We start from the raw sequence: 56,082 nt of genomic DNA, 5'->3' as shown, positions 1-56,082 counted from the left end.
CCTCGCGGGCCTTGTTCCGCGCCGTGTCCACGTCGCCGTTACGCAGCGCCTCGCGACCCTCGTCGTAGGCGGCGTAGGCCGGCTCCAGGCGCTCGATGGTGGCGATCTGCTCCTGGTACCGCTGCCGGCCCCATTCGCCCCCGCTCCCCAGCTCCCGGAGCATGCGGCGATTGTTCTCGACGCGCTCCGGGCTGGGCGGGTGCGAGGCGAACAGCCCCTGGGCGAAACCGCCGCCGCCCCCGCGCTCCTCGGAAATGCGCACGAAGGTCTGCTGCAGCTCCACCGCCGCCTCCGGGTCGTAACCGGCCCGGTCCATGTAGATCATGCCGTAGCGGTCCGCCTCGCGCTCTGCTTCCCGCGAGTAGCGCGCACTGATGAGCTGGGCACCGACGCCGCCCGCCATCAGCGCCACGGCGGTATACTCCTGGCGCTCCGTCGCCGCCCCCACGGCCAGCCCGCCGGCCATGACGGCGCCCTGCAGAAGGACCTGCTGGGACTGACGCTGGGCACCGTGGCGCGCGGCGGCGTGCACCACCTCGTGACCGAGAACGGCGGCGAGCTCGGCCTCGGAGTCCATCTCCGTGAGCAGGCCGCGGTTCACCGCGATCTTGCCCCCCGGCAGCGCCCAGGCATTGGGCACCGAATTGTTCAGCACCGTGAACTCGTACGGCAGGTCGCGGTCGGCCTCCGCCGCCACGCGCTGCCCCACGTCCTGGACATAGTCGACGAGCCCCGGATCCAGGACGTACTCACCCCCCTGCGCCTGGCGCATGGGGCCATAGTTCTCCTCGCCGATCTGGCGCTCCCAGTCCTCGCCCACCAGGCTGAGCTCCCGCTCGCCGGTGACGGGGTTGACCGCGCAGCCGGCAAGCGCCAGCGCGGCCAGGCACAGTCCCAACAGTCGTCGCCACACGTGAGTCTCTCCCTGCGTTGCTGCCGGCCGCCCCCGACCGGCGCGCCCGTGATACTCCGTGCACGATGATACCCCCGGCGCACCCGGCCATGCAGCAGGCCACTGTGTCGGCGGCCCCGCGGACTGCCCCGGTGTCAGAAGGGCCGCCGGATCCGGTGGCCGGTGCGCTGGCGGGCAATATTGATACGCAGGGCGCGGCCGTCGAGTTCATGGCCGTTGAGCGCCTCGATCGCGGCATCCGCCGCGGCGGCCTCCATCTCCACGAAACCGAAGCCTCGCGGGCGCCCCGAGTCGCGATCGGTGATCAGCTTTACCGAGCGCACCTCCCCGTGGGGCTGGAACAGGGCGCGGATGTCGTCCTCCGACGAGGTAAAGGGCAGGTTGCCTACATAGATTGTCTTGTGCACGCCGTACTCTCCCATGAACCCGGCCCCAGCGCGGCAACCGGGCACGCCCCGTCCGGGGCCTCATGGAAAGTAATGGCTCAGCTCCACAACGGCGTCAAGCCGCCCGTGCACTCCCGGCCACCGGGACCCAGCGCAGCCGCAGGCTGTTGCTGACCACCAGGATGCTGGACAGGCTCATGGCCAGGGCGGCCAGCATGGGCGAGAGGGTGAGCCCCGTGAACGGGTACAGCACGCCGGCCGCCACGGGCAGCAGGCTAACGTTGTAGATGAACGCCCAGAACAGGTTCTGCCGGATGACGCGAAAGGTGCGCCGGGCCAGGGTCACCGCTGCAGCCACCGCCCGCGGATCGCTGCGCATGAGGACCACGGTGCCGGCCTCCAGGGCCACGTCGGTGCCGCTGCCCACGGCGATGCCGACATCCGCCGCCGCCAGCGCCGGCGCATCGTTGATGCCGTCGCCGACAAAGGCCACCGAGTGCCCCTGCCCCTGGATCTCGCGGATCACCTCCGCCTTGCGATCCGGCATGACCTCGGCATGCACGGAATCGATGCCGAGCTCCCGGGCCACCGCGTGGGCCGTCCGGGTATCGTCGCCGGTGAGCATGGCCACGGTCAGCCCGGCGGCCTGCAGCGCCCGCACCGCGGACGCGCTGCCCTCCCGGGGCGGGTCGGCGACGCCGATGACCGCCGCCAGGCGGCCGTCCACCGCCGCGAACAGGGGCGTTCGGCCCCGCTCGCCGAGAGCGCGGCCGCGCTCGCCGGCATCGCCCAGGGCGACGCCCTCGCGCTCGAGATACCGCCCCGAGCCCACGAGCACGCGATGCCCCTCCACGCGGCCGCTCACACCCAGGCCGGCCTCGGCGGCGAAGCCTTCCACCACCGGCAGGGCATCCATCTGCTGGCGGGCGGCCCTAACGATGCTCTCGCCCACGGGGTGCTCGCTGGCCGCCTCCACCGCGGCCACCAGGCGCAGGGTGTCCTCCGGGGCGCCGTCCGCGGGCTCGAACTCCGTGAGCTCCGGATGCCCCTGGGTAAGCGTGCCGGTCTTGTCCATGACCACGGTATCCACCCGCGCCAGGGTCTGGAAGGCCGAGCCACGCCGGAACAGCACACCCTGCTCGGCGCCCCGGCCGGAGCCCACCATGATGGCCATGGGCGTGGCCAGGCCCATGGCGCACGGACAGGCGATCAGCAGCACGCTGGCGGCCACCACCAGGGCGTAGTTCAGCCCGGGCCCGAATACCGCCCAGGTCACGGCCGCCAGCACGGCGACGCCGATGGCCAGCCAGACCACCCAGCCGCTGATGCGGTCCACCAGCTGCTGGATCGGCGGCTTCGAGCCCTGGGCCTCCTGCACCAGGCGCACGATCTGGCCGAGCACTGCGTCCTCGCCGACCCGCGTCACCCGCACCGTCAGCACGCCGTTGCCGTTGATGGTGCCGCCGATGACCTCGTCGCCGGTGCTGCGGCTCACCGGCACCGGCTCGCCGGTGAGCATGGATTCGTCCACGTAGCTCTCGCCGGATTCGACCTCGCCGTCCAGGGGAATGCGCTCGCCGGGACGCACCTGCAGTCGCTCCCCCGGGGCCACGTCCGCGACGCCACGCTCGGCGACGGCGCCGTCGTCCTGCATGACGCGGGCGGTGGGCGCCTGCAGGTCCTGCAGCCGCCGGATGGCCTGGGAGGCACGCCCCCGGGCCTGGTGCTCGAAATAGCGTCCCACCAGGATCAGGGTGATGATCACGCCGATGGCCTCGAAGTACACCGCCCGGGCATATTCGGGGAACAGCGCCGGCGCCAGCAGCACCAGCAGCGAGTACGCCCAGGCGGCGCTCGTGCCCAGCATGACCAGGCTGTTCATGTCCGGGGCGCCGTGGCGCAGGGCCGGCAGGCCCGCCCGGAAGAACCGCCGGCCGGCGTAGCCGAGCACGCCGGTGGCCAGGATCAGCTCCAGCCAGGCGCCGATGCCCCAGGGCAGCTCCAGCGCCGGCAGGAGCATCGGCCCCATGGCGATGACAACCAGCGGCACGGTCAGCGCCACCGACACGCGCAGGTCCCGGAGGAGCCCGGCGGCCTCCCGGTCGGCCTGCGGCTCGCCCTGCTCTTGCTCGTCGTCGTCCCGGGCCGGGTAGCCGGCCTCCGCCAGGCGCTGCGTAACAGCCCTGCGGGAAGTCTGCGACGGCAGGTAGTCCACCTGCACCTCGCCGGTGGCCAGGTTGGCACTGGCGTCGAGCACGCCGTTCAGGCCGGACACGGCCCGCTCCACCGAGGCGACGCACGAGCCGCAGCGCATGTTCTCCACGGTCAGCCGCGCGCGTTCCACGCGGGGGGTATAGCCCTGCGCGCGCACGGCGTCCACCGCCGCCGCCAGGGCCTCGGTATCCCGGGGACGCAGGGTCGCCTCTCCGGTGGCCAGGTTGACACTGGGCTCGTCGATGCCGCTGACACCGCCCAGGGCGCGCTCCACGCGGCTGACGCAGGAGGCGCAGCTCATTCCCTCGATCTCCAGCCGTACGGGGCCTGTCATGATCTACCTCGTCGTCGATCTCGTCGCTACCGGTATCGCTGCCGCCGAAGGGCCGCAGGTCGCCTGCGCTCTACCGGTATTTCAGGACTTCCATCAGCTCTTCCACCATGGCCTCGGTGTCACCGCGCCGGGCCGCCGTGGCCACGTGGTCGCGCAGGTGGCCCCGCAGCACCATGGCCCCGACCTTGTCCAGGGCGCCGTCGATGGCCTTGATCTGCTTGAGGACGTCCACGCAATACACCGAATCCTTCTCCAGCATGCGCAGCACGCCCTCCACGTGGCCGCGCACGGACAGCAGCCGCTGCCGTGCCTGCTCGCGGATCGCCGGGTCCAGGTGCAAGCCGTCGCAATGGGGTTCGGCCATGGTCGGTCTCCTTGGTGCATCTGCTACGCACCAGTATGGGGTCGATTGCTTCAATAATCCACCCCACCTGGGGTGGGGGTTGATGAAATAGCTTAATGATAACTGATCCGGCCGACCCCACTGGCTTATCGCAGCCCTTGTATCTAGAGGCGGTCAGCCGTCATGATCAGCCGTGCCAGCCGATGCGAGGTGGAACGATGGCTACCTGGGAGATCGTGCTCGCCGGGATCGCCGCGATCGCAGTGACCATGTGGTTTCTGCCGGGGATCCGCGAGAGCCTGAAACAGAACAAGGACAGGGATGACGTCCCGCGCGACTGGCGCGGCGTCATCCTGCCCCTGGTTTTCGTGGCGCTGTTCGTGCTGCTGCTGATCAGCCTGGTCTGAGAGCCGCGCCGCACCCGCAGCGTGGGGCCCCGTACCCGGATCAGGAGCCGGCGTTGACGTCGCGCTCACCCGCCCCGACCAGGGTGCTCACGTTCCGGGCCGGCTGCGGCTTGAAGCCCCACTCCACGAGCCTGCGCTGGACCGGATCGTCGGGCATGGTGTCGGTAACCACCCGCTGCTCGGTCGCCAGCACGCGCTCGACGGGCTGCGGCTTGAATCCCCATTCCACCAGCAAGGCCTCCGTCGGCGTCTCCGGCTCCGCGGGTACCGTACGCACGATCTCGCTGGCTTCGATGGGCTCCGGCAGGAACCCGTCCTCGATCAGGCGCTGCTGGATGGCCGCGTTGTCAACGGCGAACGCCGGCTGCACGGCAATCAGGGCGGCGACAGCGGCAAGAAGCGACTTTTTCATGGCGAACCTCCTTGGATGGCACAGACCGGTTTGTCTATTCCATGGATACACTACCAGGTGTATACCGATCTGTCTACATCGGAGCGCTCGCCTGTGGGGTCAGGATCTCTCGCCGGCGGCCCGGGCGATCAGGGTCCGGGCGCCCTCCCGGGCACTGGCCACCAGCGAATGATCCCCGGTGACCTGGACCATCACGGTCACGCCCTCGATGAGCAGGACCAGCTGGCGCGCCGTCTCGCGGGGATTGCTCAATCCCGCCTGCTCGGCGAGATCGGTGACGTAGTCCATGCGGAACTGCTTGTGCTCCGCCGCCGCCTGGTGGATGGGGTGGTCGTGCTCCGGATACTGCACGGCCAGATTGATGGACGGGCACCCCCAGAACTCCTCGCGCCGGGACCACCTGTCCATGAAATCGAATAGCGCCTCGAGACGCTCCCGGGCGGTGAGCCCTTCCTCGTTCACCGTCTCCTCGAACTCCTCGCGCACCTTCTCGTGGAAGCGTTCGCAGGCCGCCAGCACCAGATTGTCCTTCGACTTGAAATGCTTGTAGAGGGTCATCTTGGCCACGCCGGCCTCGGCCAGGACCTTGTCGATCCCGGTGGTGTGGCAGCCATTGCGGTAGAACAGCTCCGTGGCGGTCTCCAGCAACTGGTCTCGCCGCGAGGTGGACTGGGTATCCGTGGTCGTTCCGCTCATGGTCTCCTCCAGGAGTAGCCGGATCTGCACAGCACCGTGACGCTGTTATGCGCTTTCTTCTTCGGATTCAGTATACAGCCCGGTCTAGGCACTGTTAAGGAAGCATTGAGACGATCAATCGGGAGAGGTGTCAGGCGCCGCGCCGGCAGCGGCGAGCTGGTCCAGCAGCGTCTCGGGATCGCGGGCGACCTTGAGCAGGGCCCGGTGCGGCGGACGGACAAGCTCCTCCGCCAGGCAGTGGTCCAGGAACGCGATCAGGCGGTCGTAGTAGCCGAGGCCGTTGAGCAGGCCCACGGGCTTGTCGTGAATGCCCAGCTGCGCCCAGGTGAGAATCTCGAACAGCTCCTCCAGCGTGCCGAGCCCGCCGGGCATGGCGACGAAGGCGTCGGCGCGCTCGGCCATGAGGGTCTTGCGCTCGTGCATCGAGGCCACGGGAACGAGCTCGGTCAGCCCCGAGTGGGCGATCTCGCGCTCGGCGACCACGCCCGGGATGATGCCCGTCACCTCGGCACCGCCCGCCAGGGCGGCATCCGCGAGCTCGCCCATCAGGCCGACACTGGCACCGCCGTAGACCAGCCTCAGGCCGCGCGCGGCGATCGCCGTACCCATGGCCCGCGCCAGGGCCCGATACTCCTCGCCGCGACCGGGGTTCGAGCCGCAGTACACACAGACCCGCTGCATCACCTTCACCTCACGCCGCACCCGGAAGGATGCTCAGGGACGGAACTCCGATTCGCCTTCGTCCTCCGCGCCCTCCTTGGCCGGCGGCTGCAGATCGTACTTGGTCACGCCCAGGGCCAGGGCCGAGGCGCTGGCCACGAAAATGGACGAGTACGTCCCCACGACTACGCCCACCAGCAGGGTGAAGGCGAACCCGGCGATCACTTCGCCCCCGAGGAAATACAGGGACACCACCACCAGCAGCGTCGTCAGCGACGTCACCAGTGTACGGGACAGGGTCTGGTTGATGGAGGCATTCATCACCTCCTCGGTGGTGCCCTTGCGCATCACCAGGAAGTTCTCGCGGATCCGGTCGAAGACCACGATGGTGTCGTTCAGGGAATAGCCCACCACCGCGAGCATGGCGGCGAGCACAGTGAGATCGAAGGAGATCTGGAACAGCGACAGGGCTCCGAAGACGAGCACGATGTCGTGCAGCAGCGCCGCCACGGACCCGGCAGCGAAGCGGTACTCGAAGCGGAAGGCCACGTACAGCAGGATGCAGCCCAGCGCCCCCAGCATGGCCAGCGCGCCCTGCTCGGTGAGCTCGTCGCCGATCTGCGGGCCCACGAACTCCACGCGGCGCAGCTCCACCGCGGGGAAGTCGCCCTCCAGGGCCCGGAGGACCCGGTTGCTGATCTCGTCGGCGTCCTCGGCGCCCGGTTGCGGCGGCAGGCGGATCATCACGTCCCGGGCCGTGCCGAACTGCTGCACCAGGGCCTGCTCGTAGCCCTGGGACTCCAGAACCGTGCGGATCTGGGCCACGTCGGCCGGCTCGTCGAAGCCTACCTCGACGATGGTGCCGCCGGTGAAATCGATGCCCAGGTTGAGTCCGCGTATGACGAGCACGGCCACGGCCAGCCCCAGCACGATCACCGAGGCCAGACCCGCCCAGCGGCGCCGGTTCATGAAATCGAACGCGAGTTGTCTCTCGAGAAGCCACATGGATGCGCGCTGTCTCCCTGCTCAGATGGGCAGCCGCGACACGCGGCGCCGACCGTAGATGAGGTTGACCACGGCCCGGGTGCCGAGAATGGCCGTGAACATGGACGTGAGAATGCCGATGGACAGCGTCACCGCGAAGCCCTGCACCGGGCCGGTGCCGAACAGGAACAGCACCAGGGCCGCGATCAGCGTGGTGATGTTGGCGTCGGCAATCGTCGAGAACGCCTTGGCGTAGCCCGAGTGGATGGCGTTCTGGGGCGACTGCCCGGCCCGGATCTCCTCGCGGATGCGCTGGAATATCAGGACGTTGGCGTCCACGGCCATGCCCACCGTGAGCACGATGCCGGCGATGCCGGGCAGCGTCAGCGTCGCCTGCATCAGGGACAGGATCGCCACGATGAACACCAGGTTGAGCAACAGCGCCATGTTGGCGATCAGGCCGAAGACGCGGTAGTACGCGGCCATGAACAGCACCACCAGGACGAAGCCGATGACCACCGCCATGAAGCCGCGATCGATGTTCTCCTGGCCCATGCTCGGGCCCACGGTGCGCTCCTCGACGATGTCAACGGGCGCCGCCAGCGACCCCGCCCGCAGCAGCAGCGCCAGGTCCCGCGCGGCCTCGGTGCTCTCCAGCCCGGTGATGCGGAAGCGCGTCGACAGGGGCTCCTGGATGGTGGCGACGTTGATCACCTCCTGGGATCGCACCCGCTCCGTGACCGTCTCGCCGTCGACCTCCCGGGTCTCCTGGCGGGACTCGATGAACACCACCGCCATGCGCTCGCCCACGTTCTCGCGGGTGGCGCGGCTGAAGATGTCGCCCCCGGCAGAGCTCAGACGGATGTCGACCTGGGGCTGGCCCGTTTCCTGGTCGATGCTCGACGAGGCATCGACGATGTACTCGCCGGTGAGCATGACCTCCCGTTCCATGACCACGTAGTCGCCGTAGCGCGGATTGCGCGCGGGATACTTCACCGTCCCCGGCGGCGCCGGCTCCTCCGCCCCGCCGCGGTAGGGGTAGTGGTCCTCGTCCACCATGCGGAATTCCAGGGTGGCCGTGGTGCCGATGATGTCCTTGGCCCGGGCGGTGTCCTGGACCCCCGGCAGCTGGACCACGATGCGGTTGGCGCCCTGCTGCTGGATCACGGGCTCGGCCACGCCGAGCTCGTTGACGCGGTTGCGCAGGGTGGTGATGTTCTGCTCGACGGCGAAATCCTGGATTTCCTGGCGCTCTTCCTCGGGCAGCTCGGCGATGAGCCAGTACTGGCTGTCGCGCTCTTCCTGCTCCAGGTTCAGGTTCCGGAACTCCTCGCGCAGCAGCCCCACTGCCTGCTCCCGGTCAGCCGCCTCGCGGAAGCGCGCCACCACGCGCTGGTTGTCCTCCACCTCGATGGCGCTGTAGCGAATGCGCTCGTTGCGCAGCACCCGCCGGAAATCCGTCTGGTAGCGCTCCAGGCTCTGGGTCACCGCGGCTTCCAGGTCCACCTCCATGAGGAAGTGCACGCCGCCGCGCAGGTCCAGCCCCAGGAACATGGGGCGGGCGTTGATGGAGCGCAGCCATTCCGGCGTGGCCGGGGCCAGGTTGAGGGCCACGGTCGCCTCCCGCCCGAGCTCCGTGCGCAGCCGGTCCGCCGCCTGCACCTGGTCTTCCTGGCTGGTGAAGCGAATCAGCACCCGCTCCTCGTTCCGGTCGACGGCCAGCGGGTCCACGCCTTCGTCCTCGAGCGCCGCCTGTGCCCGGCGCTCGATGGCGGAGACGCTCACGGCATCGCGTGCCGGGGTGATCTGCACCGCGGGATCCTGGCCGAACAGATTCGGCAGGGCGTAGAGGACACCGCCGACGATGGCGACGAGCAGCAACAGGTACTTCCAGAGCGGGTAACGATTCATCACGCGGCGGCCCCGACCCTACTTGCCGGTCTTCTTCGTCTCGGCCGGGTCGGCCTTGCCCTTCATGGTGCCCTTCGGAACCACCTGGGCGACGGCATTCCTCTGCACCTTCACCTGGTTGCCGTCGTTGATCTCCATGGTGATGAACGACTCCTCCACCTCGGTGATGCGCCCGAGCAGGCCGCCCTGGGTGACCACCTCGTCGCCCTTGTCCAGCTCGGAGATGAGCTTCTTGTGCTCCTTGGCGCGCTTCGCCTGGGGGCGGATGAGCAGGAAGTAGAAGATCGCGATCAGCACAATGGGGAACAGCAGCGCGGTCCAGCCGGTTCCCTCGCCGCCCTGCTGCGCGAATGCGCTGGAGATGAAGAATTCCATGGATCAACCTCTTGTCGATGGCAAAAACGAGCCAAACAATGCATGCACCGGGGACCGGCGTCAAACCGGCTGCGCCCGGGAAACCCTGCGGTCATCGCCGAAGGAGCGCCGCATTATGCCACAGCAGGCGGCGCCGACCCGCCCGCCGCTTGTCAGTCCGCATCCAGGCCGGCTTGCAGGCCGTCATGGAACGCCCGGGCGAAGGCGTCCAGCCGGCCCGCCTCGATGGCCTCGCGTATCTCCGCCATGAACCGCTGGTAGAAGTACAGGTTGTGCATGGTGGCAAGGCGCTTGCCGAGGATCTCGTTGCAGCGGTCCAGGTGGCGGAGATAGGCGCGGCTGTAGTGCCGGCAGGTATAACAGCCGCAGCCCGGCTCCACGGGCCGGGTGTCGCTGGCGAACCGGCTGTTGCGGATGCGCAGCGTCCCCCCGCGGGTGAACAGATAGCCGTTGCGGGCGTTGCGGGTGGGCATCACGCAGTCGAACATGTCCACGCCGCGGCGCACCCCCTCGAGGATATCCTGCGGCCGGCCGACCCCCATGAGATACCGCGGCGCCGCCGGCGGCAGCTCCGGCTCCAGCCCCTCCAGCACCGCGTCGCGCTCGGCCTCGGTCTCGCCGACGGCCAGGCCGCCGATGGCGTAGCCCTCGAAGCCGATGGCCCGCAGCCCCTGCACGGAGGCCCGGCGGAGGTCGTGGTACACACCGCCCTGGACGATGCCGAACAGCGCCGACGGATTATCCCCATGGGCGCTGCGGCTGCGCGCCGCCCAGCGCAGGGACAGCTCCATGGAGTGCCGGGCTTCCTCCGGGGTGGCCGGGTACGGCGTGCATTCGTCGAAGATCATGACGATATCCGAGCCCAGCGCCCGCTGGACGGCCATGGACTCCTCCGGCCCCATGAACACGCGCTGGCCGTCCACCGGCGACTGGAAGGTCACGCCCTCCTCGCGGATGCGACGCATCCTGCCGAGGCTGAACACCTGGAACCCGCCGGAGTCCGTGAGAATGGGCCCGGGCCACTGCATGAAGTCGTGGAGGTCGCCGTGGGCGGCGATGATCTCGGTGCCCGGGCGCAGCCAGAGATGGAAGGTGTTGCCCAGGATGATCTCGGCGCCCACGGCCTGCAGCTCCTCCGGCGTCATGGCCTTGACCGTGCCGTAGGTGCCCACGGGCATGAACGCCGGCGTCTCGATGGTGCCCCGGGGGAACGTCAGCCGCCCCCGGCGCGCGGCGCCGTCGCTGGCCAGCCGCTGGAACTCCATCACGGCCGGGCCTCCGGGCTGGGCGGATCGATGAGCATGGCATCGCCGTAGCTGAAGAACCGGTAGCGCCCGGCCACGGCGTGCTCGTAGGCCGCCATGGTGTGGCGGTGCCCGGCGAAGGCGCTCACCAGCATGATCAGGCTCGACTCCGGCAGGTGGAAGTTGGTCAGCAGGGCATCCACCACCCGGAACCGGTAGCCCGGGTAGATGAAGATGTCGGTCTCGCCCTGGAACGGCGTCAGCTCACCCCCGGCCGCGGCGCTCTCCAGGGCGCGCACCACCGTCGTCCCCACGGCCACCACGCGCCCGCCGCGGGCCCGGCATGCGGCCACCGCCTCGCACGTGGCCCGGGGCACCTGCAGTACCTCGGAGTGCATGCGGTGCGCCTCGATGGCCTCGGTACGCACCGGCTGGAACGTGCCCGCACCCACATGCAGTGTCACGTCGGCGCGCTCCACGCCGCGCGCGGCGAGCTGTTCCAGCACCGTGTCGTCGAAGTGCAGTCCGGCGGTGGGGGCGGCGACCGCTCCGGGGGTGCGCGCGAACACCGTCTGGTAGCGGTCGCGGTCGTCGGCGTCGTCGGGGCGCTCGATGTAGGGCGGCAGCGGCATGTGGCCGTGGCGCTCCAGGTAGCCGTGCAGGTCGTCAATGCCGCGGAAGGCGAGCTCGAAGCATTCCTCCCGGCGCTCGCCCACCACCGCCTCGCCGCCCTCGTCCAGATGGATCACCGCCCCCGCTGCCGGCGCGCGGCTCACCCGCAGGTGCGCCAGCACCCGGGAGTCGTCCAGGACCCGCTCCAGCAGGATCTCCACCCGGCCGCCGCTGGCCTTGCGGCCGTACAGCCGGGCCGGAATCACGCGCGTGTCGTTGAGCACCAGGAGATCGCCGGGAGCCAGCAGGCCGGGCAGATCGGCGAAGCGGCGGTCGCGCACCGTGCCGTCACGCCCGTCCAGGCACAGCAGCCGGCTGGCGCTGCGCTCCGCAAGGGGCCGTTCGGCGATGAGCTCCGGCGGCAGATGAAAATGAAAATCGCGTCGATGCATGCACTTCGGCGCTGGACCGTGATCCCCGCCGCCGCAGGGGTTGGATTGGTGCCCCGGGGGAGAGTCGAACTCCCACGGCCTAAGGCCACTCGATTTTGAGTCGAGCGCGTCTACCAGTTCCGCCACCGGGGCAGTGTACGACCGGAAACAGGCGCAATAGTCTGGCACAAAGCGCTACGCCGTGCACCCGCTCCGCCCCCGCGACGCGGGGGCGGAGCGGCCGTCAGTGGCCGGACGCCCGCGTCTCGTCCATGACCGCATCCCAGCCCTCCTGGATCGTCTGCGGGGAGGTCTCGTCGCCGGACGGCAGGGGGTGACTGGCGTGGGCGTGCCAGGCCACCAGGGCCTGCCGCAGCACCGCCGCGGCCACGTCGCGGTAGCGCTCCACCGGCACGCCGCGGTCGGGGCGGTAGGCGCCGGTCACCGAGCCGTCGTCGGCGAGCGACAGCTCGATGCGGTAGTTGATGGGCTCGCCGGCGCGCCGGCCGTGCTCGATCGCCCCCGTGGTTTCCACCCCCCGGGCCATGGAGAACAGCCGCTCGCCGTCGTCATCGCGGATGACCACCTGGTAGCGGGCGCCGCCGTCCCGGCGGGTGGCCAGCTCGATGGTATCGGCATCGCCGGGCAGCGGCCCCAGGTCGCTCATCAGGGCCGTCATGGACTCGTCCAGGGCTGCGCTGGGGCGCGGGTCGTCCAGGGAATCCCGGTACCGCATCTCCATGACCACCAGGATCAGCAACACCACCACGACCGCCATGACCGCCAGGCCGATCCAGAGCTCCCGCCAGGTGCGGGCCTCGCGGGCACGGGCTTCGCCGGGGGTGAGGGGTTCGTTGTCGGTGCTCATGAATGCGTGCCTCCTGGATGACCGGCGCCGTCCCGTATCGCGGGGCGTCCGGTGTTGATACGGCGCAGCGGGCGCAGCCCGTCGCGCCAGCATACCGCAGGTTCGGGGCCCGTTACCGGGCCGGATCGCCCATGGCTGTCGCCAGGCCGGCGAAGGCGTCTTCCTCGCCGGTGACCGGATCCGGCATGCCCGCCGCAATACTGCCCTGCAGGCTCTCGAAATCGAACTGGTCGCTGTCCGCCAGATGCGAGGGCCGGACGTTCTGCATGCTGCGCAGGATGATGTTCAGCCGGTTGGGGTCCTCTTCCTCCCAGGCCCGGATCATGCGCTTGATATCGGCGCGCTTGAGATTGGGCTGAGAGCCGCACAGGTTGCACGGAATGATGGGGAAGCCCTTGCGCTCGGCGTAGTCCTCGAGATAGGCCTCCGGCACGTAGGCCAGCGGCCGGATCACCACGTGCTTGCCGTCATTGCTCTTGAGCTTGGGCGGCATGGTGGCCAGCCGACCGCCGTAGAACATGTTCAGGAACAGGGTCTCCACCAGGTCGTCGCGGTGATGGCCCAGGGCGATCTTGGTCATGCCCATCTCCTCGGCGGCGGTGTACAGGGCACCGCGCCGCAGCCGCGAGCACAGCGAGCACATGGTCTTGCCCTCGGGCAGGACGCTCTTGACCACGCTGTAGGTGTCCTGCTCGAGGATGCGGTAGTCCACGCCCAGGCCGTCCAGGTACTCCGGCAGCACGTGCTCCGGCCAGCCCGGCTGCTTCTGGTCCAGGTTCACCGCCGTGATCTCGAAGCGCACGGGGGCCCGCTCGCGCAGCAGCCGCAGCATCTCCAGCATGGCGTAGGAGTCCTTGCCGCCGGACAGGCAGACCATGATGCGATCGCCGTCCTCGATCATGCGGTAGTCGCGGACGGCATTGGCGGTGAGATGCCTCAGGCGCTTTTCCAGGGACTTCACACTCATGGCGGCTTCCGCTACGGGTGGAGTGAAGCGCGTTTATACCATTGCCGGCGGCCGCAACCCAACCGAGCACCTGCCAACACGCCCGTGCAGGTTAGTATCATCGCCCTGAGCCGCGACGGGAGCCCATCGTGCCCGAACTGCAGTCCTCGCCCGAACGCCCGGCGCCGCGCCGGCTGGAGCCGCTGCGCCACCTGCTGGCCTTCCTGGCCCGCTACCGCCGGCGCGTGGCCGCCGCCGTGGCGGCCCTGCTGGTGGCCGCCGGCAGCGTGCTCGCCGTGGGCCAGGCGCTGCGGCTGGTGGTCGACCGCGGCTTCCTGGGTGACGACCCGCAGCAGCTGGACCGCCTGCTGGCGGTGACGCTGGCCATCATCCTGGTCATGGCCGCGGCGTCGGCGCTGCGCTTCTACCTGGTGTCGTGGATCGGCGAGCGGGTGGCGGCGGACCTGCGCACGGCGGTGTTCAACCACGTCACCCGCCAGGAGCCGGCGTTCTTCGAGCTCAACGGCGTCGGCGAGATCCAGTCACGGCTGACCACCGACACCAGCGTCCTGCAGACCATCCTCGGCTCGTCGTTCTCCATCGCCCTGCGCAACCTGCTTCTGCTCGTCGGCGCCGTGGTCATGCTGTTCATCACCAGCCCGCGGCTGACGGCGCTGGTGCTGGTGGGGCTGCCCGTGGTGCTGGTGCCGATCCTGTTCTTCGGCCGCCGGGTGCGGCGCCTGTCCCGCTCCAGCCAGGACCGCGTCGCCGATGTGGGCAGCGCCGCCGGCGAGACCCTGCACGGCATCCACACCGTCCAGGCCTTCGGTCACGAGGGGCTGGACCGCGAGCGCTTCGCCGGCCACGTCGATGCCGCCTTCGCCACCGCCATGCGGCGCATCCGCCAGCGCGCCTGGCTGCTGGGCATGGCCATGGCGCTGGCGTTCACTGCCGTGGGCGTCATCCTCTGGCAGGGGGGCCACGACGTGCTCGCCGGCCGCATGACCGCGGGCGAGCTGTCGGCGTTCGTCTTCTATGCCGTGCTGGCGGCCGGCGCCACCGGCGCCGTGTCGGAGGTCTCCGGCGAGCTCTTCCGCGCCGCCGGCGCCATGGAGCGGCTCATGGAGCTCCTCCGGGCCGAGCCGGCGATCCGTGCGCCGGACCGGCCCGTGCACCTGGCGCACCCGGTGCGGGGCGCCGTCGCCCTGGAGCAGGTCACCTTCGCCTACCCCGCGCGACCCCGGGAGCCGGTGCTGCACGCCCTCGACCTGGATGTGGCGCCCGGCGAGCGCGTGGCGCTGGTAGGCCCCTCGGGCGCCGGCAAGAGCACGTTGTTCGCGCTGCTGCTGCGTTTCCACGACCCGCAGGCCGGGCGGGTCACCTTCGACGGCCACGACCTCCGCAGCCTGGACCCCGCCGAGCTGCGCGCCCACGTCGGGCTGGTGGCCCAGGAGCCGACGCTGTTCACCGGCACCGCCCGGGACAACATCCGCTACGGCCGCCCGGGCGCCGACGACGAGGCCGTCCGCGCCGCCGCCCGCGCCGCCCACTGCACGGAGTTCCTGGAGCGCCTGCCGCGGGGCCTGGACACGCCGCTGGGCCCCGGCGGCGTCCAGCTCTCCGGCGGCCAGCGCCAGCGCATCGCCATCGCCCGCGCCATTCTGCGCGACCCCGCCCTGCTGCTCCTCGACGAGGCCACCAGCAGCCTCGACGCCGACAGCGAGGCCCGCGTCCAGACGGCCCTGGCCGATCTCCTGCGCGGGCGCACCAGCCTGGTCATCGCCCACCGCCTGGCCACGGTACGCTCCGCCGACCGCATCGTGGTCATGCAGGCCGGCCGCATCGAGGCCCAGGGCAGCCACGCCGAGCTGCTGGATCGCAGTCCCCTCTATGCCCACCTGGCAGCGCTGCAGTTCCGCGATACGGAGACGCAGCGCCCGTAGCAAGTACGGCAGCGACGAGCTCGTCCGGCGATCACCGGCAGCGCCGCGGGTTCACCCCTGGTATGATTCCGGGCACTGAAACGATGGTGGCCGACCACAGGCGCATCCACCCAACCCGGCGGCGAAGGGACTTGCCTTGCGCGAATGGCTCGTGATCCAGCAGCTCACCCGTGAATGCTCCCGCAGGCGCGTGCTCGCGGCGCTGCTGCTGCAGCGCTGGCGCAGCTTCTCCACCCTGGCACTGGCGCTCTGCGTCGTCCTCGGCGCCGGCGCCCTGTTCGCGGTGGCGTGGCTGAGCGCGGGCTGGCCGCAGGCGGCGGGCACGGCCGTCGTCATCCTGGTGGTGGGCTTTCTCGGCGCGCTGGCGCTGGAAGACCGGGCCGCGGCCGTATTCCAGTCATCGCCGGAGGCGATCCATCTCAACGGCCTGGTGCGCCGGTACCGGCGGGGCTTTCTCGGCGCGCGCTACGTGCTGTTCATGGAGCGCCTGCGGGCGACCGACTATTTCACGCCGGAGGCGCTGGAGAGCGCCTTGCGCTGTTGCGATGCCGAGCGTGCCATGCGGCAGCAGGGACGGCCGAAGGTACGCACCGGCCCCGTCATCCTGGCTTTCGTCGCCGCCGTGGCGCTGCCGGCGGCATCGCCCTGGCTGCAACCGCACGGCCTGGCCGCCCCGGCCGTCGCCGCCGGTCTGCTCGTGGCCGCCCTGGCCGCCACGCTGACCGCCTGGCGCCTCGCCCAGCACCCGCTCCCGGACACCACGGAAGCGCGGACGCTGCTGGTCTGGGCGCTCGAGGAGGCGCGAAGGGACGCCCCGGGCTCCGGCCGCCCGGGCAGGACTTGACGGCTGGCCCCCATAGACAAGTCTCGTGCGGTATACTAAACGGTCTATATCAGCTGCCGGCAGGGAACCCCCAAGTCGTGCCCCATGTCCTGCGTACAACCTGGGCGGCCGACACGCCCGCCGCGTTGCGGGAGGTCCTAGCGCGGGCGCCGGACGGGCGCCTCGACTCCGCGGACCAGACCTTTCGCACGCACAGGCGCTCGACGGTCGCCCGGATGCATATCGATGGAATCGATCTCGTCCTGAAGCGCTTCAACGCGCCGGACGTACCCACACGCCTGCGGCGGCTCATCTCCCCGAGCCCGGCACGGCGCGCCTGGCGCAACGCGTTCGTGCTGCAGCGGCTGGGCATCGCCACCCCGCGGCCGCTGGCCTGCATCCAGGCGCTCACGCAGACGCTGCGGCCGGTCTCCTACCTGGCCGTCGAGCATGTCCCGGGCCTGTCGGCCGAGGCGTTCTTCCTGGACCCGGACAGTCCCGTCGACCTGAAGCAGGCCGTCGCCGCGCGCATTGTCGAGTCGGTCTGCCGGCTGCACGGGGCGGGGTACATCCACGGTGATCTCAAGGGCAGGAATATCATCATCCACGAGGCCACCCCCTATTTCATCGACCTCGACAGCGTGCGCCGGCGCATGCTTCCGCCCAACCGGCGACGGGGCACGTGCAAGGACCTGGCGCGACTCTTCTCGACGGTTCCGGCGATCCGTGAGCAGATCGACACCCTCGAAGACAAGGCGGCTTGCTGACCCGATGGCCGAGCGGACGGACCTGGCGATACTGACCGCCACATCGGGCCACAGCGGCGTCGACACCATCGTGCGCAACCTGCTCCCGGAGTTCTCCCGGGCGGGGGTGCGCACGGACGTCCTGCGGATCGACAACCACGGCCCCGAGCTGGCCGAGTTCCCGCCGGGCACGCGCGAGGTCAGGCTCGGCGCGCGCCATGTGGAGACCGCGCTCCCCGCGCTCGTTCGCTACCTCCGCCGGGAGCGGCCGCGCGTCCTTCTCTCGGACAAGGACAGCGTCAACCGCATCGCCCTGATCGCGCGGTGGATGGCCCGGGTGCCGACACGGTGCGCCGTGCGCCTGGGAACGACGGTCTCGGTGAATCTGGCCAACAAGAAGCCCTGGCAGGCCTACGTCCAGAAGCAGTCCATACGCCGGCTCTATCGCTACGCGGACACCGTTGTTGTCCCCTCCCACGGCGCCGCGGAGGACCTGGCACACATCATGGGCCGCCCCGCCTCCGCCATCACGGTCCTGCCGAACCCGATCATTGCACCACAACTTCACCGGGCGGCGGCGGAACCGGTGGATGAGCCGTGGCTTCGTCATCGCGACCGGCCGGTGGTCGTGGCGGTGGGCTCGCTGACGCCGCGAAAGGACTACGCGACCCTGATCGACGCGTTCGCGCGGCTGCGGGAGGAGCGACCGGCGCGGCTGATCCTCGTGGGTGACGGCAAATGCCGGCACGATCTCGAGCGCCAGGCGCAGTCCCTCGGCATCGCCGATGATGTCCGCTTCACGGGCCACCTGGCCAATCCCTATCCCTACCTGGCAGCAGCCGACGTATTCGCGCACACCTCGCGGTGGGAGGGCCTCGGCATCGTGCTGGTCGAGGCCCTGGCCCTGGGCACGCCGGTGGTGGCCACGGATTGCCCCAGCGGCCCGGCCGAGGTCCTCGACCGCGGCCGGCTGGGCCGCCTGATCCCGGTGGGCGACGCCGCGGCCGTCGCCGCCGCGTGTGCACAGACCCTCGATCATCGCCCCGACGCCGCGCTGCTGCGCGACGGCGTTACCGCCTACCAGGCGCGGGAGAGTGCCGAAGCCTACCTGCGCACGCTGTCGCTCGGGTGACCACCCGCCTCCCCGGACAATGCGGACGTCCGCGGCATTGCCGACGACGCCGGCGTGCCCGGACGGGTTTCCCGGCGCCCCGGAAGTGATAGACTCCCGCCCGCCCGGGCCCCGGGCCTCTCTGCCGGAAACCGAACGTGTGACGAGAACATGGATGCCGTGAGCCTGCTCCGCAGCGGCCGTGCCTACCTGGCGCCCCAACGCTATTCGACCTCGCCGCTGCCCGGAGTCCACTGGCTCGCCCTCGGCGGCATGATGGCGGTCGCCGTCATGACGTTCGCCTCCCGGGATATTACCCGCATCGGCGAAATCCTGACCTTCTTCCTGGCCGTGTTCTCCGTGAAGCACATCTACCGCACGGACCGGCACTGGTGGCTGTTCGCCGTGTTCATCGCCTACGCCGCCTGGATCCTGCTGATCGACTTCACCGTCTCCATCGCCCCGGACCACGTCAACGTGGCGAAGTACGAGCGCAACTACCTGCGGCAGTACTTCTTCCTGTTCTCCGGCTGGTGGCTCGGGGCCAACCTGCGCAACGTCAACGTGCTGCTCGTCGCCGCGCTGGCGGGATGCGCCCTCGGGCTCGCCGTTCTCTCTTCGCCGGAGGACTGGATCCGGGCGATCGAGGGCGGCCGCAGCGACTTCGGCTTCCACAACGCGCAGCACACGGCGCTGTATTTCGGCACGTGCCTGCTAATGCTGCTCCATCTCCTCGGCGAGGCACTGCGACTGCCCCGCCCGTACGCCCGCCGCGCGGTGATCGCTGCGCTGGCCGGCGCGGCAGCGCTGTGCCTTTTCATTCTCGCGGCCACGCAGACGCGCCAGACCTGGGTCGGCCTGGCCGCGGCCGCCGTCTGCGCAGCGGCTCTCATCGGGTTGTGCCGCCCGGCGGCACCCGTGCACTGGTCCCGGAAGAGGCTTGTCACCGCAGGTGCGGTGACGCTCGCGGTCGTCGCCGCGCTGGTATTGATGAACCCCTTCGAAGGGGCATGGGAGCGGACGCAGGCCGAGTGGAACACCGTGACGAAAATGCTCGAGGGGGAGACGCCGGAGCGCTATCGGAGCATCACCATTCGCCTGATCCAGTGGCGGACCGCCGGGGAATACATCGCCGCACGGCCGCTTACGGGCTACGGCGGCGGCGCGAACGGCACGATCACCGCCATGTCGGCGATGCCCGAGCAGCTTCAGGCCGGGTTCGGCCACTTCCACAACAGCTACCTGGAAAGCGCCCTCCACTACGGCCTGGTGGGAACGGCACTGTGGCTGACGGGGCTGGTGGTCCTGTTCATGCGCGCCTGGCAGGCCGTGCGCGACGGCAGGCTCGGGGCGCTGACGGGGGTGTTCGCAGTGAGCTGGGTCGCCTATTTCGCGGCCGTGAACTTCTTCGAGACCTTCATCAACTACGACTCGAGCTACTACGTCGCCTTGGTGGCCGGAGGGGCGATCTATGCCCTCACCATGGAGCGCCCGCGGCGATCCGCCGGCGGGGAGCCGCTCAACGAGCGTCGCTCTGCACGAGAACACGATTGAGCGTCGCGGCATAACGGTCCACCGAGAAGGCCGTGCGGACGTGCGCCTCGGCGGCGGCCGCCATCTCCCGCAGCCGCTCCGGGTCCCGCGCCAGCCCCTCCAGCGCCTCGGTGAGCCGATCCGGATCCGGAATCCCCGGGGGCACCAGCACGTCCCTCACGGGGTCATGGACATACTCCGGAAGCCCGTCGGCACCGCCGCCGAGGGCTTCGTACCGCGACACATCCCCGGTAACCGGGATCACGCGACCGGTGTCACCGTCCCGGACCGTCTCCGCCAGGCCGTCGACCCCGGTGACGACGGGCACCGCGCCGCAGGCCGCCGCCTCGATGGAGACCAGGCCGAAGGGTTCATGCAGGGACGGAACGACAAGCACGTCCACATCCCGGTAGAAACCGGCCATGTCCGCCACGTTGCCGCGGAACCGTACGCAGTCGTCCAGGGCGTGCTCCCGGACCAGCTCGCGACAGCGCCCCAGACCGGGCCCGTCGCCGGCGACATCCAGCCGGCACGGCACACCGCGCCTCCGCAGTCCGGCGATAACCGCCAGGAGAACGGGCAGGCCCTTCTTGTCCACCAGGCGGCCGGCGAACCCCACCCGCAGCACCCCGTCGGCAAGATACGGCCGCCGTCCGGCCGCCGAGCCCTCCGGCAGGCGGAGCCCGTTGGGCACCACGTGTACCGGGCCCGGATAGCCGATGCGCTCCGAGAGGATCCGGGCGCCGCCGCTGGAGACCGTGACCGCGAACGGGACATCCGCGAGCGCCCGGGACGCCTCGTCCACCGGCAGGCGCCAGGCCTTGCCGTGGTCGTAGTACACCATGGCCGCGCCGGACTCCCGGCATGCCCGGCGCCAGGCGTCCGTGGGCAACGTGCTCCAGAACACGACCCGGCCCGGCCGGACCCGGCGCACGATCCGGCGGATGTTGCGGTCGCGCAGCCCGCCGAGATCGGGTACGGGGAGCGCACCCACCTTCTTCACGCTGGACACGCGCCCGCGCGCCGCCCGCACGTTACGGAACGCCTGGTGGATGGCGCCCTTCGCGGCCACGTGGACCACCGGGTCACCACCGGCGGAGGCATCGAAATAGGAGGCGAACAAATGCTCCATGCCGCCGCGGCCGGCGAGGTTGACCACATGCAGAAGATTCACTGCGCCACCCGGTCCACGATCCTGGAAGAAGGCGCGAGCCTAACATAACGCGCCGGTGCCCCCGTGCCGCCGTATCGGGAAATCCCGCGGTCTCGTGTAGAATCCCCCGATCCGCCGCACTGCCACCCATCGAGACCGGAACCCGCTCAGCCCATGGACCCGTTTCACGTGACTTTCGTGGCCAGCCGTTTCCGTGACGGCGGCGTCGAACGACGGATCAACCGGCTCGCGGACGGCATGCTCCGCAACGGCGTGCACTGCACCTTCCTGCTCGGGGAAAGCGGCAAGGGCGGCGCGGGCGATCTGGTCCCGGCCGGGGTCGAGATGCGGGTGTGCCCGGGAGAGAGGCCGCTGCAGCGCGGCCTGCAGGCGCTGATGGCGGAACGCGACCCCGCCCGCCACGCCGTGCTCGCCTTCCGCGCCACCGATTTCTCGGCGACGGTGGCGACGGTCACCGGGGCGCCGGCGCCCAGGCCGGGCCTGTTCCTCGTCAGCGGCGCCTTCATGACGGAGCGCCTGTCCGGGTCGGGGCTGCAGCGCCTCCGGGGGTGGAAGCTGCATCGCCGCATGCGCCGCCTCTGGAGCCGCGCCGACGGGGTCCTCACCATCTCGCCGGAGATCGCCGCCGACTGGCGGAGCGTGCCGGGATTTCCCGCCGACAAGGTGCATTACGTCCATCCGCCCGTGGTGGGCGAGGACGTCGACACCCTGAGCCGGGAGCCGGTCGAGCATCCCTGGGCCGCCGGCGATGCGCCGCCGGTGATTCTCGGTGTCGGCCGGCTGGTGCGCGACAAGCGCTTCCATCTGCTGGTGGAAGCGGTCCGTCAGGTCCGCGAGCAGTACGACGTGCGCCTGGTCATTCTGGGCAAGGGGCCGGAACAGGAGCGCCTGGCGGAGCAGGCGCGCGGTCTCGGCATCGGCGATGTTACGGACCTGCCGGGGTTCAGCGCCAACCCGTACGCCTGGATGCGCTGCGCGCGGATGCTGGTCCTGCCCTCCGGGCACGAGACCTTCGGGCTGGTGCTCATCGAGAGCCTGTTCACCGGGACGCCGTTCATCGCCATGGCCGAGGCGAAGGGACCGGCATCGATCCACGCGGCCACCCGGCAGGGGGAGCTTGTCGCCCCCTCGACCTCCGGGGCGTTGGCCGAAGCCATCTCGCGGGAGCTCTCTGCCCCGGCGGACCCGGATTCACTCCGGGCCGCAGCCACGCCCTACGATTCCATCAACAGCGCGCGGGACCACCTGGATGCGATTCACGGCGTCTTGCAGGACGGGCACTGAATGCGGGTTGCATTTCTCTTGATCGATTACGGCCGGGGCGGGGTCGAACGCATGGTGATCAACACCGCGAGCGCCCTCGCCCGGGCCGGCATGGAACCCCATCTCATCGTCAGCGATCCACAGGGCCCGTATCTCGACGAGACCGACCCGTCGGTCGCCGTCGATGACGTTGGCCCTCGGCCGTCGGCATCGTCCCTCGCCAGCCACCTGCAGGCAATCCAGGCCGAGGTGGTGATCAGCGCAAAGCTTGCCGATGACCGACTCCTGGCCAGGGCAGCTCGCCGGATCACCCCCCGCCCCAGCTTGCTCTTCCGCGTGGGCAACCCGATCGGCCACCGGCTGCGATCCCGCGGAGGATGGGCACCATGGCAACGGTGGCAACTGCGATCGCTTCGCCGATTGTACCGGCAGGCGGACGGCTGCATCGCGGTATCGTCCGGTATCGCCGAGGATCTCACGGACAGCCTCCGCGTGCCCCGCGAGCGAATACACGTGCTGCCCAACCCGACCGTCAGCGACGAGCTGTTCACAAGGGCGAACGAGGACGTCTCGCACCCTTGGTTCCAGCCCGGATCGATCCCGGTCGTCCTGGCTGCCGGCGCACTGCGCAAGCAGAAGGACTATGGCACGCTCGTCCGTGCGTTCGCCCGCGCGCGGGCCGAAGTCGACGCAAGGCTGGTCATTCTCGGGGACGGCCGCCAGAGGGAGCGCCTTCTGGCACTGGGAGCCGAGCTGGGTATCGGCGGCGCTCTCGATCTGCCCGGCTGGGTGCAGAACCCCCATGCGTACATGTCCCGCGCCAGCGTGTTCGCATTGTCCTCGCGCTGGGAAGGCTCCCCCAACGCCCTGGTCGAGGCCGCCGCCCTCGGCACCCCGGTGGTCGCCACGGACTGCATCAGCGGCCCGCGCGATATCCTCCAGAACGGCCGGCTCGGCGGGCTGGTCGCCGTTGGCGACGACAAGGCCCTGGCGGCGGCCCTTGTTCGCGCATTAACCGATCCACCCCCGGTATCGTGGACCCGGTCTGCCGCGGCCCCGTATCATGCGCACGCAAGTGCGCAAGCATACGCAGCCGCACTGCGGACATATGCACCGGATAGCCGGTACCCCCAGACCCGCGCAACCACGTAAGAGCGGATCAAGATTCAGCCCATGGCGATCGTCTGTCACAAGCACAAGTTCATGTTCATCAAAACGCGGAAGACCGCCGGGAGCAGCGTGGAGATCGCTCTTTCGCGGCTGTGCGATGCGGATGACTTCGTCACCCCCCTCAGCTACCCCGACGGCTTCGACGAGCGCCTGCGCCGCGAATCAGGTGGCCAGTCTCCGGTCAACTGGCGCAAGCGATGGTGGCAATACCGCGACTGGAAGGAAATCCGCCATCGCATCAAGTACGGCAAACAGGCAATGGTCCTCGGCACCCACGCCACCGCACGTGAACTTCGGAACCGCTATGGTGACGCCACGTGGAACCAGTATCTCCGGGTCACCATTGAAAGAAACCCCTGGGACAAGGCGGTCTCGCGCTACTGGTGGATGAAGCACCGCCACGAGCGCCGCCATTCCACGCCCTTCGAGCCCATGTCCGCGTTCTTCCACCGCGTCGCCGAGCAGCGTCCCCACTGGCTGTCCAACTGGCACCATTACACGATCAACGACCAGCTTGCCGTCGACGTCGTGCTCTTCTACGAGACACTCCAGGACGATCTTTACGCCCTGGCGCGACGGCTCCGTGTATCCGAGGAAACGTTACAGTTGCCGCAGAAGCGCGCCAAGAGCGGATTCCGCCGGGACGATCGCCCGTACACCGAGGTGCTATCCCCTCAGGACAGGGACTTGATCACCGATGTCTGCCGGAAAGAGATCGAGCTGTTCGGTTATCGGTTCGAAGCAGGCGAAAACCACGACACGGCGACTACACACTAAGCTCCCAAAGCACACCTAGCAGCGGCTACCTTTGACACATTCCAACCGTGCACGGACAGAACATCATGGATCTCATCCTTCATATCGGTTTACCGAAAACCGGTACGACAACCATCCAGCGTGCGCTGCTTGACGAGCACTCGGGATCCTTTGTCCCGCGCGGGAAAAGGAATCCGGACGACCCGGACACCCTGGCGCACGCCGTTGGCGAGAAGGATACCGGGCCACCGGAACGATCAACGGAACGACTGCACCGCGCGCAGCGCTGGGCGCACGAGATCCGGGACCAGGCACAACGGCACGACCCCGCACTGAGGACCGTCGTCATCAGCCAGGAGGCGCTATGCGACTGGCGCGCCCGGGGACGCCCCCACCGGCTACCGATCAGCATGAGTGATTGGTCGAAACGGTCTCTCCGCCGGGAGGGCAATCCGCCGATCGTCGACTTCCTGAAGTTATGGAAAGACGAAATCTGGCCCTGGGGTCGCGTTCGGGTAATCTTTACCGTCCGGAATCAACCCGAGTGGCTGGCGTCTCTCTATGCTCAGTTGAGCGACCGGATCGTGCGTCCGTCACAAAAGGATTTCGAGCGCCGCGTGTATTCGCTAATAGACACGGACGATCCCTACATTCAATGGTCGCACTGGCACGCTGGGCTTGTAGAGGCTCTTGGAAGCGACAATGTTTGTACGCTTCTTACGGAAGAGATTGATTCTCCGCATTTCTGGAAAAAGCTCGGCACCTTTGTGGACCCAGGAACGACAAATCCGGATCTCCACAAGAATCCCGATATTGAAGAAAACAAGCGCAATGAAAGCCCAGGAGTCGCCTGGCGCATACGGCCACCGCATATTCGCCGCATGGTAATGAATAACTGGCCCGATAATCGTTTTAATGGACTCCGGTTATCAACGCTTCGCTTTATGGACAAGACCGAATCTCTGTACAAGCCTGTAACCCGGCTTCTCTTTTTTCCTGTACGAGGAAGAAATTTCCTTCTCACGGACCGAGTACGCCAGGATATTCTTCGACACGTACGCTTGAGCAACCAGCGGCTCGCCGAACAGCTCGGTCGCGACCTGGAATCGCTTGGTTATTACTGACCGGGTTCTGCTCGGCCCGGCGGCACCGAGCATGGCTGAAGGGTCGGCTCACCTTATACCTCCTAATCCAAGTGGCACGGTAAGCTCATGAAAGGGTCAAACGCTAAAGGGAGCTCCTTGAACACTCTTTCGCGAATACGCGGATATTACAAGAGGCTAACTCTTGGACCCAATCCCAACATTCTTGTCCATGTTGGGAAATGCGGAGGAAGCACCCTAAAAAAGGCGGCGAAGAGGCAGCAGCGCTACAAGAGCATGAAAGTCGTTCATATCAAGAAACCTCCCATTCACAAAGGTGCGTCATACCTACTGACGATACGAAATCCCATATCGCGCGCTCTTTCCGCGTTCAACTGGCGCTACAAGCTCGTAGTGGAGGACGAGACGCAAAAGGACAGGTTCCAAGGGGAGTGGGCAATACTCACAAAATACGGAACCCTGGACACACTCGCCCTCTCTCTATACGCGAAGGACGGAAGTGCAAACGCAGAGGCTCAACAAGATTTTTTATCGATACATCATCTCGGGGAAAACATTCATTTCTACCTTGGCGAACTTCTCCAGTCAGTAGAACCTGATCAAATTCGGGGAGTTTTCAGCCAGGAATTTCTCGATTCTGACATCTACGATATATTCGGACTTCCAAGTACGGAAAGAAGAAAATCGAACAAGAAGATCACGGAACCTTCGAGGCTGGAGCTGAGCCCGCAAGCGGTTGAGAACATGAAGAGGTTCCTCAGAAACGACTACGAGTGCATTGAAAGACTTCATGAAATGGAGAAGATCAGCGACTACAAGTACAGCGTCATAATGAGCTACGAGGATTCCCCGTAAGCTCACCGGAGACGGCCGGCGTCGGGCCGTGGGCCGTCGCTTCGTGCGTGACGCGCCGAGCGGACGCGCATAACATACGGATCCGCGCGGAACATATGCACATACTCAGCACCAGGGGGCATGGACAGCACTTATGACGCAATCCGTGGTCATCCACATCGGTCTTCACAAGACGGGAACCAGGTATCTCCAGCGGATGGTGTTTGCACAACTGCCCTCGGCGGAGTTCGTGTTCAACCCTCCGGCCCTGACGGACCCGCTCCGGCAAGCGCTACGCGCCCCCGGCAACCGGGAAGCGGCCGACCGCGCACGAGAGGCCGTCGAACGCTGGCGCTCCGAGGGCGACACGCGAACCCTGGTGCTGAGCCAACCCCATGCATCCGGCGACATGTACGGCATGCATCAGGGCTACGAGGAGCATGCGGCGCTTCTCCGGGAGCTGTTTCCGAAGGCGAGAATCGTCTACGTCGTCCGCAACGTAGCGAGCTGGTTGCAATCGGCGTATCGGCAGAGCCTGGTGAAGGACCCGGGGCAGCCGATCGAGCGCTTCCTGAACTTCTACGACGGTGCGTTCCATCCGCGTCCTGCCGCCTGGGTGGCGGGCAACCGGACACTGGATGCGACCGGCATGCGTTTTCTCGACATCTACAACACGTACGCGCAGGCGTTCGGCCCGGAGCGGGTGTATCTGTTTACCCAGGAGCACCTGCGCAAGCGCCCGGATGCGGTGAACCGGCGGCTTGCGCAGGCGCTCGCCATCGACCGCCTGCCGGAACCTCCCCATGAGCGCTCGCAGAACCGCTCGTTCTCGGCACTCGCCATCCACCTCTTCTTCCCGGGCGCCTGGCTGCGCTCCGGTCGCCCGCCGGAGCACGCCATCGGCCAAGGCCCTGGAACGATTCGGCGCCGCCTCAAGCGCCTTCGCAAGTTGCGGGCGAACGTGATCAAGCATGTTTTTGACCGCATTGCCTATATCGACTGGGACCTTCTGGAACGGGGCGGAATGCGCAGGGAACTGAACACCCTCTACGAAGCGGAGGAAGCCGAGCTGCAGCGTATCGCGTCCCGCATACTTGATGAGGGCCCTGAATCGATGCGACAGCACTCCCGCGACAGCTGATTTTCGGGAAGGCCACTACCGTGCGTCGACGCTCGCGACCTGTCCCGGACCCTGCCGGAGTCCGTCGACAGGGCGGCCATGAGAGGTCGTGCCCGTTCCCCCGGTATCCGAGTCACCACGATAATCGCCGCAGGCTGGATGTTATCCTGTTTATCTTATGAACGAACTCAGTGAAGCCAAGGCCGCTATCAAGAATGCGGCGGGACACCAGCTCACTTCCGGACAGTCCCTGGAGGTGTACAAGCGCATCCTCGCCTACGTCATTCCCTACTGGCGCCTGGCGATCCTGGCGGTGATCGCCATGATCATGGCCGCCGGCGGCCAGGCGGCGTTCGCGTGGATCGTGCAGCCGCTGGTGGACGGCACCTTCATCGAGCAGGATCCCGGCGCGCAGACCTGGGTCCCGCTCGCCCTGGTGGGCATCTTCCTGTTCCACGGCTTCAGCATGTTCGCCTCGGACTACAGCGTGGCCTGGGTGGGCCGCAACGTCGTCGCGGACATGCGCCAGGATGTCTTCGAGAAGTATCTGGCCCTGCCCACCAGCTTCTTCGACGCCGGCTCCCTGGGCTTTCTGAAGGCGAAGCTCACCTACAACGTCAACCAGGTCGCCAATGCCGCCTCCCAGGCCGTGGTCACCCTGGTCCGCGACACCTTCACCATCGTCTTCCTGATCGGCTATATGGTGTATCTGGCGGGCTGGCTGACCCTGGTGTTCTTCGCCGTGGCGCCGCTGCTGGGCGGGGTCATCCTCTGGGCCAACCGGCGCTTCCGCAAGACGGCCCGGCGCATGCAGAACGCCGTGGGCGGCCTGGGCCAGATCGCCGAGGACACCCTGCGCGGCCACAACGAGGTCAAGATCTTCGGCGCCACCGGCTACGAGGCGGCACGCTTCCACCGCGTCAACGAACGCCAGAAGAAGCAGCATCTGCGCTACATCATGGTCAAGGCGATGAGCCAGCCCCTGGTCCAGCTCATCGCGGTGATCGCCCTGGCGGTCATCCTGTATCTCGCCACCATGGACGTGGTCATGGAAGCGGTCAGCCCCGGCGGCATTCTCTCGTTCATCACCGCCATCACGCTGATGATGGGGCCGCTGAAGCGCATCGTGAAGGTCAACTCGGAGATCCAGCGGGCCATCGCCGCCGGCGAGAGCCTGTTCGAGACGCTGGACGAGGACTCGGAGCCGGACCACGGCACGGTGCCGCTGGAGCGCGCGGAAGGCCACGTCGCCTACGAGCACGTGGATTTCTGCTATACGCCGGACACGCCCCTGGTCCTCAACGACATCAGCTTCGAGATCAAGCCGGGCGAGACGCTCGCCCTGGTGGGCCGCTCGGGCAGCGGCAAGTCCACCATCGCCAGCCTCCTGCCGCGGTTCTACGAGCCCACGCACGGCCGCATCCTGCTCGACGGGTGCGCCATCGACGAGTACCCCATGAAGGACCTGCGCGCGCAGATCGCCCTGGTCACCCAGCAGGTGGTGCTGTTCAACGATACCGTCGCCAACAACATCGCCTACGGCATGCCGGAGCGCGCCACCCGGGAGCAGCTGGAGGAGGCCGCCGCCTCGGCCAACGCCCTGGACTTCATCCGGGCGCTGCCCCAGGGCTTCGACACGCCCATCGGCGAGAACGGCATCATGCTCTCCGGGGGCCAGCGCCAGCGCCTGGCCATCGCGCGGGCGCTGATCAAGGACGCGCCGATTCTCATCCTCGACGAGGCCACCTCGGCGCTGGACTCGGAATCCGAGCAGATGATCCAGGAGGCGCTGGAACGGCTCATGGAATCGCGAACCACCCTGGTGATCGCGCACCGGCTGTCGACCATCGAGAACGCCGACCGCATTCTCGTGCTGGACCAGGGGCGCATCGCGGAGACCGGCACGCACTCGGAGCTCCTGGCCCGCAACGGCCACTACGCGCAGCTGCAGGGGACTCCGGTGCCGGAAGAGCAGGAAGCGTGACGGCGGCGCGTGCGAGCGCGCCGGCGGCCGTCTTCCGGTAGGCGGCCCCACACCCGGGAACGAACAAGAGGAGAAACGGGCCTTGCAGAGCATTCACCCCGAGCAGGTCGGCCTTTCCGGCGAACGCCTCCAACGCATCGGCGACTGGCTGCGCGGCCACGTGGACGCCGAGCGCCTGGCCGGCGCCAACGTGGTGGTCCACCGCCGCGGCGAGACGGCGTACTACGACGCCGCCGGGTATCTGGACGTGGAGTCGAAGACACCTGTGGCGCCTGACTCGATCTTCCGCATCTACTCCATGACCAAGCCGGTGACCAGCGTCGCCGCAATGATGCTCTACGAGCAGGGGGCGTTCCAGCTGGACGACCCGGTGGCCCGGTTCCTGCCCGAGTTCCGGAACATGCAGGTGCTCGTCGGCGGCGACGCCGACAACCCCCAGTACGAGCCGGCCCACGGCCTGATCACCATGCGCCACCTGCTCACCCACACCTCGGGGCTGACCTACGATTTCTTCCGCACCTCGCCGGTGGACGCCCTCTACCGCGAGCACGGCATCTCGTTCGCCACCGGGCGCACGGACCTGGCGGACATGGTCCGGCAGCTGGCGGAGATGCCGCTGCTGTTCCACCCGGGCCGACAATGGAACTACGGCGTGTCCACGGATGTGCTGGGCCGCGTGGTCGAGGTGCTCTCGGGCGAGGCCCTCGACGCCTTCTTCGCCCGCCACATCTTCGAGCCCCTGGGCATGCCGGATACCGCCTTCGCGGTGCCGGAGGACAAGCTGGACCGCTTCACCGCCATGTACACCTCCAGCACCATGCTGCCGCCGCCGAGCATGGGCCCCGAGCCCACCGAGGTCCTGCCCGAGCCCGTGGGCGGCCTGCAGCTGTTCGACGGCGCGGCCGGGCGCTTCCAGGCGCCGGCGCGGATGTTCTCCGGCGGCGGCGGGCTGACCTCCACCATGAACGACTACCTGCGCTTCTGCCGCATGCTGCGCGGCGGCGGCGAGCTGGACGGGGTGCGGCTGCTGGGCCGCAAGACGGTGGATTTCATGCGCAGCAACCACCTCCCGGGCAGCATGGAGGACATGGGCGAGCCCCGCTTCAACAACTCCCACATGGGTGCCGGCTGCGGCTTCGGGCTCGGTTTCTGCGTGGTCCTGGATCCGGCCCGCGCGCAGACCATGGGCTCGCCGGGCGAGTACTTCTGGAGCGGCATGGCGAACACCCAGTTCTGGATCGACCCGGTGGAAGACCTCGTCGTCATCCAGATGGCGCAGCTCATGCCCTCCTCGCTTCTGCCCCTGCGGCGGGAGCTGCGCTCGCTGGTCTACCAGGCCATCGTGGACTGATCCATGGCCGCCGACGCATCCAGACGCCGCATCTTCCTGGTGGACAACGGCTCGCTGCGGCCGTCGTCGACGCTCAACCTGCGCCGGGTAGCGGCGGCGCTGAGCGACCGCTGCGGCGTCACCGTGGAGCCGGTCTCCCTGCTCCACTCCAACAAGGTGCCGGCCGAGGAGCTGGACGGCGAGGCCGCGCGCACGTTCGGGCCCGCCGCCACGCGGGCGGCACAGGACGGCGCCGAGGAGATCGTGGTGGTGCCGTTTTTCTTCGGCCCCAGCCGCGCGCTCACCGGCTATCTCCCGGAACGGGTGGCAACGCTGCGGGAGCACCACCCGGAGCTGGCCGTCCGCGTCGCCAGGCCGCTGGTGGACCTCTACGGTCCCGTCGACCTGCGGCTGGCGCGGGCCCTGCGCGACGGCGTCCTGGATACCGTCGAGGACGGCACGAACCCGGCCGTGGCCCTGGTGGACCACGGCAGCCCCATCCCCGAGGTCACCGCCGTTCGCAACGTGCTCGCGGGTCAGCTCGGGGCGCTGCTGGAAGGCCGCGTCGCACGCGTGGCGCCGGCTTCCATGGAACGCCGCGACGGCGACGACTACCGGTTCAACGAGCCGCTGCTGGAGAGCCTGCTGGATGAGCCCGGATTCAACCAGGGGCCGGTCGTCGTGGCCATGCTGTTTCTCTCCCCCGGGCGCCATGCCGGCCCGGACGGCGACGTCGCCGCGATCTGCACCGCGGCCGAGGGCCGCAACCCGGGGCTGACCACCCGCATGACCCCGCTGGCCGGCGAGCACGAGGCCGTCCTGGACGTCCTCGCCGACCGGCTGACCGCGGCGCGCGCCGGCGACGGCCTGCTGCTGTCCGTCACTCCATGATGCGCTGCAGGTCCTGCCGGCGCCGCTGAACGGCGCGGATGTCTTCCTCGGGCACATCCTCGTACATGCCGGCGATCTGCTCCATCTGCCGTTCCATCTGCTGCCGGAACTGCTGCTTCTGCTCGTCGGAGATGTTGGGATTGTCCTCCAGCTGCTGCATGGCCTGCTCCATCTGGCCCCGCATGTCGCCGCTGCCCTGCATCTCCACGGCCATCAGCGCCCGGTAGATGCGCCCGCCGACGCGCGACCACTCGCCCACGTCCTGGTAGCCGTGGCTGCGGATAATCGCGCGCACCTCCTCGTGCTGCTGCGCCGACTGCGCCAGCATCCGCTCGAAGTCCATGTCTTCCGGGCCCTCCGGCGTGTACTCGTCCGCCGCCAGATCCTCCTGGCTCTCGCCCCAGGACTGCAGCTCCTGCATGGACTCCAGCCAGCGGTCGATCTCCGAGTCGTCCAGCGCGTGGGCCGGCGCGAATGCCAGCACTCCGGTCAGGGCCAGTGCCGCTGTCCATCCCCGTACCATCATGACCCTTCCTCCTGCTGTTGCTGTTAGCATCCAACTCCGCCGGCTCGTGTATTCTCGACACGTCCGACGGTCGTCCATCAAGCCAGAGTACCCGGCCCACGGTCATGAAACCCCGAGTCAGCCTCGTCGGCAAGTATACGGTGTTCTCGCTGGCGCTCATCCTGGGTGCCGTGGCGGGGCTGAGCGTGCTCTATGCCCAGTTCTCCGACACCCTGATCGAGCGTCTCACGGGCGAGCGGCTGAACGCGCAGCTCGCGGGTACGGCCAACCGCATCAGCGCCTTCATCGACAACCGCATCTACCAGCTGGAGACGCTGTCCAGCCACCCGGCCATGCCGCTGTACCTGACCGCGGAGGTCCGCGTCCCCGAGGGCGTCGAGGAGCTGGTCCGGGTCGAGGCCGACTCGCCGGATCTCTACGGCATCCTGTTCTTCGACGGTGACGATCGCCTGGCCAACCTGGTACCGGGGCAGGCCGCCTCCGGCCCCCCGTACTGGTCCCGCCGGGGCTGGAGCATCGCCCCCCTGCCCCGCACCCGCACCGGCGGTACCGAGATCATCGGCCCGCACGTGCCCGACAGCGGCGCCCCCGGCTGGCTCCTGATCCGCCAGCCGCTGCGGGGCATGCAGGGCGGCGAACGCCGGGGCCACGTCGCCCTGCACGTCCGCCTGGCATCCATTACCGAGCGTATCCGCATCGAGGACCTCTCCGGGGCGACCCGCACGTTCCTGCAGCTGCCTGACGGCCGGCTGCTCACGCCCACCGGGCGCCCCGTGAGCAAGGCCCCGCCGGACCTCATGCAGGGCCCGGAGGTCCTGCCCGGCTGGCACATCGCCTACCAGATCGAGGCCGAGCACATCCTCAATCCGGTGCGTACCGCCCAGCTCGGGATGTACTCCCTGGCCGGAGCCACCGGCGTGGGGCTGGTGCTGGTATTCTGGCGGCTGGCCCGCAGCCTGCGGCGCCGGGTCAACCGGCTGGTCGACGGCGCCGACACCCTGGCCGCCGGCGACCTCCAGTTCCGGCTGCGCGTCCACGAGGACCGCTGGGACGAGATCGACGTGGTCGCCCACGGCTTCAACGCCATGGCCGACCGGCTGCAGCAGATGCTCCAGCGCACAATCCAGAGCGAGAAGATGGCCGTGCTCGGCGAGTTCGCGACGGGGGTGGCCCACGAGGTCCGCAACCCCCTGGCCACCATCAAGCTGACCGTCCAGGCCCTGGCCCGCAAGGAGCACGACCAGCGCCGCCGCGAGCTGCTGGTGGACGTGGAGCAGGAGATCGACCGCCTCAACCGGGTGGTGGGCGATCTGCTGACCTACGGCCGCGCCACCGCCGGCGAGTCCGCCTGCTTCGAGATCCGCACCGCCTTCCGCAAGGCCACCACCGTGGTCGAGGCCAGCGCCCGCGACAAGGGCGTGGACATCAGCACCAGCGGCGACTCGCGGCTGTGCGTCTACGCCAACGCCGAGCAGGTGGTGCAGTGCCTGGTCAACCTGCTGGCCAATGCCGTCGAGGCGTGCGGCGAGGATGACGTCATCCGCCTGCGCGCCCACGAGGAGCATGCCCAGGTCCGCATCGATGTCACCGACAACGGGCGCGGCATGGATGCCGCCACCCTGGAGCGGGTCACCGATCCGTTCTACACCACGCGGGAGGACGGCACCGGCCTGGGGCTGAGCATCACGCGGCAGCTGGCGCTGCTCAACGGCGGCAGCCTGGAGCTGGCCAGCGAGCCGGGCGAAGGCACCACGGTGACCCTGCGCCTGCCCCGCTGCAGGACGGACGAGCCAGCCGGGAAGGAATCATGACCGCAGCCCGCATCCTCGTGATCGACGACGAGAAGAGCTTCGTGCGCTCCCTGCTGTTCGGCCTGCAGGAGGAGGGCCTGGACGCCGACGCCGCCTACACCGGCGAGGACGGCCTGGCCGCCGCGCGCAGCAATCCACCGGATCTGGTCCTGCTGGACCTGCGCCTGCCGGGAATGGACGGCATGGACGTGCTCGCGGCGCTGAACCAGGAACTGCCGGAGCTGCCGGTGGTGATGATCTCCGCCCACGGCGACACGCGCGCCGCGGTGCAGGCGGTCAAGGCCGGCGCGTCGGACTATCTCACCAAGCCCTTCGCCCTGGACGAGGTCCTGCACCTCATCGAGACCACCACCCGCCGGGAGCGCCTGCGCAGCGAGCTCAACTACCATCGCGAGCGCGCCGCCGATACCGACTCCGGCCTGGTGGGCGACAGCCCGCCCATGCAGACGCTCTGGACGACCATTCAGCGGGTGGCCGGCAGCAGCACGGCACGCATCCTCCTACAGGGGGAGTCCGGCACGGGCAAGGCACTGGTGGCGCGCGCCATCCACGCCCAGAGCCCCCGCGCCGCCCAGGCGTTCGTGGAGATCAACTGCGCGGCGCTGCCGGAGCAGCTCATCGAGGCCGAGCTCTTCGGCGCCGAGAAGGGCGCGTATACCGGCGCCCACCAGCGCCGGGCCGGGCTGGTCAGCCTCGCCGACGGCGGCACCCTGTTCCTGGATGAGGTCGGCGAGCTGCCGTTCCCCCTGCAGGCGAAGCTGCTGCACTTCCTGGAGAACGGCGACTACCGCCCGGTGGGCGCCGCCCGCTCGCAGTCCGCGGACGTCCGCGTGGTCGCCGCCACCAATCGCTCCCTGGACACGGAAGTCCGCGACGGGCGCTTCCGCGAGGACCTCTACTTCCGCCTCAATGTCTTCGAGCTGCGCGTGCCGCCGCTGCGCGAGCGCGGCGACGACATCGCCACCCTGGCCCAGGCCCTGGCGCAGCGCCAGGCAGAGACCGAGGGCTGCCAGCCCGTGCACTTCAGCACCGCGGCCATGGAGCAGCTCGCGGGCTACGCCTGGCCCGGCAACGTGCGCGAGCTCAAGAACCTGGTGGAGCGCCTGACCATTCTCTACCCCGGCGGGCTCATCGAGCCGGCGCACCTGCCCGCGGAGATCACCCGCGAGCCGCCCGCTTCGCCGCAACTCGACGAGCGGCTGGACCAGACCGAGCGGCGCATGGTGCTCGATGCCCTGGAAGCCAGCGGCGGGCGCAAGGGCGAGGCGGCGGCCCGCCTGGGCATCTCGCGGCATGCGCTCAAGCGCCGCATGCAGCGCCTGGGACTGGCCTGAGCGGAAACCGCTCAAAGGCACCCGCGCAGGCGAGCGCCAGCCGCTCACGCGGAGCGCCGCGATCGCCGCTGAACCCGCCCCGGCAGGCGCCGGGCGCACCTGGCCCCGCACTTGCACTGTAGCCGGGAAACGACATGACCGCGGGCCCTCCGGGCCACCGCGGCGAGCATGCGCAGACCGGCAAGGGCACGACGCCGGCAGCGGGGAGGAGAACTTCATGGGCCGTGCCACCATCGTGGCGCTAGGGACGGCTGTTGCATTCCTGATCACCGTGGGCGCGGCATCCGCGCAGCCGACCGGCCGCGTCGAGCTGGGCGCGAGCGCGGCCCAGGCCGACGGCACCGTGGCGTGCATGTACCCCATGACCGGCCGCGGCGCCACCTACGGCCGGGACAGCATCCACGGCATCGAGCTGGCGCTGGACCGGCTGGCCGACGACCCCGCGGCACCCCGGCTGCGCGTGCTGGTGGAGGACTCCCGCTCCAAGGCCTCGTTCGCCGTGCGCATGGCCGAGGATTTCATCAGCAACCAGGGCGCCGACATTCTCTGCGGCATGGTCAGCTCCGGCGTCGGGCGCGCCGTCAGCCGGTTCGCCCGGGAATCCGGAACCATCCTGGTCGGCACCGACCACGCCTCCTCCCGGCTGACCCTGGAGGAAGGCCACCGCTACTACTTCCGCGTCTCCAGCGACACCTGGTACTCCCACGCCGCCGGCGCCCGCTATCTCAAGGAGCTGCGGGAGGAAACGGGCTGGCAGAGCCTCGCGTTCCTGGGGCCCGACTACGAGTACGGCCGCGTCGCCTGGCGGGACCTGCGCATGGCCCTGGACCAGATCGGCGTGGACTACGAGCCGGCCGGCACCTACTGGCCGCGTCTCTACGAGCCCGACTACTCGCTGTACATCCAGGCCCTGCTGGAGAACCCGCCGGACATCCTCGTCACCGCACTCTGGGGCGGCGACTTCAACGCCTTCGTGGAGCAGGCCCGCAAGACCCGGCTGTTCGAGCTCATGCGCGTGGCCAACTTCGATGCCGGCGGCAACTACGACACGCTGGTCTCTTTCGGTGAATCCGCGCCCGAGGGGCTGATCCTGTCCGCCCGCCACCACGTCAACTGGCCGCAGACGCAACGCAACCGCGACTTCGTCCGCGCCTTCCACGACAAGGCCGGCCACTACCCGAGCTACGCCGCGCTCGGCGCCTATACCGGCATTCTCGCCATCGCCAGGGCCGCCGAGGCCGGCGGCGACATCCGGGACACCGACGCCATGATCGCCGCCCTGCGCGGGCTCGAGATCCCGCTGCCCGCCGACCCGGAAGGCTACACTTCGTATATCGACCCCGAGACGCACCAGATCGTGCAGGCCCAGGCCATCGGCTCGCCGGCCCGCAACGGCCGGTTCCCGCCCGCGCAGGTGCTGCTGGGCGACTGGCACGTCTACGAGGCCGAATCGCTGAAACCGTCACCCGCCCTCATCGAGCGGCGGCGCGGCAACTCCGGCGGCAGCTCTCCGTAGAGCCTCCGCCGGCGCACTCCCACGCAGACAACAAACGCTCTGGAGGAGAAACCATGAAAGCGCACAAGTCCCTGTCCCGCTGGACCCGCGGTGTCACCACCGCCGGCAGCGCCCTGGCCCTGGCGGCCGCGGGCCTCGCCGGCATGACCGCCACCGCCAGCGCCGAGGAAGACACCTTCCGCGTCGGCGTCGTCGCCTTCCTGTCCGGCAACGCGTCCGGCCCGTTCGGCATTCCCGCCCGCAATGCCGCCGAGGTCGTCATCGAGGGCATCAACAACGGCGATCTGCCGGCACCGTACGATACCGCCGGGCTCAACGGCCTCACCATCGATCCGGTCTACATCGACGAGAACGGCGGCACGTCACAGCAGGTCGAGGAATTCCGCAACCTCGTCGAGCGCCGCGACGTGGACGCCGTCGTGGGCTATACCTCCAGCGGCAACTGCCTGGCCATCGGCCCGGTGGCCGAGGAGCTGGAGATGCTCACCATCGCCTTCGACTGCGGCACGCCCCGACTGTTCGAAGAGGTGGAGTCGCCGCAGTACCTGTTCCGCACCGGCCTCGACGCCACCGCCGACAACATCGGCGCCGTGCGCTACCTGCAGGACACGCGCCCGGACGTCACGCGGATCGCCGGCATCCAGCAGAACTACGCCTGGGGCCAGGACTCGTGGCGGGACTTCCAGGCCGCGCTGGACACGCTCATGCCCGACACGGAGATCGTCGCCGAGCAGATGCCGCAGATCTTCCAGGGCAACTACGGCTCCGAGATCTCGGCCCTGCAGACGGCGCGCCCCGAGATCGTCCACTCCAGCTTCTGGGGCGGCGACATGGAAGCCTTCGTCACCCAGGCGAACGCACGCGGCCTTCTGGACACGGCCACCGCCCTGCTCACCACCGGCGAGTCGGCGTTCTACCGCTTCGAGGACCGGGCCCCGGACGGCACCATCCTGGGCGGCCGCGGACCGTACGGCGTATTCGCGCCGGACAACGCGCTCAACCGCTGGTTCACGGACGCCTACGTCGAAGCGCATGGTGAACAGCCGAGCTACCCGTCGCACAAGATGGCGCAGGCCCTGCTGGGGCTGAAGCACGCCGCGGACAACGCCGGGGCGGAAGCAGGCACCAAGCCGGACCGGGACGCCATCATCGAGACGCTGCGCGGCGCCTCCTTCGAATCCGTCAGCGGCACGGTGCGCATGGACCGGGCGGACGGCCACCAGGCCGTGCAGGACATGGTCTACGGCGAGTATCACTATGACTCCAGCGAGGGGCCGCGCCTGGAGAACGTGATCCACTACGAGGCCGAATGCGTCACGGCACCGGAAGGGGAAGATCCCGTGGAATGGATCGAGGCCGGCTTCCCCGGCGTCGACTGCGAGTAAGCGCGTGCCCCGGGCCGGCGGCGACTGCCCCGGCCCGGGCCCGACCCGAGGAATCAATCTATGCTGACTGCCTGGGCCATCCTTGCCGACGGCTTGATCTACGCGTCGTGGCTGTTCCTCATCGCCGCCGGGCTGACCGTCATCTACGGCGTCATGCGCATTCTCAACCTGGCCCACGGCGCCTTCTACGCCCTGGGCGCCTATACCGCTGCGACGGCCATCGGCTGGTACTACGGCGGCAGCGGCGACACGCACATGCTGGTGAGCTACCTGCTGCTCGGCGGCTGCGCGCTGGTGGCCGGCGCCCTGCTGGGGGCCGCCGTCGAGCGGGGCGTTCTGCGCATCATGTACGGGCGTGACGAGATCCTGATGCTCATCGTCACCTTTGCGCTGCTGCTGATCCTCGACGACGCCATGAAGCTGATCTGGGGCACCCAGTCCTACCTGCCCTACCAGCCCTATGCCGAAATGGGCCGCATGAACTTCGACGGCCTCTCGGTGGCGTACTACGACGTCACCCTCATCGCCATCTCCCTGCTCGTGGGCCTCGGGCTCTGGTACTGGCTCGAGCGGACCCACACGGGCAAGATCCTGCGCTCGATCATCCACGACCGCGAGGTGTCCGCGGCCATGGGGGTCAACGTCAAGCGCATGTTCACGATCACGTTCATGATCGGCGCCGGCCTGGGCGCGGCGGCGGGCGGCCTGACGGCGCCGGCCATCTCCGTGGCCCCGGGCCTGGGCGCCGAGGTCATCGTCGTGGCGTTCGCCGTCGTCGTCTCCGGCGGCCTCGGCAGCATCGGCGGCGCCGCCATCGGCGCGATCGCCGTGGGGCTCGCCCGCGCCGCGTCCGTTCATCTCGCCCCGGAGCTGGAGCTGTTCGTCATCTACGCGGTCATGGCGACGGTGCTCATCTTCCGGCCCCACGGCCTGTTCGGCCAGGCGACAGCGAGGAAAATCTGATGCAAATGGACCGATCCGAATGGCTTCTGCTCGCCGGCGGCCTGCTCATCGCCCTGGGGGGATTCCTGCTGCCGAGCTGGATGGTCTCCATCGCCACCTCGGCGTTCGCGACGGCGCTGGTGGTACAGGGGGTGGTGCTGCTCATCCGCGCCGGCCTGGTCTCCTTCGGCCAGGGCCTGTTTTTCGGCATCGGCGGCTATGCCGCCGGCATGAGCAACCGGTTCCTGGGCGTCACCGAGGTCTTCGGCATGCTGGCACTGGGCCTCGTCGTCGCCGTCGCGCTCGCCATGGTGCTCGGGCTGCTGGTCTCGCGCTACCGGGAGATCTTCTTCGCCATGCTTACGCTGGCGTTCTCCATGATCGCCTACGGCGTCCTGGTCAAGAGCCGGGCGCTGGGCAGCACCGACGGCTTCGGCATCGATACCTGGCACATCCTCGGCTGGACGCCGCCCGACGGCTACGGCCAGCTCAGCCTGTTCCTGCTCACGGTCACCATCGGCAGTATCGTCGCCGTGCTTCTGCACCGCTACCGCCGCTCCGCGCTGGGGCTGGCCTGCGAGGCGATCCGGGAGAACGAGGTGCGCGTGGAGTACATGGGCATCTCGCAACGGCTGGTTCTCTACATCAACTACGTCATCGCGGCCGCGGTCGGCGCCCTGGGCGGCTCCCTGCACGCATTGGCGATCGGCCACGTCGACCCCGGCATGACCTACTGGACCACGTCCGGCGAGTTCGTCTTCATCGCGCTGCTGGCGGGCTCCGGCCACGTGGCCGCCCCGTTCATCGCCGCGGTGCTGTTCGCCCTGGTGCGCACCTATGCCGTGGAGCTCATCCCCAACGCCTGGCAGATGGGACTCGGCATCACGCTGCTGCTCATCATCCTGTTCCTGCCGGGCGGCATCTGGAGCCTGTTCACGCGGCTGCGGAGGGCCACGTCATGAGCGCAGTGCTGACCACGCGCAACCTGTCCCGGTACTTCGGCGCGGTCACGGCGGCGGATGACATCAACGTCACCATCGACACCGGGGAGATCGTGGGCGTCATCGGGGCCAACGGCGCCGGCAAGACCACGTTCATCAACATGGTCACCGGCTACCTGCCCCCCAGTGAGGGGGAGATCCTCTTCCGGGGCGAATCCATCCGCGGCGCCGGCCCGCGGCGCCTGATGCGCAAGGGCCTGTCCCGGTCGTTCCAGGTCCCGCAGGTCTTCCACGAGCTGCCGGTCATGGACAACCTGGTCATCGCCCTGGCCGCCGCCGAGAACCGGCACCTGAACCCGTTCCGCCCGGTGCACGGCCCCGAGCGCCTGAAGGCCGCCGAGGCCATGCTGGAGCAGATGGGCATTGACGCGTATCGCGACGAGCTGGTCACGGCCATGCCCCAGGGGGCGCGCAAGCTGCTGGACATCGGCATGGCGCTGCTCGCCGACCCGAGCATGATCCTGCTCGACGAGCCCACCAGCGGCGTCAGCCTCGAGGAGAAGCACGCCCTCATGGAGACCGTCATGGAGGTCGTGGCACGGCGCAACCTGACGGTGCTGTTCGTCGAGCACGACATGGAGGTGGTGCGCCGCTACGTCACCCGCCTCCTCGCCTTCGCCGACGGCAGCGTCATCGCCGACGGTACGGCGGAGGAGGTCCTCAGCGACGCCACGGTGCAGGAGCTCATCACCGGCAAGGCGCGCCCCGCGGCGAAGGAGGCCTGACATGGGACTGCAGATCGACCGGCTCGACGTCGCCATCGAAGGGATCGACATCCTGCGCGACATCAGCCTCAACGTCCGCGAGAACCACATGGCCGGGCTCATCGGCTCCAACGGCGCCGGCAAGACGACTCTCATCCGGGCGGTGATGGGGCTGCTGCCGGTGCGCTCCGGCAGCATCCGCTTCGCCGGCGAGGAGCTGGCCGGACGCCCGGCCCACGAGCGGGGGCGCCTGCGCATCAGCTACATGCCCGAGGAGCGTCGGCTCATCCCGGATCTCACGGTCACGGAGAACATGCTGCTGCCGGCCTGGGCCCTGGGGCTCGACGACGCCGATCAGCGCCTGGAGTGGATCTACTCGCTCATGCCCGAGATTGCGGACTTCGGCAGCCGCAAGGCGCTCCAGCTCTCCGGCGGCCAGCAGAAGCTGGTCGCGCTGGGGCGCGCCCTCATGCCCGGGCGGCGCCTGCTGCTGCTGGACGAGCCGTTCGAGGGCGTCGCGCCGGTGCTGGCACGGCGGCTGTCCTCGGTGCTCCACGATCTCCGGGGGCAGGGCCTGACGGTCCTCCTGGCCGAATCCGACGACACCCACTCGGCGGACCTGGTGGATGACCATTACCGCATCGAACGCGGTAGTGTGACCGCTGACACCACCACGGCCGCCTGACGCCGACAATACGGAGGACGATGCCATGAAGACCCGCGCCGCTGTTCTCAGCGAAATCGGCCGCCCCGGCCCCTACGCCGACACCCGGCCGCTGGTCGTCGAGGAGCTGGTGCTGGACCCGCCCGAGGAAGGCGAGGTGCTCATCGACATCAAGGCCGCCGGGCTGTGCCACTCGGACCTGTCGGTGATCGACGGCAACCGCCCCCGCCCCGTGCCCATGGCCCTGGGCCACGAGGCCGCCGGCGTGGTCCGCCAGGTCGGCCCCGGCGTGCGTGATCTCAGCGAGGGCGACCACGTGGTCGCCGTGTTCATCCCCAGCTGCGGCCACTGCCCGCCCTGCGCCGAGGGCCGACCGGCCCTGTGCGAGCCCGGCGGCCGAGCCAACAACGACGGCTCGCTCATCAACGGCGGCCGCCGCCTGCACCGCGCCGACGGCACGCCGGTCCATCACCACCTGGGCGTGTCCGGCTTCGCCGACCACGCGGTGGTCTCGCGCAACTCCCTGGTGCGCATCGACCCGGCGCTGCCGTTCACCCACGCGGCGCTGTTCGGCTGCGCGGTGCTCACCGGCGTGGGCGCGGCGGTGAACTCCGCGGGCATTCGACCGGGCCAGAGCGTCGCCGTGGTCGGGCTCGGCGGCGTGGGCCTGAACAGCGTCCTCGGCGCCCTGGTCGCCGGCGCCGGCGAGGTCATCGCCGTCGACCTCGACGACGCCAAGCTCGAGCGCGCCCGGGAGCTCGGCGCCAGCCGCACCTTCAACAGCAGCGCTGCTGACGCCGTGGAGCAGATCCGCCAGGCCACCGGCGGCGGCGCCGAGCGCGTCATCGAGATGGCCGGCTCCGAGAAGGCGCTGGAGCTCGCCTACCGCATCACCCGCCGCGGCGGCGTCACCGTCACCGGCGGGCTCGCACACCCGGACAAGTACGCCGCCATCCAGCAGGTCAGCCTGGTGGCCGAGGAGCGCACCCTGCGCGGCAGCTACGTGGGCAGCTGCGTGCCGGTGCGCGACGTGGCGCGCTACGTCACCCTCTTCCGGCAGAACCGCCTGCCCGTCGACCAGCTCCTCAGCGGCACCCTGGCGCTGGAGGACATCAATACCGGGTTCGACCGACTCGCCAGCGGCGAGGCAATACGCCAGGTCATCACCTTCGACTGACCGGCGACAACAACAAGGGAGGAGGAGACCATGTTGAACGACAAGCTACGTACGAGCGCACTGGCCCTGGCCACCGCCACGGCGGCCGGGTTCGGCCTGGTTGCGGCGGGGACGGCCACCGCCACCGACGAGGACAGCGAGCAGAGCCTGATGGAGCGACTGCAGGCCGACGCCCCCAACAACTGGGGCAAATGGGGCGAGGACGACGAGGTCGGCGCCCTGAACTACCTTGACGCCGAGCAGGTCCTGCGTGGCACGCAGGCCGTGCGCAGCGGCGATACGTTCACCCTGCAGATCCCCATGACCCACGGCTCGGGACCGGTGTTTCCCGGCCGCGTGCCCATGCAGCACTACATGGCCCAGGATGGGGCCAGCTACAGCTCCGGCAAGGCCGACCCGCTGGCCGGCGGCGTGAAGTTCTCCGACGACGTCGCCTTCATGTACCTCCAGGGCACCACCCACGTGGATGGTCTCGCCCACGCCTGGTACGGCGAGGAGATCTACGGCGGCGAGAGCGCCGACAGCACCGTGCACGGCCACGCCCACGGGTCGGTGGGGGCTCTCGGCGAGCGCGGCATCGCCGGCCGCGGCGTGCTGCTGGACGTCGGCCGGCACATGGGCGGCGACAACAACCGCCTGCCCGTGGAGACCTGCATCCACCTGGACGACCTGCAGGCCACCGCCGAGGCCCAGGATGTCGAAATCGAGAAGCGCGACATCCTGCTCATCCGCACCGGCTCGCTGCCGCGGTTCTACGAGGACGAACCCGATGCCGAGTGGAACGCCATGAACGAGCCCGGCCTGTGCTACAGCCACGAGCTGCTGGAATGGCTGGACGACATGGAGACCCCGGCCATCGCCATGGACAACATCGCCGTGGAGAAGGTGGTCCAGGAGATCGACGGCGAGACGGCGATCATCCCGCTGCACGGCGCGCTCATGCGGGATCTCGGCATCGTGCTCTCGGAGATCAACTGGCTGGAGGACCTCGCCGCGGACAGCGCCGAGGACGGCCAGTACACCTTCCTCTACACCGCCGCCCCGCTGAAGGTCGAGCAGGGCACGGGATCACCGGTGAACCCGGTGGTCATCAAGTAGACGCCATCATCCCGGGAGGCTCGATGCCGGGCCTCCCGGGCCTGCCACCGGCGTCACTCCAGGAACGGCGCCAGCGCCCCGACGGTGGCCTCCGGCGCCTCCTCCACCAGGAAATGGCCGCACGGCAGCGCCCGGCCGGTCACGTCCCGGGCATACTGCCGCCAGACCCCGAGGGCATCGTACATCTGTCCCACCACGCCCTGCTCGCCCCAGAGCGCGAGCACCGGGCACTCCACGCGCCGGTCGGCATCCGCCCGGTCGTGCTCCAGGTCGATGGTGGCCGCCGCCCGGTAGTCCTCGCAGGTGGCGTGGATGACGGCCGGGTCATGGAAGCAGCGCAGGTACTCCGCCACCGCTTCCCCGGCGAAGGCGTCCGGCACCCGGCTCCAGCGCGCGAGCTTGTCGCGCAGGTAGAACGCCGGGTCGAGACCGATCATGTGCTCGGGCAGGCCGCCGGACTGGATCAGGAAGAACCAGTGGTAGTATGCGGTGGCGAGATGCCGGTCCGCGGTCTCGAACACGTGCCGCGTGGGCACGATGTCCAGTACCGCCGCGCGCTCCACCCGGTCCGGCCAGTCCAGGGCCATGCGGTGCGCCACCCGGGCGCCGCGGTCGTGCCCGGCCACGCGGAAGGACGAAAAGCCCAGCTGCTCCATGACGGCGACCTGGTCGGCCGCCATGGCGCGTTTCGAGTACGGCCCGTGATCCGGGGCACTCTCCGGCCGGCCGCTGTCCCCGTAGCCGCGCAGGTCCGGGCAGACCACGGTGTAGCACTCCGCCAGCCGCCCGGCGACGGGGTGCCACATGGCGTGGGTCTGCGGGTAGCCGTGCAGCAGGAGCAGGGGCGGACCGGCGCCGCCCACCCGGGCGAAGATCGTGGTCGCATCGGTGGTGAAGCGGTGCTCGGTAAAGCCGGGAAACAGCATGGGCGACGACTCCCCCGGTGGACTGCAGGTTCCCCAGTGTCCCGGGCATGCGCCGCAATGTCACGCCGATCTCGCCACCCGGCCGGCCGCAGCGGTAGACTTCGCCTTCGCGCCACAACCCATCTGCAGGAGAGAGGACAACGGAATGAACCGATTGGCATGCACGTGCGCGGGGGCGATCGCCCTCGCCCTGGCACTTCCCCTGAGCGCGGGCGAGGGCCTGACGATCCACGGTGCCTGGGTCCGCGAGATGCCGCCGGTGGCGGACAACGCCGCCGGCTACCTGCGCATCGACAACGCCACGGAGACCGAGCGCCACCTGGTGGCAGTGGAGAGCGAAGGCTATGCCCGCGCGGAGATCCACGAGAGCATCGAGGAGGACGGCATGGCCCGCATGGAGCACCGCGAGCGGCTCACCGTGCCGGCCGGCGGCGAAGCCGTCCTGGAGCCGGGCGGCTACCACATCATGCTCATGGGCCGCGACATCGACCCGCCCCGGGCCGGCGACGAGCTGGAGCTGGAGCTCATCTTCGACGACGGCGAGCGCAAGACGGTCACCGCCGAGGTCGCGCGCCACGGACCCGGCGGCGACAGCGGGCACAACATGGAGCACTGAGCCGACCCCGGAGCCGTGCAGGAGGGGCTTCAGCCCCGACCTTCCAGTGATCCCGGTTCTCTGCAACGGTCGCGGCTGAAGCCGCTCCCACGGCTGAATCCGCTTCTCCGGGATTGCACCGCAGGCTCCGCAACCCGCTTGTGGGAGGGGCTTCAACCCCGACCTTCCAGTGACCCGGCTCTCTGCAACGGTCGCGGCTGAAGCCGCTCCTACGGCTGAATCCGCTTCTCCGGGATTGCACCGCAGGCTCCGCAACCCGCTTGTGGGAGGGGCTTCAGCCCCGACTTTCCAGTGATCCGGTTCTCTGCAACGGTCGCGGCTGAAGCCGCTCCTACGGGCTCCTCCGGTTGTGCTTGCGGTCGGTCCCGCTCGGGACCACCGGGCGTTATGGCCCCGCTCCGTCCATCGTCAGCCGCGGCGCGCGCCGTGTGAGCACGTGGTCGAGCTCGTAGCTGCGCAGCATCGGTGCATCCACGTCCACCGTGAGGCTCATGTAGGCCATGGGGTACGGCTGGGCGGTGATGGTATTGTCGATGGCCGCGTAGTCGCCCACCCGGGTGTGCTCGGTGATCACGCCCTGGAAGGCGTTGCCGAACGGCGAGACGGTCTCGAACACCACCCCCGGCTCCAGCAGCCCCTGCCCGGCCATGCGGGCCATGCGCGCCGAGGTGCCGGTGCCCGTGGGGCAGTGCCAGATCACCCCCGGGTGCCCGTAGGTGGCCGAGGCCGAGCGGATGCTGCCGTCCGGCTGGTGCTCCAGCGGCCCCATGAAATGCAGGAAGCGCGGCAGGCCCACGTCGCCGAGCTCCGGGTGCCGGTGGCTGAAGCCTTCCTGGACGGCGCGCACGATGCGGTCGGCGGTGGCCGTCATCGCCGCCACGTTGGCCTCGGCGATCTCGTGGCCCAGCACGGCGGCGTCCACCAGCAGGTAGTAGCCGCCACTCCAGGCGAGGTCGTAGACCACCGTGCCGATGCCGGGCACGTCCACGGTCTGCTCCGCGGCCTGGATGAACGCCGCGCCGCCCCGGGTGGTCACCGAGCGCACGTGGCCGCCCTCGTTGTGCGCGATGACGGTGTTCACCCCCGCCGGGGATTCCAGGCGCACGGTCTGGCTGCCCTCCTCCATGGGGATCAGCCCGGCCTCCAGGACGGCCGCGGTGGTGGCGATGGTGTTGGAGCCGGAGTAGTACGGGTAGCCCATGACCTCCATGATGACGAAGCCGAGCTGCGCCCCCGGCAGGGCCGCCGGCAGCACCAGGTCCACGCACATGCTCTCGTAGCCGAAGGGCTCGGTGATGAGCAGGCGGCGCAGGCCGTCGGCGGAGCCTTCCATGTAGTCCATGGCCTCGCGCACCGTGGCGCCCGGCGCCGGCGCCACGCCGTCCAGCACCACCCGGTGGAGGTCGCCGCCGACGTCGACGTCGACCAGGTGCAGGGAGCGGAGATTGTCGTCACGGCGCATGGGGCACCTCGATGGCCCCGCGAAGGGGCGGCAGCACGGCGGTCACGGGCATGGTCTGTCTCCAGCGCGACACGGGTGAGTGGCGATTGGCCCGGAAATGATAGCAGTCCCTGCAAGCCCGGGCTGCAGCGGCCGGTGCGGAGCGCGGCACCTCAGCCGGGATGCAGGATGCGCCACAGCGCGAGCGGTGTGGCCGGCATGTCCACGTGGTCGACGCCCAGCGCATCCACCAGGGCATTGATCACCGCCGGCGGCGCACCGATGGCGCCGGCCTCCCCGGCGCCCTTCATGCCCAGGGCATTGGTGGTCGACGGCACGCAGTTCAGCCGGAAGGCAATGGGCGGCAGGTCCGCCGCGCGGGGCATGGTGTAATCCATGAAGCTGCCGGTGACGAGCTGGCCGGAGTCGTCGTCGTAGACGCAGTGCTCCATGAGCGCCTGCCCCACCCCCTGGGCGATGCCGCCGTGCACCTGGCCTTCCAGAAGCCGCGGGTTGAGGGTCGTGCCGAAGTCGTCCACCACCGTGTAGGCCAGCAGCTCCACGCCCCCGGTGGCTGCGTCCACCTCCAGCTCGCAGATGTGGGTGCCGTTGGGGTAGGTCGCCCGCTCCGGGCCCCACTCGGCGTTCTCGTCGAAGGCCGCCGAGCCGTCGGCCGGGGCGGCAAAGCGCGCCACCTCGGTGAAGCTGCGCTCCAGGTCCGTCCCTGCCACGCGGAAGCGGCCGTCGCGGAACGCCACGTCCGCGGCCGCGACCTCCAGCATCTCGGCGGCGCGTTCCGTGGCGGCCTCGATGACCCTGTCGGCGGCGCCCTGCACCGCCGCCCCGCCCACCGGGATGGAGCGCGAGCCCATGGTGCCGCCGCCGCTGGCCACCCGGTCGGTATCCCCCTGGACGACGCGCACCTGCTCCGGCGCCACGCCGAAGCGCTCGCAGACGAGCTGCGTGAAGGCGGTCTCGTGCCCCTGGCCGTTGGACTGGGTGCCGACGAACACGGTCACGCCGCCGGCACCGTCCACCTGCACCCGGGCCGCCTCAGGGGAGCCGCCCGCTGAGGCCTCGATGTAGGTCGCCATGCCGATACCGCGCCGCCGCCCCCGGCCGCGCGCCGCCTGCCGGCGGGCCTCGACGCCGTCCCAGTCCGCCAGGGCCAGGGCGTCGTCCATGTTGCGGGCGAAATCGCCGGTGTCGTACGTCGACCCGAGGGCCGTGGTGTAGGGCATCTGCTCGGCGCGGATGAAGTTCCGCCGGCGGATCGCCACCGGGCCCAGGCCCGTCTCGCGGCCGCACTTGTCCACCAGCCGCTCCAGCAGGTAGGCCGCCTCCGGGCGGCCGGCACCGCGGTAGGCGTCGGTGGGGCTGGTGTTGGTGAACGCGCCGCGCACGGAGACGTGGATGGCGGGCGTGGTGTAGCAGCCGGCAAGCATCGCTGCGCCGGCGTCGGTGGCAATGAACGGGCCGAAGTTGGACAGGTATGCCCCCAGGTTCGCCACGGTGCGGACCCTTAGCCCCAGGAAGCGCCCCTCCGCATCCAGGGCCATGTCCGCGTGGCTGACGTGGTCGCGGCCGTGGACATCACCCAGGAACGCCTCGGCGCGCTGGCCGATCCACTTCACCGGGCGCCCCAGCCGGCGGGCGGCGTAGAGCACCAGCACGTACTCCGGGTAGGCGAAGATCTTCATGCCGAAGCCGCCGCCCACGTCCGGCGTAACCACGTGCAGCTCCTCGGCCGGGATGCCGAAGACGTGCTTGGCGAACAGGTTGCGCAGCAGGTGCGCCCCCTGGCTGGAGACATGCAGCACCAGCCGCCCCCGGTCGTCCACGGCGCCGATGGCCCCGCGGGTCTCCATGGGGCTGGCCACCACCCGGTTGTTGACCAGATCCAGCGATACCACGCGCTCGGCCCGGCGGAAGGCCGCCTCGACGGCCTCGGCGTCCCCCTTTTCCCAGTCGAAGCAGAGATTCCCCGGAACCGCCTCGCGGATCTGCGGGGCATCCGGCTCCAGGGCGCCGGCGGTATCGGTGACGGCGTCGAGGACGGCGTAGTCCACGTCGATGCGCTCCAGGGCGTCCGTGGCGACGGCCGCGCTCTCGGCGACGACCATGGCCACCGGGTCACCGACGAAGCGCACGTACTCGCGGGCCAGCGCAGGTCGCGGCGCATCCGCCCGGGGCGAGCCGTCGCGGTTGCGAACCCGGGCCAGGCACGGCAGGTCGCCGATGCCCGCGTGCTGCAGGTCCTCGGCGGTGATCACCGCGGCCACGCCCGGCATGCGTGCGGCCGCCGATGTGTCGACGGCGCGGATGGCCGCGTGCGCGTGCGGCGAGCGCAGCACCGCCGCGTGCAGCTGTCCCGGCAGCGTAATGTCGTCGATGTAGCGGCCGTGACCGGTGACCAGCCGCGCGTCCTCGACCCGCGATACCGGCTGTCCCACGCCGAACTTCGCCATCACCCGCCTCCGCCGGATACCGTTGTGCCACAGTCTAGCAGCCGCCCCCGGCGCCGGGACTGACGCCATGGGCTCGCTATACTGCAGGGGACGAGAGATCGCATCAGGCCGCACGGCGCCTGGGGAGGTGTGTTATGGAGGATTTCGGCCGAGGCATTGTCGCCGGCTTCGTCGCTACCATCGTGATCTCCATGCTCATGATCATGCGGCTGGCCGCCGGCATCATGACGTGGTTCCACCCCGTCGAGGTCATGAACCTGTCCGTGCAGACCCTGCTGGGCGTACCCGACAATCCGGCGTTCGGCTGGCTCACGCACCTCGTGGTGGGAACGTTCATCTGGGGCGGGCTGTTCGGGGTGGTGGCGGGCTACATGCCCGGCCGGCGCTACGCGGTCCGCGGGCTCGTCTTCGGCACGCTGGCCTGGCTGCTGGTAATGGTCATCCTGTTCCCGGCGGCGGGGTCGGGCTTGTTCGGCTCCGGGTTCGGGGTGATCGTGCCGATCACCACGCTGATCTCGCACTTGATCTATGGCGCCGTGCTCGGGGCGAGCTTCGGCTGGCTGCGGACATTGTAGCGCCCGTCGCCGCACCGCGGCGCCCGGGGCCGTACGGCCACAACCGGCGCCCGTTACGGGAACGTCTCGGTGAAGAAGCGCTTCACCCGGTGGTGGCACGAGATCAGCCAGTGCGGCGCGCCGGCCCCGGTGCCCGCCGGCTCCACCGTCGGGTGCCGGGCGACAACCTGGTGCAGGATGCCTTCCTGGCCCGGCTCCAGATCCACGAAGAACACGTGCTTGCCGGCGTTGAGCGCCTTCTCGAAGCGCCGGAAGTGCGCGTTGGGCGACTCGATGCCGCGCAGGCCGCCCTCCCACGGGAAAAAGCCGAGCAGGACGATGGCGAGGAACACGAACGGCGTCCAGCCGGCCTGGGTCTGCGTCCAGCCCGCGAGATAGGCGACCAGCAGCACGAGCGCCGCGGCGACGATCCCCACGGCCGCCCCGATGAGCGTCGAGCGGACCACGTCCGTGCGCATGAACGAGGTCACGGCATGGATGCTGTGGTGGTAGTCGGCGCTGCTGTCATCCAGCGTGAGGACATGGATCTGGGGCGTGACGAAGCCTTCCCGCTCCAGCTCCTGCTCCATGCTCTCGAGGTCGTCCAGGTCGGTGCTGATGAAGAAATGGCGTCGCAGTCTCATGGCAGAGCCCTCCCACGGCCACCACGCGCCCGGACGGCCCGGGCCGGAAACGTTGCGTACCTGCCCTAATTCTGGTCCATGCACGCGCATTCGCCATGGGCCGGCGCCGACGAACGCGAGGGTTACGGCCTGAAGGCCTGGAGGGAGACGCCCGGGAGCTTTCTATAGTGCTTGACGTTGCCCGTCAGCAGCTCGCAGCCCGTCTCCAGCGCTGTTGCGGCAATCAGGGCGTCGGCGACCTGCAGGGAATCCGACAGGGCGTGCTCTTCCATCAGGAAGCTCGCGCGCGCGGAAGTAGATGCGTCGACATGGATGATCGTCGCGTGCCAGTAACGGATCGCCTGGCGTAAGCGACGGAACTCGTCCTTGTTGCGCAGGCCCTGGACAAGCTCCATATAGGTGACGGCGGAGAAAGCGAGCGCCTCCTGCTCGTCCAATACTTGGGCGGCACGCTCGTTACCGCGGAGATTCCAGATCAGGACATCCGTGTCCACCAGGATCACGGCAGATCCCGTCCCTGCCGCAGGATTCGCACTTGCTGATCGACATCGTCATCCCGGTCCGCCCACATCCCGAACGCCGGATTAATGCCGGCCTCGGCAGGCCGCCTGTCTTCGTTCTGCCAACCCTGCAGCACCGCGCGACGGCTGCCGCGGTAGCTGATAAAGACGGTCTCACCGCGATCGGCAGCGGCGAGCAGTTCGGCGGTATGCAAGCGCAGGTCTTTGGTCGTGGCTTCCATGATTATCACCAATGTTTCACTTCTTTGTGTAACTTACACCCCAGCCATCCTGCCTGTCGATGCTATCGGCCTCAGCCGTGCACGGATGGACGACACAACCACAGCAGATTCGACTGAATAGGCTTTCAGCTCACAACCCGAACGCCTCGCGCTTGAACACGTAGTGCTCGCCCTCGGCGGCCATGGCGCGCGTCGCCACGGCCTCCACGGCGCCGAGGTGCAGGCTCCAGGACTCCATGGCCAGCGGCTCGGGGCTGGAGAACGCCGCCGGGTGGAACACGCTGATATTGCACCCGCGCTCCGGGTCGCGGGCGGACTCGCTGCGGATGACGGCGATGGCCGCCTTGCGGGCCTCCACGGCCAGCTGCTGCGTGGCGTGGTAGGAGTCCGGGTTCACCCAGGCGTCGCGCTCCCGGTCCAGCGGCGGCCGCGTAAGATCGAGCACCCGGCGGGCGCGATAGCCGGCCTCGAACACCGTCAGGCGCTCCTCGGGACGCGGCAGCTCCGTCCCCTGGGAGCGCAGGAAAAAGCGCAGCCGGTGGAAGGCAAACTCCGCCAGCGCTGTGCGCCGGTACTCGGAGCCGTAGAACACGCCCCAGGGCGCGTTCGGCGGGCGGAACCGGCTACCGTGGGGCCTGGGCGGGTGGTAGCGGAATGGGGTCTTGAGGAGATAGTGCAGGCGCCGCGCCGCCTCGGGATACGGCGGCTTGGTCTGCTCCAGCAGCTCCTCCAGGCGGCTCTGCTCGTCGAAGGTGCGGGTGATGCGCCGCGTGCTCGCCTGGTGCTGGGTCTCCACCACGCGCCAGGCCGAGCCCTGGCGCCAGTGGGCCTCACGCGAGAGCGCGGTTGCTGTCCACATAGTGCAGGGTGCTGATCAGCCCGTCGATACTGCGGATGCGCGCCCTGGGCACGTCGCCGAGGTCGTCGTTGGGGTTGCGCATCCACTGGCGCACCACGTCCTCGTCGCCGGCGCAGATGGCATCCAGGCTGCGGAACAGCCGGATGAGGTGCAGCGCCAGCTCCCACTCCTTCTTCACCGGGTCGAGCTGGAAGCGCCCGCTCTTCATGCGCTCCACGGACCGCCGGCTCACGCCCAGCGCGTCGGCGAGATCCTGGTTGGTCAGCCCCAGCACGCGTCCGGCCCGGTAGACGGCGTCCGTCACCAGCCGGCGGTCCTCCGCAGTCTGTTCCGCGACCTGCTCTGCCATGGCGAAGCCCTCCTTGCGACTGGAAGGCATTATAGCATAAAGATCCGTCCTCAGTCGCAAAGAGGACTCCACTTCCCCTCGTCCGGATCCGGCGCCGGAACCGGCTTCATGCCACGACTTCTCCGTCGCACCCCGGATCGGGTATCCTGCTCGCCCAACCGGTCGGACAGTGACCCGGCACTTCAGGGAGAACGACATGACGACAGGCACTCCGGGACCGCGCCGGGAACCACCCGTGGAGAGCGTCCTGCATCCGGAGGTGGGCGAGCCCGTCGAGGTGGCCGAGGGCATCGTGCTGCTGCGGCTGCCGCTGCCGTTCGCGCTGGACCACGTCAATGTCTACCTGCTGGATGAGGGCGACGGCTGGGCGATCCTCGACACCGGCCTGGACACGCCGGAGTGCCGGTCCATCTGGGAGGCCGCGCTGCGCTCGCCGCTGCTGCGCGGCCGCCCGGTGCGGCGGCTGCTGGTCAGCCACCATCACCCCGACCACGTCGGGCTCGCCGGCTGGCTCGCCCGCTGGTGGGATGTGCCCATGGAGATGACCGAGCCCGAGTACCGGGTGTCCGCCCGCTACAAGGACGACCCGGCCGAGCGCCAGCGCAAGCGCGTCCGGTTCTGGGCGGAGAACGGCCTCTCGGGCCCGCGGGCACAGGAGCTGGTGCACTCCATGCCCGACTACCAGCGGATCGTGCACGAGCTGCCGGACGAGGTGGCGTTCATCGAGCCGGAGTACCCGCTCGAGGCGGGCGGCCGCACCTGGCAAGTGCTCATCGGCAAGGGCCATTCGCCGTACCAGGTCTCGCTGTTCCACGAGGGCGACGACCTGCTGCTGTCGGCGGACCAGGTGCTGCCGGGCATTTCCCCGAACATTGGCGTCTGGCCCGACGGTGCCCAGAACCCGCTGGAGGACTACCTACATACCATCGCCCCGTTCGCCGAGCTCGGCCGCAACCCGCTGGTGCTGCCGGGCCACAGGGCGCCGTTCCGGGGCCTGGCCCGTCGCGTGCGCGAGCTCACGGACCATCACGACCAGCGCCTGCGGCGCCTGCACACCCACTGCAGCGCACCGACCACGTGCTACGAGGCCCTGCCCGCGATCTTCGACCGCGAGCTGGCCCGGGAGCAGATCGGCTTCGCCATGGGCGAAGGCCTCGCCCACCTGCACTACCTCCACGACCAGGGCTGCCTGGAGCTGAGAACGGACGACGGCACCCGCCGCTTCCATCAGGCGAGCGCCTGCACGTAGGAGCGACGTAAGTCGCGACCTCCCGGAGCATATCCATACCGAACCGTCGGGGCTGAAGCCCCTCCCACATCGCAATCCCGGCGGCCTGTGTAGGAGCGGCTTCAGCCGCGACTTTCCCGGGAACATGGTCATCTGCAACGGTCGCGACTGACGTCGCTCCTACGGCGGGCCCGGGGAAAGGCTTTCCGGACACCCGCCGTAGGAGCGAGGTAACTCGCGAGGTCCCAGAGCGCCACCGTGGCCGAACCGTCGGGGCTGAAGCCCCTCCCACAGAATCTGCAGCAGGCCTCGCCGAAGCCATGTAGGAGCGGCTTCAGCCGCGACTTTCCAGAGAACCAGACGCCCCCGGCGCTATCCCACGAACCCTCTCAGCCGCTCGTCATCCCCGAGCGCACTGATGTGGTGGAGCATCTCGCCGTCCTCCACCCGGTAGAACCGCACGAAGCGCTCGCCGCTGAATACGCCTTCGTAAGGCTCCTTGAGCACCCGCAGCTCCAGCAGCCCGTCCGCGCAGCTGACCAGCGGCCGGCCGTCGCGGATGCGGATCGTGCCCGGCGCCTCGGGCTCGCCCTCGGCAAACGCGGCCTCGGACACCTCGATGTTGGTCTTGCGGAAAATCGCCTGGGCGCCGTGCTGCGGATTGCAGGCCCGGACCAGCGCTTCCACCGAGGCGGTGCTGTCCTGGAAATCGATGAACAGGTCCAGGAGCTTCACGGCCGGATAGTAGCGCCCCTCGCCCTGGGGCTCACCCGCCGGCAGCGGCGGCGAGCGCAGCAACGGGTCCAGCCGGCCCATCACGGTCGCGGCGTGGGAGATCACCTTCGCGGTATACGTCCCCTGGGTCTCGGCCGCGTTCAGCTTGAACGACACGCGCACGAGGATGTTGCCGCGATCCCACTCCCGGGTCATGTGGTGGACGACGATCTCCGAGCGCGTGACCCCGCGGCGCAGGGGCCAGAACCACGCGTTCGCCGTGCGGAAGGCCGGCAGCGGGGCTGGGTGGACGTTCACGGCGCCGAACCGGGGGCGCTCCAGGATGTGATCGGGGATGCGGTGATTGAAGATGATCGACAGCAGGAAATCCGGCTGGAAGGCATCCATGGCCTCCGCCAGCTCGTCGCCGTCCATGCCGTCGAAGTAGGCCACCGGCGCCGACAAGTCCGTCATCAGCCCGTCGAACAAACCGCGATCGCCGCTCGGGCAGAAGAGCTTCACCCGGTAGCCCCACCGGATCAGCGCCTCCACGCACGCCCGGGTGAGCCGGGAATAGCCGAATACCGCGATGCTCCGCAAGGAACCCCCGTTCGCGTCGCTGCCATCTCCAATCGTGCCGGCCGGCCACATCGCGGCGCCCCCGTGCCCCATCATGCCCCCGTGGGAGCGGCTTCAGCCGCGACCTTCCAGGGCATCAGATTCTCTGGAACGTCGCGGCTGAAGCCGCTCCTACAGCACTCCTACCGGGCCTTCCGGGCGCGGCGCCCGCTCAATCGAACAGGCTCTTCACGCCCTCGCGGATGCCCTCGCGCACTTCCTCGCTGGCACTGCTCGCGGCCTCGTCGCGGGCCTCGGTGCCGGTCTCCTCGAGCTCCTGCCCCAGCCAGCTGCTGTCACCCTCCCCGTCCGCGGCGGCGTCGTCCGCCGAGCTCCCGCTGCCCGCCGATGCCGCCTGGGGCAGCGAGCGCTCGCGGGCGTTCGGCGGCAGCGAGAAGTTGCGGTCCGGCAAAGACTCGTTCTCGAACGAGACCAGCTCCATGTCGCTGGAGCGCAGCAGCGCCAGGTCGGCCATGTCGGTATCCGCCAGGCCGATGAGCTGGACATCCTGCTCGGCGCCCTGGAAGACCTCGCTCACCCGCTGGAAGGCGCGGCCGACATCCTGCAGCCGGGAGTCGTCGGTCAGCACCACCTCGTCGACCTTCTCCCAGTCGCCGGCCCAGCTGTCCCCCTTGTCGAAGCGGTAGAGCTCGCCGACGACGCCGGCGACCATGACCTCCTCGCCCAGGGGCTCGGCGCGGACGTCGGGCTGATCACCGCCTGCCGCCATCCGGGGGAGATCCTCGGCGGGGATGGCGTACCAGCCCTCGCTGTCGCGGCCGACGAAGTGGGCGTCGCCGCCGGCGATGAGCAGGAAGCTGCTCTCCTCGGCGGGCCACTTCAGGCGCATGTTGTCCTGGTCCCGGTACTCCACCACCAGCTCGCCGTTCGGCGTGTCGTAGACCGCCCGGGTATCCGCCTGCACGCCGACGACCAGGCCCGGCGCCAGCGGCAGGGCGACCGCCAGCGTGGCAGCGATTGTTCGGTTCGTCATGATTGTTATCCCCCTGAAGTCCCTGCAGAGAAGCGAGTCCTGCCTTCGTTCGCGTCCGCACCAGCACCTCAATTTAGCCCATGTCGCGTCCAGGGGACACCCTCGGGGACGCGGCAAGGCGGGTGATCGGAGATTGCCGCCCGCCGGGAGACGGGCCCGGCTCAGACGATGGCCAGGGGCCGGGCGGACTGCGGCGGCGGGAACAGCGCCTCCAGCTCGGTGCGCTGGTCGTCCGTGAGCGTGATCTCCAGCGC

55 protein-coding genes and 1 tRNA gene (2 of these 56 only partly in view) are annotated in these 56,082 nt (G+C 69.2%); 28 read left to right on the top strand and 28 right to left on the bottom strand.

Annotation, left to right across the window (positions count from 1 at the left end):
- The 4 genes from QWY84_RS09765 to QWY84_RS09750 all read right to left on the bottom strand — a co-directional run.
- Positions 1-913, bottom strand: partial view of a M48 family metalloprotease gene (locus QWY84_RS09765; protein WP_290202397.1) — the 5' portion only. The gene continues 380 nt to the left of window position 1, outside the view; the window shows 913 of its 1,293 coding nt (coding positions 1-913); its start codon is at positions 911-913; the stop codon falls past the left edge of the window.
- Between the two features lie 134 nt (positions 914-1,047).
- Entirely contained in the window at positions 1,048-1,320 is a 273-nt protein-coding gene (locus QWY84_RS09760) for an RNA recognition motif domain-containing protein (protein ID WP_290202396.1), read from the bottom strand.
- A gap of 94 nt (positions 1,321-1,414) precedes the next feature.
- Positions 1,415-3,847 (bottom strand): heavy metal translocating P-type ATPase, encoded by a 2,433-nt coding sequence (locus QWY84_RS09755; protein ID WP_290202395.1) that lies wholly within the window; start codon positions 3,845-3,847, stop codon positions 1,415-1,417.
- A gap of 70 nt (positions 3,848-3,917) precedes the next feature.
- Positions 3,918-4,211, bottom strand: coding sequence for a metal-sensitive transcriptional regulator (locus tag QWY84_RS09750; RefSeq protein WP_290202394.1), 294 nt, complete (start codon positions 4,209-4,211; stop codon positions 3,918-3,920).
- Between the two features lie 197 nt (positions 4,212-4,408).
- On the opposite strand from QWY84_RS09750, the gene QWY84_RS09745 reads away from it, so the two are divergent.
- Positions 4,409-4,597: a hypothetical protein gene (locus QWY84_RS09745; RefSeq protein ID WP_290202393.1), complete on the top strand. Its 189-nt coding sequence runs from the start codon at positions 4,409-4,411 to the stop codon at positions 4,595-4,597.
- A gap of 40 nt (positions 4,598-4,637) precedes the next feature.
- Here the strand turns inward: QWY84_RS09745 and QWY84_RS09740 are convergent, their stop codons facing one another.
- From QWY84_RS09740 to ttcA, 11 genes are all read right to left on the bottom strand, one after another.
- Positions 4,638-5,009, bottom strand: a complete 372-nt coding sequence (locus QWY84_RS09740; RefSeq protein WP_290202392.1) for a hypothetical protein — start codon at positions 5,007-5,009, stop codon at positions 4,638-4,640.
- 99 nt (positions 5,010-5,108) lie between these two features.
- Positions 5,109-5,705 carry a TetR/AcrR family transcriptional regulator gene (locus QWY84_RS09735; protein WP_290202391.1) on the bottom strand — a complete coding sequence of 199 codons (597 nt, stop codon included), beginning with the start codon at positions 5,703-5,705 and terminating at the stop codon, positions 5,109-5,111.
- A 114-nt stretch (positions 5,706-5,819) separates the two neighbouring features.
- The gene (locus tag QWY84_RS09730; RefSeq protein WP_290202390.1) at positions 5,820-6,386 is read right to left on the bottom strand and encodes an LOG family protein; all 567 of its coding nucleotides are present in this window, start codon (positions 6,384-6,386) and stop codon (positions 5,820-5,822) included.
- A gap of 33 nt (positions 6,387-6,419) precedes the next feature.
- Entirely contained in the window at positions 6,420-7,370 is a 951-nt protein-coding gene (gene secF, locus QWY84_RS09725; RefSeq protein ID WP_290202389.1) for a protein translocase subunit SecF, read from the bottom strand.
- A gap of 21 nt (positions 7,371-7,391) precedes the next feature.
- A complete protein-coding gene (secD, locus tag QWY84_RS09720; protein ID WP_290202388.1) occupies positions 7,392-9,260 on the bottom strand; it encodes a protein translocase subunit SecD in 1,869 nt (622 codons plus the stop codon).
- An 18-nt stretch (positions 9,261-9,278) separates the two neighbouring features.
- A complete protein-coding gene (gene yajC, locus QWY84_RS09715; protein WP_290202387.1) occupies positions 9,279-9,635 on the bottom strand; it encodes a preprotein translocase subunit YajC in 357 nt (118 codons plus the stop codon).
- A gap of 152 nt (positions 9,636-9,787) precedes the next feature.
- Entirely contained in the window at positions 9,788-10,900 is a 1,113-nt protein-coding gene (tgt, locus tag QWY84_RS09710; RefSeq protein WP_290202709.1) for a tRNA guanosine(34) transglycosylase Tgt, read from the bottom strand.
- Positions 10,900-11,943 carry a tRNA preQ1(34) S-adenosylmethionine ribosyltransferase-isomerase QueA gene (gene queA, locus QWY84_RS09705; protein WP_290202386.1) on the bottom strand — a complete coding sequence of 348 codons (1,044 nt, stop codon included), beginning with the start codon at positions 11,941-11,943 and terminating at the stop codon, positions 10,900-10,902. The genes tgt and queA overlap by 1 nt, the downstream gene beginning before the upstream one ends.
- A gap of 46 nt (positions 11,944-11,989) precedes the next feature.
- A tRNA-Leu gene (locus QWY84_RS09700) sits at positions 11,990-12,075 on the bottom strand.
- Positions 12,076-12,166: 91 nt separating this feature from the next.
- On the bottom strand, positions 12,167-12,790 hold the full coding sequence (locus QWY84_RS09695; RefSeq protein ID WP_290202385.1) for a hypothetical protein: 624 nt from the start codon (positions 12,788-12,790) through the stop codon (positions 12,167-12,169).
- A gap of 112 nt (positions 12,791-12,902) precedes the next feature.
- The gene (gene ttcA / locus QWY84_RS09690; protein WP_290202384.1) at positions 12,903-13,757 is read right to left on the bottom strand and encodes a tRNA 2-thiocytidine(32) synthetase TtcA; all 855 of its coding nucleotides are present in this window, start codon (positions 13,755-13,757) and stop codon (positions 12,903-12,905) included.
- A gap of 128 nt (positions 13,758-13,885) precedes the next feature.
- Between ttcA and QWY84_RS09685 the strand changes: the two genes are divergently transcribed.
- From QWY84_RS09685 to QWY84_RS09665, 5 genes are all read left to right on the top strand, one after another.
- A complete protein-coding gene (locus tag QWY84_RS09685; protein WP_290202383.1) occupies positions 13,886-15,679 on the top strand; it encodes an ABC transporter transmembrane domain-containing protein in 1,794 nt (597 codons plus the stop codon).
- A 136-nt stretch (positions 15,680-15,815) separates the two neighbouring features.
- A complete protein-coding gene (locus QWY84_RS09680) occupies positions 15,816-16,523 on the top strand; it encodes a hypothetical protein (RefSeq protein WP_290202382.1) in 708 nt (235 codons plus the stop codon).
- Between the two features lie 215 nt (positions 16,524-16,738).
- Entirely contained in the window at positions 16,739-17,269 is a 531-nt protein-coding gene (locus QWY84_RS09675) for a lipopolysaccharide kinase InaA family protein (RefSeq protein ID WP_290202381.1), read from the top strand.
- A gap of 4 nt (positions 17,270-17,273) precedes the next feature.
- Positions 17,274-18,380, top strand: coding sequence for a glycosyltransferase (locus QWY84_RS09670; RefSeq protein ID WP_290202380.1), 1,107 nt, complete (start codon positions 17,274-17,276; stop codon positions 18,378-18,380).
- 150 nt (positions 18,381-18,530) lie between these two features.
- A complete protein-coding gene (locus QWY84_RS09665; RefSeq protein ID WP_290202379.1) occupies positions 18,531-19,913 on the top strand; it encodes an O-antigen ligase family protein in 1,383 nt (460 codons plus the stop codon).
- Here the strand turns inward: QWY84_RS09665 and QWY84_RS09660 are convergent.
- Positions 19,879-21,066, bottom strand: coding sequence for a glycosyltransferase family 4 protein (locus tag QWY84_RS09660; RefSeq protein ID WP_290202378.1), 1,188 nt, complete (start codon positions 21,064-21,066; stop codon positions 19,879-19,881). The two genes, QWY84_RS09665 and QWY84_RS09660, sit on opposite strands and share 35 nt — an antisense overlap.
- Before the next feature lie 153 nt (positions 21,067-21,219).
- Here QWY84_RS09660 and QWY84_RS09655 point away from each other — a divergent pair, with 153 nt between their 5' ends.
- The 9 genes from QWY84_RS09655 (at position 21,220) to QWY84_RS09615 (ending at position 31,517) form a co-directional block, all read left to right on the top strand.
- Positions 21,220-22,350 carry a glycosyltransferase gene (locus tag QWY84_RS09655; RefSeq protein WP_290202377.1) on the top strand — a complete coding sequence of 377 codons (1,131 nt, stop codon included), beginning with the start codon at positions 21,220-21,222 and terminating at the stop codon, positions 22,348-22,350.
- Positions 22,351-23,481, top strand: a complete 1,131-nt coding sequence (locus tag QWY84_RS09650; RefSeq protein WP_290202376.1) for a glycosyltransferase — start codon at positions 22,351-22,353, stop codon at positions 23,479-23,481.
- 21 nt (positions 23,482-23,502) lie between these two features.
- Entirely contained in the window at positions 23,503-24,276 is a 774-nt protein-coding gene (locus QWY84_RS09645) for a sulfotransferase family 2 domain-containing protein (RefSeq protein WP_290202375.1), read from the top strand.
- Between the two features lie 65 nt (positions 24,277-24,341).
- Positions 24,342-25,379: a hypothetical protein gene (locus tag QWY84_RS09640; RefSeq protein WP_290202374.1), complete on the top strand. Its 1,038-nt coding sequence runs from the start codon at positions 24,342-24,344 to the stop codon at positions 25,377-25,379.
- Between the two features lie 117 nt (positions 25,380-25,496).
- Positions 25,497-26,213, top strand: coding sequence for a hypothetical protein (locus QWY84_RS09635; RefSeq protein ID WP_290202373.1), 717 nt, complete (start codon positions 25,497-25,499; stop codon positions 26,211-26,213).
- A gap of 133 nt (positions 26,214-26,346) precedes the next feature.
- On the top strand, positions 26,347-27,333 hold the full coding sequence (locus QWY84_RS09630; protein WP_290202372.1) for a sulfotransferase: 987 nt from the start codon (positions 26,347-26,349) through the stop codon (positions 27,331-27,333).
- A 157-nt stretch (positions 27,334-27,490) separates the two neighbouring features.
- Positions 27,491-29,296 (top strand): lipid A export permease/ATP-binding protein MsbA, encoded by a 1,806-nt coding sequence (gene msbA / locus QWY84_RS09625; protein ID WP_290202371.1) that lies wholly within the window; start codon positions 27,491-27,493, stop codon positions 29,294-29,296.
- An 82-nt stretch (positions 29,297-29,378) separates the two neighbouring features.
- Complete coding sequence (locus tag QWY84_RS09620) at positions 29,379-30,647, top strand: serine hydrolase domain-containing protein (RefSeq protein WP_290202370.1); 1,269 nt, start codon at positions 29,379-29,381, stop codon at positions 30,645-30,647.
- Between the two features lie 3 nt (positions 30,648-30,650).
- Positions 30,651-31,517 carry a sirohydrochlorin chelatase gene (locus QWY84_RS09615; protein ID WP_290202369.1) on the top strand — a complete coding sequence of 289 codons (867 nt, stop codon included), beginning with the start codon at positions 30,651-30,653 and terminating at the stop codon, positions 31,515-31,517.
- Here the strand turns inward: QWY84_RS09615 and QWY84_RS09610 are convergent.
- Positions 31,507-32,043, bottom strand: a complete 537-nt coding sequence (locus QWY84_RS09610; protein ID WP_290202368.1) for a hypothetical protein — start codon at positions 32,041-32,043, stop codon at positions 31,507-31,509. The two genes, QWY84_RS09615 and QWY84_RS09610, sit on opposite strands and share 11 nt — an antisense overlap.
- A gap of 104 nt (positions 32,044-32,147) precedes the next feature.
- Here QWY84_RS09610 and QWY84_RS09605 point away from each other — a divergent pair, with 104 nt between their 5' ends.
- The 10 genes from QWY84_RS09605 (at position 32,148) to QWY84_RS09560 (ending at position 43,675) form a co-directional block, all read left to right on the top strand.
- Entirely contained in the window at positions 32,148-33,854 is a 1,707-nt protein-coding gene (locus QWY84_RS09605; RefSeq protein ID WP_290202367.1) for a sensor histidine kinase, read from the top strand.
- Positions 33,851-35,188: a sigma-54-dependent transcriptional regulator gene (locus QWY84_RS09600; RefSeq protein WP_290202366.1), complete on the top strand. Its 1,338-nt coding sequence runs from the start codon at positions 33,851-33,853 to the stop codon at positions 35,186-35,188. Before QWY84_RS09605 ends, QWY84_RS09600 begins: the two co-directional genes overlap by 4 nt.
- A 217-nt stretch (positions 35,189-35,405) precedes the next feature.
- Positions 35,406-36,704: an ABC transporter substrate-binding protein gene (locus tag QWY84_RS09595; RefSeq protein WP_290202365.1), complete on the top strand. Its 1,299-nt coding sequence runs from the start codon at positions 35,406-35,408 to the stop codon at positions 36,702-36,704.
- 53 nt (positions 36,705-36,757) lie between these two features.
- A complete protein-coding gene (locus QWY84_RS09590; protein ID WP_290202364.1) occupies positions 36,758-38,089 on the top strand; it encodes an ABC transporter substrate-binding protein in 1,332 nt (443 codons plus the stop codon).
- Between the two features lie 60 nt (positions 38,090-38,149).
- Positions 38,150-39,052, top strand: coding sequence for a branched-chain amino acid ABC transporter permease (locus QWY84_RS09585; protein WP_290202363.1), 903 nt, complete (start codon positions 38,150-38,152; stop codon positions 39,050-39,052).
- A 5-nt stretch (positions 39,053-39,057) separates the two neighbouring features.
- Positions 39,058-39,993: a branched-chain amino acid ABC transporter permease gene (locus tag QWY84_RS09580; RefSeq protein WP_290202362.1), complete on the top strand. Its 936-nt coding sequence runs from the start codon at positions 39,058-39,060 to the stop codon at positions 39,991-39,993.
- Entirely contained in the window at positions 39,990-40,757 is a 768-nt protein-coding gene (locus QWY84_RS09575; RefSeq protein ID WP_290202361.1) for an ABC transporter ATP-binding protein, read from the top strand. Before QWY84_RS09580 ends, QWY84_RS09575 begins: the two co-directional genes overlap by 4 nt.
- A 1-nt stretch (position 40,758) precedes the next feature.
- Entirely contained in the window at positions 40,759-41,421 is a 663-nt protein-coding gene (locus QWY84_RS09570; RefSeq protein WP_290202360.1) for an ABC transporter ATP-binding protein, read from the top strand.
- Positions 41,422-41,446: 25 nt separating this feature from the next.
- Positions 41,447-42,577: a zinc-dependent alcohol dehydrogenase family protein gene (locus QWY84_RS09565; RefSeq protein WP_290202359.1), complete on the top strand. Its 1,131-nt coding sequence runs from the start codon at positions 41,447-41,449 to the stop codon at positions 42,575-42,577.
- Positions 42,578-42,607: 30 nt separating this feature from the next.
- Positions 42,608-43,675: a cyclase family protein gene (locus QWY84_RS09560; protein WP_290202358.1), complete on the top strand. Its 1,068-nt coding sequence runs from the start codon at positions 42,608-42,610 to the stop codon at positions 43,673-43,675.
- A 53-nt stretch (positions 43,676-43,728) separates the two neighbouring features.
- Here the strand turns inward: QWY84_RS09560 and QWY84_RS09555 are convergent, their stop codons facing one another.
- A complete protein-coding gene (locus tag QWY84_RS09555) occupies positions 43,729-44,601 on the bottom strand; it encodes an alpha/beta fold hydrolase (protein WP_290202357.1) in 873 nt (290 codons plus the stop codon).
- 145 nt (positions 44,602-44,746) lie between these two features.
- Here QWY84_RS09555 and QWY84_RS09550 point away from each other — a divergent pair, with 145 nt between their 5' ends.
- On the top strand, positions 44,747-45,217 hold the full coding sequence (locus QWY84_RS09550) for a copper chaperone PCu(A)C (RefSeq protein WP_290202356.1): 471 nt from the start codon (positions 44,747-44,749) through the stop codon (positions 45,215-45,217).
- Positions 45,218-45,602: 385 nt separating this feature from the next.
- Here the strand turns inward: QWY84_RS09550 and QWY84_RS09545 are convergent, their stop codons facing one another.
- Together QWY84_RS09545 and QWY84_RS09540 are read right to left on the bottom strand one after the other, a co-directional pair.
- Positions 45,603-46,679 (bottom strand): proline racemase family protein, encoded by a 1,077-nt coding sequence (locus QWY84_RS09545; protein WP_290202355.1) that lies wholly within the window; start codon positions 46,677-46,679, stop codon positions 45,603-45,605.
- Positions 46,680-46,831: 152 nt separating this feature from the next.
- A complete protein-coding gene (locus tag QWY84_RS09540) occupies positions 46,832-49,126 on the bottom strand; it encodes a xanthine dehydrogenase family protein molybdopterin-binding subunit (protein ID WP_290202354.1) in 2,295 nt (764 codons plus the stop codon).
- A gap of 134 nt (positions 49,127-49,260) precedes the next feature.
- Between QWY84_RS09540 and QWY84_RS09535 the strand changes: the two genes are divergently transcribed.
- A complete protein-coding gene (locus tag QWY84_RS09535; protein WP_290202353.1) occupies positions 49,261-49,701 on the top strand; it encodes a DUF6789 family protein in 441 nt (146 codons plus the stop codon).
- 53 nt (positions 49,702-49,754) lie between these two features.
- On the opposite strand, the gene QWY84_RS09530 is transcribed toward QWY84_RS09535, so the two are convergent.
- The 5 genes from QWY84_RS09530 to QWY84_RS09510 form a co-directional block, all read right to left on the bottom strand.
- Positions 49,755-50,324 (bottom strand): NAD/FAD-utilizing enzyme, encoded by a 570-nt coding sequence (locus QWY84_RS09530; protein WP_290202352.1) that lies wholly within the window; start codon positions 50,322-50,324, stop codon positions 49,755-49,757.
- 122 nt (positions 50,325-50,446) lie between these two features.
- Positions 50,447-50,824 carry a type II toxin-antitoxin system VapC family toxin gene (locus QWY84_RS09525; protein ID WP_290202708.1) on the bottom strand — a complete coding sequence of 126 codons (378 nt, stop codon included), beginning with the start codon at positions 50,822-50,824 and terminating at the stop codon, positions 50,447-50,449.
- Positions 50,824-51,066: a prevent-host-death family protein gene (locus QWY84_RS09520; RefSeq protein ID WP_290202351.1), complete on the bottom strand. Its 243-nt coding sequence runs from the start codon at positions 51,064-51,066 to the stop codon at positions 50,824-50,826. The genes QWY84_RS09525 and QWY84_RS09520 overlap by 1 nt, the downstream gene beginning before the upstream one ends.
- A gap of 130 nt (positions 51,067-51,196) precedes the next feature.
- Positions 51,197-51,925: an RES family NAD+ phosphorylase gene (locus QWY84_RS09515; RefSeq protein ID WP_290202350.1), complete on the bottom strand. Its 729-nt coding sequence runs from the start codon at positions 51,923-51,925 to the stop codon at positions 51,197-51,199.
- Positions 51,897-52,274 (bottom strand): antitoxin Xre-like helix-turn-helix domain-containing protein, encoded by a 378-nt coding sequence (locus QWY84_RS09510; RefSeq protein WP_290202349.1) that lies wholly within the window; start codon positions 52,272-52,274, stop codon positions 51,897-51,899. Before QWY84_RS09510 ends, QWY84_RS09515 begins: the two co-directional genes overlap by 29 nt.
- 196 nt (positions 52,275-52,470) lie before the next feature.
- On the opposite strand from QWY84_RS09510, the gene QWY84_RS09505 reads away from it, so the two are divergent.
- Entirely contained in the window at positions 52,471-53,523 is a 1,053-nt protein-coding gene (locus tag QWY84_RS09505) for an MBL fold metallo-hydrolase (protein ID WP_290202348.1), read from the top strand.
- Positions 53,524-53,874: 351 nt separating this feature from the next.
- Here QWY84_RS09505 and QWY84_RS09500 read toward each other — a convergent pair whose 3' ends face one another.
- From QWY84_RS09500 to QWY84_RS09490, 3 genes are all read right to left on the bottom strand, one after another.
- On the bottom strand, positions 53,875-54,816 hold the full coding sequence (locus QWY84_RS09500) for a methionyl-tRNA formyltransferase (protein WP_290202347.1): 942 nt from the start codon (positions 54,814-54,816) through the stop codon (positions 53,875-53,877).
- 190 nt (positions 54,817-55,006) lie between these two features.
- Positions 55,007-55,828: a hypothetical protein gene (locus tag QWY84_RS09495; protein WP_290202346.1), complete on the bottom strand. Its 822-nt coding sequence runs from the start codon at positions 55,826-55,828 to the stop codon at positions 55,007-55,009.
- A 161-nt stretch (positions 55,829-55,989) separates the two neighbouring features.
- Positions 55,990-56,082: the end of an aldo/keto reductase gene (locus QWY84_RS09490; RefSeq protein WP_290202345.1), read on the bottom strand. The gene runs 741 nt beyond the window's last position; the window shows 93 of its 834 coding nt (coding positions 742-834); its start codon lies beyond the right edge, outside the window; it ends in the stop codon at positions 55,990-55,992.

It is taken from the genome of Aquisalimonas lutea (assembly GCF_030409225.1).
GTDB lineage: Bacteria > Pseudomonadota > Gammaproteobacteria > Nitrococcales > Aquisalimonadaceae > Aquisalimonas > Aquisalimonas lutea.
Note: the sequence above shows the minus strand (reverse complement) of the source record. Positions and strands in the feature narration are given on the sequence as shown.

Bases quoted from the DNA above. Each gene is read 5' to 3' on its own strand.
- QWY84_RS09750 (WP_290202394.1), bottom strand. From the start codon at position 4,211: ATGGCCGAACCCCATTGCGACGGCTTGCACCTGGACCCGGCGATCCGC.
- QWY84_RS09740 (WP_290202392.1), bottom strand. From the start codon at position 5,009: ATGAAAAAGTCGCTTCTTGCCGCTGTCGCCGCCCTGATTGCCGTGCAG.
- yajC (WP_290202387.1), bottom strand. From the start codon at position 9,635: ATGGAATTCTTCATCTCCAGCGCATTCGCGCAGCAGGGCGGCGAGGGA.
- secD (WP_290202388.1), bottom strand. From the start codon at position 9,260: ATGAATCGTTACCCGCTCTGGAAGTACCTGTTGCTGCTCGTCGCCATC.
- QWY84_RS09590 (WP_290202364.1), top strand. From the start codon at position 36,758: ATGAAAGCGCACAAGTCCCTGTCCCGCTGGACCCGCGGTGTCACCACC.
- QWY84_RS09555 (WP_290202357.1), bottom strand. From the start codon at position 44,601: ATGCTGTTTCCCGGCTTTACCGAGCACCGCTTCACCACCGATGCGACC.
- QWY84_RS09650 (WP_290202376.1), top strand. From the start codon at position 22,351: ATGCGGGTTGCATTTCTCTTGATCGATTACGGCCGGGGCGGGGTCGAA.
- QWY84_RS09615 (WP_290202369.1), top strand. From the start codon at position 30,651: ATGGCCGCCGACGCATCCAGACGCCGCATCTTCCTGGTGGACAACGGC.
- QWY84_RS09520 (WP_290202351.1), bottom strand. From the start codon at position 51,066: ATGGAAGCCACGACCAAAGACCTGCGCTTGCATACCGCCGAACTGCTC.
- QWY84_RS09515 (WP_290202350.1), bottom strand. From the start codon at position 51,925: ATGTGGACAGCAACCGCGCTCTCGCGTGAGGCCCACTGGCGCCAGGGC.
- QWY84_RS09535 (WP_290202353.1), top strand. From the start codon at position 49,261: ATGGAGGATTTCGGCCGAGGCATTGTCGCCGGCTTCGTCGCTACCATC.
- QWY84_RS09745 (WP_290202393.1), top strand. From the start codon at position 4,409: ATGGCTACCTGGGAGATCGTGCTCGCCGGGATCGCCGCGATCGCAGTG.
- msbA (WP_290202371.1), top strand. From the start codon at position 27,491: ATGAACGAACTCAGTGAAGCCAAGGCCGCTATCAAGAATGCGGCGGGA.
- QWY84_RS09530 (WP_290202352.1), bottom strand. From the start codon at position 50,324: ATGAGACTGCGACGCCATTTCTTCATCAGCACCGACCTGGACGACCTC.
- tgt (WP_290202709.1), bottom strand. From the start codon at position 10,900: ATGGAGTTCCAGCGGCTGGCCAGCGACGGCGCCGCGCGCCGGGGGCGG.
- QWY84_RS09510 (WP_290202349.1), bottom strand. From the start codon at position 52,274: ATGGCAGAGCAGGTCGCGGAACAGACTGCGGAGGACCGCCGGCTGGTG.
- QWY84_RS09540 (WP_290202354.1), bottom strand. From the start codon at position 49,126: ATGGCGAAGTTCGGCGTGGGACAGCCGGTATCGCGGGTCGAGGACGCG.
- QWY84_RS09675 (WP_290202381.1), top strand. From the start codon at position 16,739: ATGCATATCGATGGAATCGATCTCGTCCTGAAGCGCTTCAACGCGCCG.
- queA (WP_290202386.1), bottom strand. From the start codon at position 11,943: ATGCATCGACGCGATTTTCATTTTCATCTGCCGCCGGAGCTCATCGCC.
- QWY84_RS09545 (WP_290202355.1), bottom strand. From the start codon at position 46,679: ATGCGCCGTGACGACAATCTCCGCTCCCTGCACCTGGTCGACGTCGAC.
- QWY84_RS09640 (WP_290202374.1), top strand. From the start codon at position 24,342: ATGGATCTCATCCTTCATATCGGTTTACCGAAAACCGGTACGACAACC.
- QWY84_RS09550 (WP_290202356.1), top strand. From the start codon at position 44,747: ATGAACCGATTGGCATGCACGTGCGCGGGGGCGATCGCCCTCGCCCTG.
- secF (WP_290202389.1), bottom strand. From the start codon at position 7,370: ATGTGGCTTCTCGAGAGACAACTCGCGTTCGATTTCATGAACCGGCGC.
- QWY84_RS09600 (WP_290202366.1), top strand. From the start codon at position 33,851: ATGACCGCAGCCCGCATCCTCGTGATCGACGACGAGAAGAGCTTCGTG.
- QWY84_RS09565 (WP_290202359.1), top strand. From the start codon at position 41,447: ATGAAGACCCGCGCCGCTGTTCTCAGCGAAATCGGCCGCCCCGGCCCC.
- QWY84_RS09595 (WP_290202365.1), top strand. From the start codon at position 35,406: ATGGGCCGTGCCACCATCGTGGCGCTAGGGACGGCTGTTGCATTCCTG.
- QWY84_RS09665 (WP_290202379.1), top strand. From the start codon at position 18,531: ATGGATGCCGTGAGCCTGCTCCGCAGCGGCCGTGCCTACCTGGCGCCC.
- QWY84_RS09655 (WP_290202377.1), top strand. From the start codon at position 21,220: ATGGACCCGTTTCACGTGACTTTCGTGGCCAGCCGTTTCCGTGACGGC.
- QWY84_RS09580 (WP_290202362.1), top strand. From the start codon at position 39,058: ATGGACCGATCCGAATGGCTTCTGCTCGCCGGCGGCCTGCTCATCGCC.
- QWY84_RS09505 (WP_290202348.1), top strand. From the start codon at position 52,471: ATGACGACAGGCACTCCGGGACCGCGCCGGGAACCACCCGTGGAGAGC.
- QWY84_RS09610 (WP_290202368.1), bottom strand. From the start codon at position 32,043: ATGATGGTACGGGGATGGACAGCGGCACTGGCCCTGACCGGAGTGCTG.
- QWY84_RS09495 (WP_290202346.1), bottom strand. From the start codon at position 55,828: ATGACGAACCGAACAATCGCTGCCACGCTGGCGGTCGCCCTGCCGCTG.
- QWY84_RS09630 (WP_290202372.1), top strand. From the start codon at position 26,347: ATGACGCAATCCGTGGTCATCCACATCGGTCTTCACAAGACGGGAACC.
- QWY84_RS09645 (WP_290202375.1), top strand. From the start codon at position 23,503: ATGGCGATCGTCTGTCACAAGCACAAGTTCATGTTCATCAAAACGCGG.
- QWY84_RS09755 (WP_290202395.1), bottom strand. From the start codon at position 3,847: ATGACAGGCCCCGTACGGCTGGAGATCGAGGGAATGAGCTGCGCCTCC.
- QWY84_RS09585 (WP_290202363.1), top strand. From the start codon at position 38,150: ATGCTGACTGCCTGGGCCATCCTTGCCGACGGCTTGATCTACGCGTCG.
- ttcA (WP_290202384.1), bottom strand. From the start codon at position 13,757: ATGAGTGTGAAGTCCCTGGAAAAGCGCCTGAGGCATCTCACCGCCAAT.
- QWY84_RS09730 (WP_290202390.1), bottom strand. From the start codon at position 6,386: ATGCAGCGGGTCTGTGTGTACTGCGGCTCGAACCCCGGTCGCGGCGAG.
- QWY84_RS09575 (WP_290202361.1), top strand. From the start codon at position 39,990: ATGAGCGCAGTGCTGACCACGCGCAACCTGTCCCGGTACTTCGGCGCG.
- QWY84_RS09570 (WP_290202360.1), top strand. From the start codon at position 40,759: ATGGGACTGCAGATCGACCGGCTCGACGTCGCCATCGAAGGGATCGAC.
- QWY84_RS09695 (WP_290202385.1), bottom strand. From the start codon at position 12,790: ATGAGCACCGACAACGAACCCCTCACCCCCGGCGAAGCCCGTGCCCGC.
- QWY84_RS09670 (WP_290202380.1), top strand. From the start codon at position 17,274: ATGGCCGAGCGGACGGACCTGGCGATACTGACCGCCACATCGGGCCAC.
- QWY84_RS09560 (WP_290202358.1), top strand. From the start codon at position 42,608: ATGTTGAACGACAAGCTACGTACGAGCGCACTGGCCCTGGCCACCGCC.
- QWY84_RS09605 (WP_290202367.1), top strand. From the start codon at position 32,148: ATGAAACCCCGAGTCAGCCTCGTCGGCAAGTATACGGTGTTCTCGCTG.
- QWY84_RS09735 (WP_290202391.1), bottom strand. From the start codon at position 5,705: ATGAGCGGAACGACCACGGATACCCAGTCCACCTCGCGGCGAGACCAG.